This window comes from Dactylosporangium sp. NPDC000521 (assembly GCF_042898305.1).
In the GTDB taxonomy this organism is placed as follows: Bacteria; Actinomycetota; Actinomycetes; order Mycobacteriales; family Micromonosporaceae; genus Dactylosporangium.
The window spans coordinates 742,033-789,708 of the sequence record NZ_JBIAYW010000004.1; the positions used below are offsets into that span (position 1 = coordinate 742,033).

A 47,676-nucleotide genomic window follows, 5' to 3' on the forward strand; every position below is an offset into this window, starting at 1 on the left:
GGCGCTCCAACGAAGGCGTGGGCCAACACGGTGCCCGTGGCTCGCAACCTCCTGCTGCGCCCCGACACGCTCACGCCGTCATCTCCACCGGCGCTCCGGCACAGGCCTGAACCAGCCCCACGACCGTGATCCGCGACCCCACCGCGCTTCGGGGCGCTCATGCAGTCGCCGCTGACGCCGGCGCTCCGGCGCAGTCCTGGAGCAGCCCCACAACCGTGGTCCGCGACCCTCCGCCCGCGTCCCGGCGCGCTCACGCCGCCATCCCCGCCGACACTCCGGCACAGGCGTGAACCAACACTGCGCCCGTGATACGCGACCCTCCGCCCGCGCCCCGACACGCCCACACCCTCATCTCCACCGACACTCCGGCGCAGGCCTGGAGCAGCCCCACGACCGTGGTCCGCGACCTTCCGCCCGCGTCCCGGCGCGCTCACGCCGCCATCCCCACCGACACTCCGGCACAGGCGTGAACCAACACTGCGCCTGTGGTGCGTGACCCGATGCGGCGCTTCGGAGTGCTCACGCCGCCATCTTCGCCGGCGCTCCGGTGCAGGTCTGAGCCAACACCGCGCCCGTGGTTCGCGACACTTTGCCGCACTTCAGGGCGTTCACGCCTGTGCCTCCGGCGGCGCTCCGGCGCAGGCCAACACCGCACTCACGGTTCGCGACTCTGTGCCGCGCTCCGGGGTGTTCATGCCGTCGCCGCCGCTGGTGCTCCGGCGCAGGCCTGAGCCGGCCCCGTGCCTGCAGGTCGCGAGCCCGGCGTGCTTCGGGGCTCACGCCGGCACCACCGCGTTGGCCACCAGTGGCAGCCTGGCCCGCACCTCGAAGCCGCCGCCGGGGCACGGGCCGGCGGTGAGGTCGCCGCCGAGCAGCTCGCACCGCTCTCTCATGCCCGTGATCCCGCGCCCGGGCTCCGACCCGGCCCCTTCCGGGCCGGTGTTCGCGACCAGGACCTCGAGGACGTCGGCGCCCCGGCTGAGCGTGACCGTCACCCGCGTCGGGCCGACGTGCCGGATCACGTTGGTGAGGGCCTCCTGCACGATCCTGTACGCGGTGGTGCCGACGGAGCTCGGCACGTCGCCGGCCACGTCCGCGTCGAGGGTCAGGTCGAGGCCCGCGTCGCGGGCGACCACGGCGAGCTCGTGCACCTGCCCCAGCCCCGGGTGCGGCACCCGCCCGCCCTCGTCGTTGCGGAGCACGCCGAGGACGGTCCGCATCTCGTGCAGCGCCTGCGCGCTCGTCTGCTCGATCGTCACGAGCGCCTCGCGGGCCCGGTCGGGGCGCTGGTCCAGCATGTACGCCGTGACCCCCGCCTGCACGTTGATGATGGCGATCGCGTGCGCGACCGTGTCGTGCACCTCCCGGGCGATCCGGAGCCGCTCCGCGTCCACGCGCGACCGCGCCTCCTCCTCGCGGGTCCGCTCGGCCTGCGCCGCCCGCTCCAGGGCCTCCGCCACCGCGACCCGCCGCGACCGGACCGACTCGCCCAGGGCCGCCGCCATGACGGACGCCGCGATCCGGAAGAACACCCACCCGATCGCCGCCCGCGGCTCCACGTCGGCGCCCGCGATCAGCCAGCCGGTGGCCAGCACGCCGATGCCCGCGCCGGCGACCAGCAGCGACCGGCGGCCGTCACCATAGGCGGTCAGCGTGTACAGCGCGACGAACAGCCCGATCCACCCCGGCCCGTCGGTGAACCCGGTGACGAAATACGCCAGGCTGATCAGCGCCGACGTGACGAACACCGCGACCGGCCAGCGCCGCCGCACGGCCAGGATCAGCCCGCTCGCGACCAGCAGTGCGACGCCGAGATGGCCCAGATCGGTCAGCGGGCGCGACCCCACGTCCTGCGGCTTCGCGAAGGTCCCCTGCACCTGCATGACCGCCACGAGGCAGCCGAGCAGGAGGTCCTGCGTCAGCACCCCCGGTCGTCTCATACCCGCAGCTTAGTGGCCCGGTACGACAGAACCGCTACGACGAGGGGCGCGGCCGGCCCGCGCCGGGTACGCAGATCTGCGTACCCGGCGGCCGCCGCCCGCCTGAGGACGCCGGGCGGGTCGCACCGCGACGATCGTCGGCGTGAACCCATCGCCACCGTACGCAGGGCCGCTCGGCAGGCTCGCCGCCCTCGCCTTCCGCCGTCGCGGCACCGTCCTCATCGCCTGGGCGCTGGCGCTCGCCGCCGCCGTCGGACTGTCGGGGGCCTTCGGCGGCGACCTCGCCACCAGCACCTCGGCGCCCGGGTCGGACTCCGAGCGCGCCCAGCTCCTGCTGCGCGAGCACTTCCCCGCCCGGTCCGGGGACACGGTGCGGGTGGTCGTCCGCGCCGGCGACGTCACCGAGGCCGGTGTGCGGGACCTCGTCGGCGCGCTGCTCGGCCGGCTTCGGGACGTGCCGCACGTCGCGGCCGTCGAGGACCCGTACACCAGCGGCGGCGCGATCACGCCGGACCGGCGGCTCCTCGTCGCCCGGGTCGACCTCGACGTCGCCAACCCGAAGGACATGCCGGTCGCCGACACGCGGCGGCTCCTCGCCGCGGCCGGCGCGGCGCGGCACGACGGGGTGACGGTCGCGCTCGGCGGGCGCGTCGTGCAGCTCGCCGAGGCGGAGCGGAGCGGGTCGGAGCTGGTCGGGCTGCTCGCCGCGGCGGTGGTGCTGCTCGTCATGTTCGGCTCGGTGGTGGCGGCCGGGCTGCCCCTGGCGACGGCGATCGCCGGGGTGGCGGTGAGCACCGGGCTCGTCGGGCTCGCCGCCGCCGTCGTGGACGTGCCGGACTTCGCGCCCGTCATCGGCACCGCGCTGGGCATCGCGCTCGGCATCGACTACGCGCTGCTGCTCGTCACCCGCTTCCGCGAGTGGCGGGCCGACGGCCTCGACCCCGAGGCGGCGACCGTGGCGACGCTCGCCACCGCCGGCCGGTCGGTGCTGGTGGCGGGCAGCACCGTCGTGGTGAGCATGCTGGGGCTCTTCGCGGTCGGACTGTCCATCATGGACGGCACCGCGGTCGTCACGATGCTCGCCGCCGTGGTCGTGATGGCCGCCGCCGTCACGCTGTTCCCGGCGCTGCTCGGCTACCTCGGCGCACGGATCAAACCCGCGAGACAATCCAACGCCGGATGGGTTCGCTGGAGCGGGCTCATCCGCCGGCACCGGGTTCCCGCTTCGGTGGCGAGCGTCGCGCTGCTGCTGGCCCTCGCCGCGCCGTTCCTCGGCGTGCGGTTCAACCTGCCGGACGCGGGCAACGACCCCGCGGGCACGTCCAACCGGCAGGCGTACGACATGCTCGCCGAAGGCTTCGGCCCCGGCGCCAACGGTCCGCTGCTGGTGGTCGCGAAGCTGCCGACCGGCGCGGCCGTGGACCGGCTGCGGACCGCGATCGCCGGCACGCCCGGGGTCGCGTCGGTGTCGCCGCCGCTGCAGGACCGGGACAACAGCACGGCGCTGCTCACCGTCGTGCCCACCATGGGCCCGCAGGAGGCCACGGAGCTCGTCGCCGCCCTGCGCGACGACGTCATCCCGGCCGCGGCCGGCGGCGCCGAGGTCTACATCGGCGGCGCGACCGCCGCGGCGACCGACATCAACATGCTGATCGCCGACCGGCTCGCGTACCTCATCGGCGGGGTCGTGGTCGTGTCGATGCTGCTGTTGCTGATGGCGTTCCGCAGCGTGGTCATCGCCGTCACGGCGGCGGTGATGAACCTGCTGTCGGTGGCCGCGGCGTACGGGGTGGCCGCCTACTTCCTCGAAGGCGGCTGGGCCGGCCGGCTCATCGGCATCGACACCCCCACACCGATGGCGGCGTTCGTCCCGGTCATCATGTTCGCGCTGCTGTTCGGCCTGTCCATGGACTACGAGGTGTTCCTGCTCAGCCGGGTCCGCGACGCGTGGCTGCGCACCCGCGACAACGGCCGGGCGGTCGCCGAGGGCCTCGCCGGCACCGGCCGCGTGATCACCGCCGCCGCGGCCGTCATGGTGGTCGTCTTCGCGTCGATCATCCCGAGCGACCAGGTGTTCATCAAGATCTTCGGGGTCGGCATGGTCGCGGCCATCCTCGTGGACGCGACCGTGATCCGGATGCTGCTGGTGCCCGCGGTCATGCACCTGCTCGGCCGGGCGAACTGGTCGCTCCGGAGATCGGGCGCTCCTCGAACGTCTCCCGGATCGCCGCGTCCAGAGGCTTCCCGGTCGCCGGTTGGATGAACAGCTCCGCGAGCAGCACGTCCGCGAGGTGGGCGGGGTTGACCCCCGACTCCTTGCGCCCCAGTGCCTGCAGCGCGCCGCCGAGCTTCAGCGCGGCGCGCACGGCGGCGGCAGGCATCCGGCGGGCCTTGCGGGGCCGCCCGGCCACGGTCGCGATGCGCTCCAGCATCTCGCCCCAGCGGAGGTTCTCGTCGGCGACGGGAATGTCCTCGCCGCTACCCCGTTCGAGGGCGTCGGCGGTGACCTCGGCCACGGCGCGCGCCGAGGTCACGGCCGTCCCGCCGGTGGGAGCGAGCAGCGGCGACCGGGAGCGGGCCCACTTGTCCAGCGCCGGCGCCCAGTTCGGCAGCCGGTCCCCGGCCCGCCCGAACACGAACGGCAGCTCCAGCACGGCGACCGGCAGCCCCGGCCCGGCCGCCTCGCGCGCCTCGCGGGCCTGTTCGACCCTGCAGCGGATGTACGTGTGGCGCTCGGTCAGCCTGAGCTCGGGGTGCAGCCGGTCCCAGTACGTGTAGTACGAGCCCATGACCACGCCGCGGGTCAGGTGTTCCTCCCGGGCCGCCGCGAACAGCCGCACCACCGGCTCGACGATGTCACGCCGGAACTGCGGATGGATCGGCTTGCGCAGTGCGCGTTGTTCGTCGGTACGGGCCGCGTACACCACTCCGTCGTGCCCGGCGAGCAGCTTCCGCAGCTCGTCGGCCGAAGCGACCGCCATGTCGAGCAGGTGGTCGACCCCCGGGTGCGCGCCGCGCGCCACGGTCGTCACCTCGTGCCCCCGCTCGCGGAGCACGTCCACGACGTGCGCCCCGATCAGCCCGCTGCCACCCACCACAAGAATCCGCACGCCGGATCATGCACGCGGCGCCCACCCCCGTGTCAAGGGATCGTTTCGAATGCGTCGATCACGGATGCCGCGGCCGCAGCGGGCGGGTCGACTCCCGCACGTGCAGGGTGCCCGGCGGCAGGGTGGTGTGGCTGACCTCGCCGGTGTGCAGCGTCCGCAGCAGGGCCCGGGCGGTCAGCTCCGCCTGGTGCGCGGGGGTCTGCTCGACGGCGGTGATCGCCGGGACCGTGATCTGGCACAGGTCGGAGTCGTCCCAGGCGATCACCGACACGTCCCCCGGCACGGAGCGGCCCAGGTCGTGCACGACCTTCAGGGCGGCGGCGGCCATGACGTCGTTGTCGAAGACGACCGCGGTCGGCGGGTCGGCGCCGCTCATCAGGTCCAGCATCGCCCGCATGCCGTCCACCGCGCTGTAGTTGGTGTGCAGCACCCGATGGCGGTCCAGTCCGGCCCGGTCCACGGCGTCGGCGAACGCCGCGTCGCGCTGCCGGGTGTGCAGCAGCTCCGCGACGCCGGCGACGCGGGCGAACGAGCGGTGCCCCAGCGCCCGCAGGTAGTCGGCGACGCGCGCGGCGGTGCCGGCGGCGTCGGCGTCGACGCTGCTGATCGTGTCGGGCCCGGTGTGGCCGCCGATGACGGCGGCGGGCAGGCCGAGCTCGACGAGCGCGTCGATGCGCGGGTCCTGCGAGCGGACGTCGGTCACGATGACGCCGTCGACGTGCCGGCCGGCGAACCACCGGCGGTACACGTCCACGGTGTCGTCGACCTCGTCGACCAGGTGCAGCAGCAGGCTCATGCCGTTGCGGTTGAGCTCCGCCTCGACGCCGCTGAGCATCTGTGTCAGGTACGAGTCGACGATCAGCACCCGCGGCGGGCGCACCAGCACGAGGCCGATCGCGTTGGCGCGGGACAGCCCGAGGGAGCGCGCGGCGAGGTTGGGCGCCCAGCCGAGCTCGCGCGCGGCGGCCAGGACCTTCGCCCGGGTCATCTCGGACACGCCCGACCGCCCGTTGAGCGCATACGACACCGCCGCCTCGGAGACGCCCGCACGGGTGGCGACCTGACGGATCGTGACCCGGCGACTGAACCGCATAAGGCAGACCGTAGGGCGATCAATGCGGCATGTCAACGTCATCATTGACACATCAGCGGCGCCAACTCTAGTCTCCGGACTGATTCGGTTAAGTCTACGGAAGGCAGCCGATGATCAGACCCCTTCTCGCCGCGTGCGCCGGACTCGCCCTGATCCTCACCGCGGGCCCGGCCGGTGCCACCACGCGCGGCGACACCGGCTTCGTCACCCGCCACGGCGACGACCTCACCCTCAACGGCAGGGAGTTCCGCTTCGCGGGCTCCAACAACTACTACCTGATGTACCGCTCACCGGCGATGGTCGACGACGTCTTCGCCGACGCGAAGGCCGCCGGATTCACCGTGCTACGGACCTGGGGCTTCCTCGACATCGGCGCCCAGGACGACACGGGATCCGTGCACCACAAGGAGAACGGCGTCTACTTCCAGTACTGGGACGGCACCCGGCCCGCCTACAACGACGGCCCCGACGGCCTGCGGCACCTCGACCAGGTGGTGAAGTCGGCCCGGGACAAGGGCATCCGGCTGGTCATTCCGCTGACCAACAACTGGAGCGCCTTCGGCGGCATGGACCAGTACGTGCGCTGGCGCGGCGGCGCCCACCACGACGACTTCTACACCGACCCAGTGGACCGCTATTTAGTACACTCCCGCCATGACTCGCCGGCGGCTGCCTGACCTGCTCGACATCTACGCTCGCGTCAGTCGCGTTGGCGACGACCGGCAGCGCTCCACCGAGGGACAGGTCGCCGATTCGACCGCCCGCATCCTCGCGCTCGGCGCCCAGGTCGGCGAGGTCCACGTCGACAGCGGCCGTTCCGCCTGGAACCCGCGGGTTCGCCGCCATGGCTGGGACCGGCTCATGTTGCGGCTGGAGGGCGGCGACACTGGCGGAGTGATCGTCTTCGACCTTGCCAGGTTCAGCCGCCGTCCGATCGAGGGCGAGCGGCTCATCACCGCGGCCGAGCGGGGGCTACTCATCCTGGATTCAGAGGATGAGTACGACCTCACCACCGCCAACGGCAAGAAGGCGTTCCGCGATCAGATGAACAGCGCGGCCTACGAGAGCGACCGGCTGTCCACCCGCGTGAAGCGCGGTAAGAGGCTGGCGGCACTGCGTGGCGAGGCGCCTGTGGCCGTGAGGCCGTTCGGGTTCGAAGCGGACGGCATGACGATCCGCGAGGACGAGGCCGCCGTCATACGAGAGCTGACCGCTCGACTGCTTGCCGGCGAGTCTCAGGAATCGATGATCCGGGACCTCGACGAGCGAGGCATCAGGACGTCGAAGGGCCGCACATGGACGCAGGCCGGCCTGAGGCTGGTCCTGGCTCGGCCACGCAACGCTGGCCTGATCGAGCACGTAGGCGAGATCGTGGGCCGGATGGACGGCACGCCGATCGTGCAGGAGGACACGTGGCGGCGGGTCGTCGCGCTGTACGGGTCTCGTCGACGTGGGCGGCCCGCATCAGAGGAGTACCTGTGCTCCGGCCTGCTGTACTGCGGTCGGTGCGGGCACACGCTCACCGGGCGGCCTCGTACCGTGGCGAAGCCGTACCCGGACGGTGCGCCAAGGCGTGAGTACTGGTGCCAGGTGCGCGCCACCCGCGGCGCTGGCTGCGGGCGAATCACGGTGGATCAGCGCGCCGTGGACTCCAGGGTTCGCGCGCTCGTCGTCGACATCCTCGGCGATCCACGGCATGCTGCCGCAGTGGAGGACGCCGCTCGGGCAACCCGCAACGCCAAGGAGCAGTTGCAGACGGAACTTGCTGAGTGCGACCAGCTGATCGAGTACCTGGACGACCGACTCAGCCGGCGCGAGATCAGCCGAGCACGGTACGACCGGATGGTGGCACCGCTGGAAGCTCAGGGCGCCGAGCTGCGCGGGCGGATCGAGGCGCTCGGAACAGAGGCTGCGTCGGGCCGCGGGGCCTTGGAGGATGAGGTGGCAGCGAGTCGTGAGGAGTGGGAGCGGCGCTGGGCCGGTGCGACGCCGGCAGAACGGAGGACGCTGATCCGCCGGGCGCTACGTGGCCGCCGGATCGTGGTTCTGCCGGTCGACTCGAATGCTGCGCGCACGTTCCACGAGGACCGGATCGTCATTGAGTAGCCAGCCGACGCCCTTGTTGCCGACACGCATGGGCCGGATGTGGTTGGTCAGCGCCGGTTGGCTTGACTCTCCTCGTAGAGATCCATCAGTCGGCGGATGATTTCGATGCGGGCCTCTGCCGGCAGATCAAGCCGGGAGGCCCGGTCGATCTCGGCCTGGATGTCGAACTTGGGTGGAAGGCCCGGTTGGGGTTCCGCGGGTTGACCGGCTGAGGCTGGTTCGCCGCCGGCCAGGATGCGCTCAATGCTGCCCGGCAGCCAGGCAAGTGCTGCCTCGATGCTTGCGATGCTGCGTTCAGCAGGTTGTCGCGCGCCCTCTTCGGCGCTTGCCCAGGTGTTGCGCGCAATGCCGGCTCGCAGGGCCGCCTGGCGCTCGCTGAGCCGGAGCTCGACGCGGCGTTCGCGGATCATGCGGGCGAGGCGAGTTCGCGGCTCCTCGTCCATGCGGTCATCATTTCAGCTCAAGTCTGCTCAGGCTAGCTCAACGTGCATTCACTCACATCGAAGTCTTGCGCCATCTGAAGCGACCGCGGCTCAGATTGAGCCAACTTGCGCTTGCTCAATCTGGCTCAACTGACATACAGTCGGCCCATGACCCAAGCCACCACGACGCCCGCGTCACCGGCGGTTGAGGTCGACGGAGCGGCCGTTCGCGAGCTGCGCAAGCAGCTCGGGGACACCATCTCTGCCCTCGCCCCTCGCGTGCCCATGTCTATCGGGTTTTTGAGCCAGATTGAACGCGGCACTCGCACCCGGGTTTCACCCCCCAAGTTCAAGGCGCTCGCCGCTGCCCTGGGCATCGCGGACAACCCCGACGCCATCAAGCGCAGCGCCGCCTGATGACCGACGAACAGCGGATCCTCGATTGGGCGCGACGCGAGGCAGCCAAGCTGCCGCCATTCACGGCGGACGAGGCGCGCGAGGTTGGTCTCATCGCCGCCCGCATCGACGCACGCCGCGCCGAGACGGCACGACAGTCCCAGACCAGCACCACGGCGGCTGCGGCATGACCCGGCTGCTGAAGGCCGGCTTCGTGCTCGTCGCCCTGGCCGCGCCCGTCGCGGCGGCCGCCGACGTGCGGTCGACGCCCGACGAGCGTGCCGGGGTCCTGCTGCTGGCCCTGCTGGTCGCCTGGGCGGCCGGCTCCCTGGTCGCCGGCCAGCGCCGGCGACGCACCTAACCCACCCAACGGATCAGGGACCCAGGGTCAGGCCGGTCGGACGGCCTCGCACGACTCCCGGATCCCCTACCACGGAGGAGATTCTCCGATGACCCACACCGTACCGACCGGCCCGCCCAGGCGCGAACCGGACCTCAGCGGCTTCGACGACTACCTGGCCGCGGCCCGGAAGCTGCGCGCCGTCAACCGCGACGCCCTGGGCGCCGTCCTCGACGGCATCCAGCTCGACGCCGGCGAACGGCACATCGTCAACCTGCTCGCCGAGATGCCCGCCGACACCGTCGCCGCCGCCCTGCAGCTGCTGGAGCGCTGCCGCGCCGGCGCCGGTGCCTACACCACCCGGCTCACCCTCGCCGCCGGCGAGATCGAGCGCGCGTACACCAACGACCTGGCAGCCCGCTGGCAGATCCTCGACGCCAAGGACGAGGCGACCTGGCACGACATCACCGGGCTGGTCGAGTGCGACGACAACGCCTGCTCGGCGGCCAACGAGCCGGGCGGCACCTGCGTCGCCGTCCTGTCGACCGCGTGGGCGGGCGGTGTGGTGCACCTGCACTCCGCCGAGACGGTCCACGTGCGCATCCCGGCGAGTGCCTGGTGACCGCCGCACCGGCCACGGTCGGCTTCTCGCCGTGGGAGCTGTACGCGGACTGCCTGTGCGGCGCCAAGGCTGGCGAGCCGTGCAAGACGGGCAGCACCGGCGCGGCGCGGCTCGTCGTGCACCACAGCCGCCGCCCCGTCGACGACACGACCGGCGCCGGGTTCGTGCCCGTCCTGACCCGCGACGAGCGGCTCCTGCTGGCCCGCGTCCACCGCTGGGCCCGCGAGAAGCTGCACACCAGCCCGTACAGCTCTCGGCCCCGCTGGGAGCCGGAGTGGACCATCGGCGGCCACGGCGGCGCGTGGCGGCGCACCACCACCGAGGCCCACCCCGAGGTCTGCACCGTCTGGTGGGGGCCCGGAAACGGTGACGAGGTCCGCGTCCAGATGCGGGCGAGCCGGTACGGCGAGGAGCTGCTCGACGTGTCGTTCCGGCCGCGCTGTGTTCGCGAGGCCGTGGACGTCCTCGTCGCCCTGGGCGTGCTCCCCCAGCACCTGTCGTCGGCGTACCTCACCGGCTACATCGCCGGTCTGCGGCGGAAGGGCACCGGCGCTGCCGGCGGGCTCACCGCTGGCAGCGGCCAGCTCGGTGGTGCGGCATGACGAGCGGCTACATCATCGCCGGCCTGCTGCTGCTCCTGGTCATCCTCGGCTTCGCCCTGCTCGCCTCGGACGGCGACGTCGCCGAGGCCTACGACCGCATCACCGAGCTGGAGCGCGAGAAGCGGCAACTGGCCCTGGACGAGGCAGCCGCGCGCAAGGACGCCGCGGCCCTGCGGGAGGAGCTCGAGCGGGCGCGTGAGGCGCTGCGGTGGCAGGCGCAAGACGCCAGCGCGGACAAGCCCGTCGAGTACCTGCCCGTCTGGACCACCGGCGCACCGCCCGAGGCCATCGACGAGGAGTTCGACGGCATCATGCGCCAGAACTTCCTCGACGGTGGGGAGGCCAGCTGATGGCTTCGCAGTCGCTCACCACCGTTGTGCTCCTCCTCTGGCTGGCCTGCTGCGCCGTCGTGCTCGTCGCCGCCGTCATGGCGGCACGGCGGCTGCCCAACCTGGACCGCCGGCTCATCTCCAACTGGCAGCTCATCGTCGACCTGGCCACCGCTGCCCGCCGGCGGATTCAGCAGCGGCGCCGACGCGCCGTGGACACCTCCGACCTCACCGCCAGTAGCCACGCACCGCGGCACCTCGCCTCGAGTGATCCGCGGTGGCGCCCAGCGCACCGCGAGACCAGCCCGCGGCACGTCGGGCAGCACACCCAGGCGACGCAGCTCGTGCACCCGCGGTACATCGGGCGCTGCCCGGTCACGACCTCGGCGGCCGCGCAATGAGCCGCGCCGGCACGATCTACCTGCTGCACTTCGAGCGGCCGTACCAGCACGCCCGGCACTACCTCGGCTGGGCCTCCGACCTGGAGGCCCGCCTCGCCGACCACCTCGCCGGCCGCGGCGCCCGGCTCCTCGCCGTCGTCCGGTCCGCGGGCATCACCTGGTACCTCGCCCGCACCTGGGACGGGACTCGCGCCCGCGAGCGCCAGATCAAGCGCCAGGGCGGCCTCAGCCGCAGCTGCCCGCTGTGCGGCGTCCAGCCGGCCCGGGCCGCGGACCGCGCTGCGCTGCGCGTGATGGTCCGCCGCTACCCGACGTTCATGCCGCCGGCGGTCCGCCGCCTGGTCCTGCCCACTGTCACCCTCGCCAGCACCGGAGGTCTCCTGTGACCATCACCATGACGCCCGACGTCGCCAAGATCCTGCGGAACCCGTTCCCGCCCGAGGTCGTCGGCAAACTGCCCCGTGTCTGGTGCAAGTCCTGCCGTGACGCGCCTCGCGGCCAGACCTGCGACAAGCACCGCAAGGTCAAGTGCAACGACTGCCGAAACACCATCACCGAGGCACACCTGCACCTCGACTACGTCGGCCACGCAGAGACGACTGACCGCCTGCTGCAGGCCGACCCCGGGTGGTCCTGGGAGCCGGTTGCGTTCAGCGCCGAGGGCCTGCCGGTCATCGACGCGTTCGGTGGCCTCTGGATCCGGCTCACCGTCGCCGGCGTCACCCGCCTCGGGTACGGCCACGCGGAGGGCAAGAAGGGCCCGGACGCGATCAAGGAGGCGATCGGCGACGCGATCCGGAACGCCGCGATGCGCTTCGGCGTGGCACTGGACCTGTGGGGCGCGACGTTCAAGGAGGACGACGACGCCGCGGCCGAACCGGAGCAGCCGAAGAGCGAGTCGCGCGAGACGAGCGCGGCCGCGGCGGATAAGCCGAAGCCGCCGTCCGCCGCCGACCTGCGCGACTGGGCGCTCAAGCCGGGCCGCACCGCCGACGAGATCCGCGGCGAGCTGCGGCGGCTGTGGGCCGGGCACCCGACGGTGGCGAAGCGGAAGCTACAGAACGAGACCGGCGACCAGGAGGAGCTGGGCACCATGCTGGCCCGGCTCGCCGACGCCGCGCCGGTCGACCCGCCCGAGCCGCCGGCGCCGGACGCCGTGCCGATGGCCACCCACGACCAGCTGACCCGCATGCACATCCTGTGGGGCAAGCTCGGCTACGCGGGCGACCCGAACCGCGCCAACCGGCTGAAGATCACGGCCAACCTCGTCAGGCGCGAGGTCGGCAGCAGCAAGGAGCTGACGGCCTCCGAGGCCACCACGGTCATCAACGCGCTGCAGGATCGCGCCTCTCAGCAGGCGGTTGCGGCGTGAGCGACTCCGACCTGTGGCCGGCGCCCGCCGACCTGCCCCCGCTCCCGCCGGCGGAAGCACCGCCCGTCAGCCGGCTGGACCGCGTGCGGGAGGTCCTCCGCCTGGAGGGCCTCGCCGCCGCGGCCGCCGCCCGCGCCGCCGAGGTCCGCGCCAGCCTGCAGGACGAGGCCCGCGCCGAGTACGCCCGCGAGAAGACCGCACCGTCGTGGCGGATGCCCGACGTGGCCACCGTGTCGCTCTCGATCAGCAAGGACGCGATCGTCGTCTCCGACGCTGACGCGCTCATCGCCTGGGTCAAGGAGCGGCACCCCCACCAGATCCGCACCGTCACCACCGAGCAGATCTGGCCCGGCTTCCAGACCCAGCTGCTCGCCGACTGCGTGCCCACCGGCGAGGGCGACCAGGTCGCCGACCCGAAGACCGGCGAGGTCGTGCCGGGCGTGGCCGCGCGCAAGGGCGGCGTACCGAAGTCCCTGTCGATCACCGCGGCAAAGGGCGTCAAGGACGCGTTTGCTGCCTACGGTGCCGCACTGCTCGACGAGGTCCTCGCCGGCGAGGTGACCGCGTGAGCCACCGGCCGACCGCTGAGCAGGCCGCGATCGTCGACGCCTCCACCACCGGGGAGCACCTGGTGGTGGAGGCCGGCGCCGGCACCGGCAAGACCAGCACCCTCAAGCTCCTGGCCCGCGCGAACCCGCGCCGCCGCGGCGTCTACATGGCCTACAACAAGGCAATCGCCACCGAGGCCGCCCGCGACTTCCCCCGCACCGTGCTGTGCAAGACCTCGCACGGCCTGGCATTCCAGGCGATCGGCCGCCGATACGCTCACCGGCTCAAGGCACCGCGGATGCCCGCCCGAGAGATCGCGAAGCTCCTGCGGATCAACGAGCCGGCGAGGGTCGTCGACGAGCTTGGCCCGCTCGCCCCGCAGCAGCTCGCCCGCATCACCATGCAGACCGTCGAGAAGTTCTGCTACAGCGCGGACCAGCAGATCGAACGGTGGCACGTGCCGAAGCTGGCCGGCCTCGACGGCGTCAACGCGCGGCAGGCCCTCGCGCAGGTCATCCTTCCGCACGCCCGCCGGGCATGGGAGGACATCAGCCGCATCGATGGCGTGCTGCCGTTCAAGCACGACAACTACCTCAAGCTCTGGGCGCTCGGAAACCCGATCCTGCCGGGCGATTACGTGCTTCTCGATGAGGCCCAGGACTCCAATGCCGCGGTGGCCGGCATCGTCGAGCGGCAGAACGCGCAGCGCATCCTTGTCGGCGACCGGTCCCAGGCCATCTACGGCTGGCGCGGCGCGACCGACGCGATGGCGACCTTCCAGGGCCGCCGCCTGCAGCTGTCGCAGAGCTTCCGGTTCGGGCCCGCGGTGGCGGAGGAGGCCAACAAATGGTTGGCCATCCTCGATGCGCCGCTGCGGCTGACCGGTCACCAGCCGATCCGGTCCGAGGTCGTCAGCCTCGCCCTACCGGACGGGCCCGACGCGATCCTCTGCCGCACCAACGCGGAGGCGGTCAAGCAGGCCTCAGCCGCGCTCGACGCCGGCGTCCCAGTCGCTCTGGTCGGTGGCGGTGACGACGTGCGCCGGCTCGCCGAGGCCGCGATCGAGCTGCAGGCCGGCCTCGGCACGGCACACCCCGACCTGATGGCGTTCTCGTCCTGGGCCGAGGTCCAGGACTACGTGGCACAGGACGCCGCCGGCGCCGACCTGGCCGTCGCGGTGAAGCTGATCGACGATCACACCGCTGAGGGCGTGCTGCGGATCCTCGGCTCGCTCGTCGACGAGCACCAGGCGCACCTCGTGCTCTCCACCGCGCACAAGGCCAAGGGCAGGGAGTGGAAGCACGTCCGGATTGCCGACGACTTCCGCGAACCGCGGATCTCCGAGGACCGGCCGGACCCCCAGGTGCCGCGCGAGGACGCGATGCTGGCCTACGTCGCCGTCACCCGCGCCCGACAGGTCCTCGACCGGTCCGGCCTGGCCTGGGTCGACCGCTGGGCGCCGACGGACCGGATCGACCGGCCGAGCGCGGCCGCGCTCCTCGAGGACGACGCCGCGCTTGAGCGCCACCTCCGGCAGATCGCCGCCCGCGAGGTGCCCCGGCCGTCGATCGACCGCCTGATCGAGGCGTCGAGCCTCGGCACGCCGGACGCGGTCGCGCTGCGCGAGCAGGCCCGCCGCGACGTCGCCGGCGAGCTGACCGGCATGCCGGAGGAGCAGGCCGACTGGGACGGCGACGAGGCGTGGCCGGAGCCGGTGCCCGTCGACGAGCCCGTCAACCAGCCCGTCGATGAACCCGTCACGCCGGACGAGGAGGCGCTGCGGATCGCGGCTGTCGACGCCGTCTGGTCCAGGTGACCTCGTGACGCCGCTGCAGGAGCAACCCGTGGAGCCGAGCGCACCTGAGCGCACCAAAGCGCACCAGATCGCACCATGCGCACCGGGTACACCTGCGCCCACCTCGGCATACGTTGACGGCCCGGCCGCCCGGGGCGCGGCGGTGAGCGACCTCAACGACGACCGGTGCACCTGCTCGGACTGCATCGGTGAGGGCTGGGACGACCAGCCGGGGCCGGATGGCGCCGGGCTTGCCGTCACCACCATCACGCCAGCAGGGAGGTACCTCTGATGCCAGCGACACCGACCAGTCGGCATGGCTGCCCGGGGGACTGCGGCGAGACGGTCGCGCAGTCCCAGCTGGCGTGCCGCGCGTGCTGGCCGCTGCTGCCCGCGCCACTGCGGGACCGGATCAACACCGCCTACCGGGCCCGCCGCATCGCACCCTTCGACGCCGAGCGGGTCACCGCCCACCGCCGCGTCCTGGCGGAGGCGCTCGACTGGTACCGCGCGAACCCGCCCGGCAGGAGGCGTTCGTGAGCCAGTTCCCGCGCGCCACACCGCGCCCGGGCCGCCGAACGGTGCGCCCCGGGGCCAAGCAGAGCCGCGTCCAGCGGCACCCGTTCGAGTGGGACGAGTCCATCCCGCTCGACCACCGCAAGCGCAAGACGTGCAGCTCGTGCCGCATGGTCGGCGCTCCTGGCGACGCGCACCACCTGGCCGTCGACGAGCCCGCCCAGGAGTACCCGCAGCAGGACCCGGAGACCCGCCAGCTGGAGCTCCGGCGCCTCGGCGAGCGGGACGACGACTGATGGCCCGCGCCGCTACCGGCATCTGGGTTGGTGCCAGCTACGCCCTCGGCCGCGACGTGCCCGTTGACGGCCCTTACCCGCACATCTGCGGCATCAACCTGACCAGCCGACACACCCGCGAGCGAATCCGGCTCCGGCGCATCGACTGCGCCGCCTGCACGCTCGTCGCCGCCGCCGCCGAAGAGGAGATTCGCACATGACCAGGTACGTCACCACGACCGACCAGATTGCGGACTCGCTCCGCGAACTGGCGGACCGCTTCCAGCGCGCACTGCTGACCTTCCCGGAGTCCAGCGTCAGTCTCGACATCCAGGTGTGCCAGCACGGCGGCCCCGAGGCCGACCGCCGAAGTGCCGTCACCGCCCTGTGCAGCGGCATTCTCGGGCAGGCGTCGGGCAAGAACGGCAGCAGCCTCTTCGGTACGCCTGTCGGCGGCGTCGACGTGGACCACATCAACGTCGACATCTACACGGGCGTCGCGTCGGCACGCGAGCTGGAGCTGGAGGCGGAGAACGAGCGCCTGCGTGCGCAACTCGCCGCGGCCTCCATCCCGGCCTGACGCCATTCCCCGCACTGCCTCGGCGCGGTCTCCACTTCCCCGGTGACCGCGCCGAGCCGCACCCACCACAACATCCACAGTTATCGATCATGAAAGGCGGGGACCGGCCACCATGGCGCGCAGCTACGCCAACATCGTCACCGCCATCTGGGACAACGAGGCCTTCCGACGGCTCAACGCGGTCGACCAGCGCACCTACCTGATGCTCGTGACACAGCCCGACATCAGCGCCGCCGGCGTCCTCGCCATCACCGACCGCCGCTGGGCGCGCTACGCCGCCGACACCACCATCGACGACATCACCGGGTCGCTCGCGCGACTGGCCGACACCCGGTTCCTCGTCATCGACTGGGACGGCGACGAGCTGCTCGTCCGGTCCTTCGTCCGCTGGGACAAGGGGTACACCAACCCCAAGCGGCGCATGGCCATCTTCGCCGCATGCCGAGAGGTCCGGTCGCCCACCGTGCGCCGCGCCCTCGCCGCCGAGCTCCGCCGCCTGGGCCTGCCCTCCGGCGACCTCGAAGACACACCCGATAGCCCATCGGATAGCCCATCCACCCCTCGCGATGACCAGCCCATCGACGCTGGCCTAAACACGCAGGAAGAAGGGCTATCCGATAGCCAATCCGATGCCCAATCGAATGGGGCAGGGAGTGTGGGTACTACAGGTACTACCGGATCCCCCACACACCACACACCACACTCCCCCACCCTCCAGCCGGCCAGCCGGCTGCCGGAGGAGGAGCGAACAGCCGAAGCAGAGACAGCCCTCGCCGACGCCGTCCGCACTATCCGGCCCGAGTGGTCCGCCCGATCCATCCGGCGCGCACTCAGCCACCCCGACGTCCTCGACCGCCCGTGGTCCCTCGTCCAGGCCGCCATGCTCGCCGTCGCCCACGACCGGACCAGCCAGGCACCCGGCCGCCTCCCACACGACGGCCCCTGGTGGACACCACCCCGCCGCCCCGATCCGCCGCGCGTCCTCCCCGCCGGCGACACGGACTGGCGCGACCGCGTGCCCTTCGGCGCCCGCCCTGACCCGGCCGTCGCCGAACGCACCCGCCGCGGCGTCGCCGCAGCAGCCGCCGCCATCGCCCGATCTAGCGAGGCCACATGACCACCCGACGCGAGGCGGCCGCCCACGCATCCGCGGCCGCCGCCATCGCCCGAGCCACCGCCCACGTACCGCCGCCAGACGACGACTGGCCCGAACCCATCCCCGTCGACACCCGCCCACCCAGCACGTACGTGACGCCCGACATCGCACGCCAGATCCGACTCGAAGCCGAGGAGAGCCGCAATGGATGACCAGAACCCCCAAACCCCAGACGACGTCACCGCCGCCGGCACCGGTTCCTCGCGGCGCGCGCAAGACGGCATCCAGCGCCTCGTGAGCCACGTACAGGCGCGGCTGGCGCAGGCCCAGGGTGAGGACCTACCCCAGGAGCTGCTCGACGAGCTGGCCGAGCGTGAGCGGTCGCAGCGTGCCGATGCCGCGTACCGGCTCGCGCACCGCGCCTTCCAGCTCGGCCGTGAGGCGGCAGGTGCGACGCCGTTCGCCGGCGACCTCGATCCGGAGCTGGCGGACGCGCTCGGCGCCTCGACGCCGCTGCCGCGGTCCGAGCTGCTGCCCGAGGTCCGCCGGCTCGTCGCCGAGCGCAGCGTCTCCGTCGGACAGCTCACCGTCGACCTGGTCCCCGGCGGGCTCCGCAGCGTGCCGCAGGACCGCTCCGGCGACGGTGTGCCCGAGGTCGCCCAGGCCGTCGTGTTCGCCCTCCGCGCGTACGACCAGCGCGCCCACGTCAGCGCCCGCCTCTACGCCGGCCCCGACCCCGGGCACCTCGCGCTCGCCGGCGAACTCCGGCTCCGGCCCCACGAGTACAGCGCTCTGCAGGACGCCCTCAACCCGCCGCAGCAGGCGCAGCAGCCGCCCGTCGAGCGCCAGTGCTTCATCGAGGAGCCGCACGCCGGACACCGCTGGTACGCCGACGGCACCCCGCTCACCTGCGGCGGCCAGGTATGAGCGCCGGCGCCGTCCTCGGCTGGATCGTCCTATACCGAGCCGAAGGCCGCTGGTGCCTCGACTTCGACGGCGAGGTCCACCCCACCCGCGAACGCGCAGACGAAGCCCTCGGCCTGGCCGTCGACGGCGGACACCGCGCCGTCCTCGTCGAAGCCAGCTGGGTCCAACCCCCGCCGCGAACCTCCAGTGCCGAGCTCCTCGACCAACTCGCCGACCGGGCGCAGCGCGCCGTGCCATGAGCAACTACCGGCCCCACGAGCGCACCGCAAGCCGGCTCGCCCGCTGGCGCCAGCTCGCCTCCACCGGCATGCCCGTCGACGACATCGCCGCCGAACTCGGCATCGACCGACGAGCCCTCGACCAGATGGTGTGCCGCGCCCGCCGGCGCGGCCACCCAGACGCCATCTACCACCCCACGGCCGTCCTCCCCGGCCAAGGCACCGCCCACATCATCCGCAGCCGCGCCGCACACGTCCGCCGCAGACGCACCCAGGAGCAGCGTTGACCCACCAGCACCACCTCGACGCCCAGTCCGCCCTCTGGTCGCTCCGCGCGGCCAGGGAGGCCCTCGACGTTCACGTCTACGCCGCCCAGCGCGAGCGCGGCATGGCGCTCGTCGAGGCCGCCGACGGCATCGGCTCACAGCGGTTCGGCACCCGCCGCGCCCTCGGCGGCCGACCCGGCGACCCCACCGCCAACGCCGCGGTGAACGGCACCGCGGCCGCGAGCGCCAGCGCCGTCCTCAGCCGCCGCGCCGAGCAGCTCGCCGCCAGCACCACCGCCACCCTGGCGTGGCTCGCCCGGGAGCTGCGCCTCGCCGGCGCCAGCGACCCGCTCGACCGCCTCCAGGCCGCCGCGGCCGCGCTGCCAGTGCACCACGCCGCCCGGCTCGCCCTCTGGATCGCCGAAGCCGACCAGCGCATCCGCCAGTACCTCATGCTGCCCGTCGACGAGCACCTCCAGGCCGAGCAACTCGCCGCCCGCCTCACCACCGCCGACCGGCCGATCACCGCCGACCGCATCTGGGACTGGGCCCGCCGCAGCCGACGCCGCGGCGACAAGCTCCACGGGCTGCTCCCCGCCGTCCACACCCCAGGCCAGCGGACCGGCAACGCCTGGTACCGCGTGCGCGACGCTGAGCGCGTCCTGACGGTCACGGCCAGGGCAAAGGCAAGTGTTGGCGACCAGGCGGCGTGATCATGTACCCTGCTCTCACAGTCTGCCTCTACAGGTGGCCTGTGCCCACAGCCCGGTCGAGCACACTCCCGGGCCCGCGAGTCCGCCACACACCGACGCTCTCCGGCGACACACTGCCGTGCCTCGTCTCGGTTGCTGCCCGTGCAAGTCGGGCCGGGTTCACCAAGCTTCCGGCCCCTGGTGAGGTGAGCACATGGCTGACATGAACGACCTTGCCGCATGGCTCCGCGCACAGCTCGACGTCGACCAGGCGAACGCCGCACCCGACAGCCAAGCCAGGGCCGACGTCGACGCCAAGCGGCGCATCGTCGACCGCTGCGCATCCGAGTGGGGCAACGACCGCGTCGAAGCGCTCGCTGAGGACGTGCTGCGCGAGCTGGCCCTCATGTACTCCGCCCGGCCCGACTACAGGGCCGAGTGGCAGCCACTCCGCGCCTGACCCTTCGACCACGGCACGGCGCCGGACAGGCGGTGACCCATGACGGCTGACCGGCGCCCCGTCACCGACGAAGACCGCGAACGCGTCGTCGAGCTCCACGCCCAAGGCCTCTCCCGCAACGAGATCGCCCGCCAGATCGGCCGCTCCGGCAAAACCGTCAGCAACATCGCCCAAAAGGCCGGCCTCACCTTCGAGCGTGGCCCCGAGGTCGCCGCAGCCACCGAGGCCCGCAAGGTTGACGCCAAGGCGAGACGGGCCGCGCTCGCCCTGGCGCTCCTGGACGACGTCGACCGCTTTCGTGCCCAGCTCTTCGCGCCGGTGATCGCCTTCAACTTCGGTGGCAAGGACAACACCTACGAAGAGCGCGAGATCCCCGAGCCAACACCACGCGACAAGCGCGACCTGATGAACGCGATCGGCATCGCGATCGACCGCTCGGTCAAGCTCGACGAGTACGACTCCGGCGCCAGCCTCGGCCAGGTCGTCTCGCTCCTGGAGACCCTCGGCCGCGGCCTCACTGCCAAGTACGGCACCGGCGACGACGAGCACCCCGTCGAGGACGACGAACCCGGCGACCTCGATGACTGACCTGCTCACCGCTCCACCGCCGCAGCGCGAGGTCCTGCTCAGCGAGAAGCAGGAACGCTCGATCGCCCACGCGACCGCCCGCATCAACCTGTGGACCGGCTCGATCCGGAGCGGCAAGACCATCTCGTCCCTGCTGTGCTGGCTCATCTACGTTGCCAACGCCCCCCGCGGCGGGCAGCTCGTCGTCACCGGCAAGACGTACGGCACCGTCGCCCGAAACGTCTTCGGGCCGCTCATGGACCCGATGGTCACCGGCCCAGCCGCGTCGCTGATCAAGTACACGCGCGGCGCCGAGACCGCCAGCATCCTCGGCCGGCAGATCGAGGTCATCACCGCCAACGACGCCCGCGCCGAAGGCCGGCTCCGCGGCATGACCTGCGCCGGCGCGTACGGCGACGAGCTCAGCTTGCTGCCGGAGGCGTTCTTCGACCAGCTGCTCGGTCGCATGTCCGTGCCCGGCGCCCGCTTCTTCGGCACCAGCAACCCCGACAACCCGAACCACTGGCTCCGCAAGCGGTTCCTGCTCCGGGCCGCGAAGCTCGGCCTGCGGCACTGGCACTTCACCCTCGACGACAACCCCGGCCTCGACCCGGCGTACGTCCGCTCGATCAAACGCGAGTACGTCGGCCTCTGGTACAAGCGGTTCATCGAAGGCCTCTGGGTCCTCGCCGAGGGCGCGATCTTCGACGCGTTCGACGACCGCAAGCACGTGGTCACGAAGCTGCCCGCAATCCGCCGCTGGCTGTCGCTGGGCGTCGACTACGGCACCGCCCACCCGTTCGCCGCGGTCATGCTCGCCCTCGGCGCAGACGGCCGCCTGTACCTGACCAACGAGTGGCGCCACGACAGCATCCAGGCCCGCCGCAGGATGGCCCCAGTCGAGTACAGCCACGCCCTACGCAGCTGGCTCGGCACCCTCGACGCCGGCGAGCCACTCGCTCCCGAATACGTGCTCGTCGACTCGGCCGCCGCCGACTTCCGCGTCCAGCTGGCCAAGGACGGCTTGCCGAACAAGCCGGCGAAGAAGGAGGTCGTCGAGGGTCTGCGCACCATGATGTCGCTGTTCGCGACCGACCGGCTGCGCATCCACTCGTCATGCGTCGGGCTGCTGTCGGAGATCCCCGGCTACAGCTGGGACGACAAGGCGGCCCTGGAAGGCCGCGACGAGCCGATCAAGGCCGGCGACGACAGCATCGACGCTGCCCGGTACGCGATCTACTCCACCCGCTCGATCTGGTGGTCACTGCTACGCCGCAGCCAACTCGACCTCGCAGCCTGACCCGGAAGGAGACCAGGTGCCGCTCCCCGACAAGCCCGACAGCGCCTGGCCGCCGCGCTGGCTCGACCCCGTCCTCGACAAGATCGGCGAGTGGACGGCCTGGTACCGCGGCGACCCGGTCAAGCTCGCCAAGCAGTACGAGCCGAAGGGCAGCCAGCTCAACCGGCCGCGCACGTTCTGGGGTGAGCAGGTCCCGGACGGCCAGCGGCCCGCGAAGCTGCACGTACCCCTCGCCCGGGACATCGCCACGACCAGCAGCCGACTGCTGTACAGCGAGCCGCCGACACTGACCGTCGTCAACGCCCAGGCGCAGAAGCGCCTCGACCAACTCGTCGACGACGGCGTGCACGCCACCCTGCTCGCCGCGGCCGAGGTCACAGCAGGCAAGGGCGGCGGATTCCTGCGCATCGTGTGGGACAGGAGCCTCCTGGATCGGCCGTGGATCGCTCGCGTCGACCCGGCCGCCGGCGTACCCGAGTGGCGGTGGAGCCGGCTTGCCGCCCTCACCGTCTGGCGCGAACTGGGACGCGACAACCGGCGCGTGATCCGTTACCTCGAACGACACGATCCGGGCACCATCCAGCACGCCGTCTACGAGGGCACCGATGACATGATCGGCCGTCGCATCGACCTCGGCGCCTACCCCGACACCGCCTGGCTTGTCGGCGCCGAGGGCGTCACGATCACCGACAACATTGGCGCCATCAGCACTGGCCTCGACGACCGGCTCACCGCCGTCTACACCCCGAACGTAACGCCGGCGCCGTGCTGGGACGACGTGCCCGGGGCGGCCGCGCTCGGCCGGTCCGACCTTGACGGGGTGGAGCCGCTGCTCGACGTGCTGGACGAGACCTGGTCGAACCTGACGCGGGAAATGCGCCTGGCTGTCGCCCGGCTCATGGTGCCAGAGGAATACCTGAGGTCGCTCGGCCCCGGCAAGGGCGCGACGTTCGATGTTGCCCGCGAGTTGATGACGCCGGTCAAGACGATGGCCGACGACGACAAGGGCCTCAACATCGAGCTGATCCAGCCTGAGATCCGCGTCGAACAGCACCTACGGATGGTGGAGGCGGAGACCCGGACGATCGTTCAGTCCGCCGGCTACAGCGCCCAGTCGTTCGGGATGGACGGCGGCGGCAACGCCACCGCCACCGAGGTGACCGCTCGCGAGCGGACGTCGTTCATCGGCCGCGACGCCAAGCTTCTGGGGCAGCGATCACCGGTCGCTGAGATCACCGAGACGCTGCAGATGATCGACGTCAAGATCTTCGGCAGCGGGATCACACCGGAGCTGCCCGACGTCCAGTTCGGCGACAGCGTCTCCCAGGACCCGGAATCGATGGCCCGCACCCTGCAGGCGTACAGCGTGGCCGAGGCGATCTCGACCTGGGAGAAGGTCAAGACCCGGCGCCCGGACTGGGACGACACCCAGATCGGCGTCGAGGTCGACCGGATCCTCAAGGAGACCGGCAAGTCCGTTGAGAACCCCGACACCTTCACCGGCTCGCCGCCGGCGCCGGAGCTGCCCGGCCAGGTCGACGACCCCGCACCACCGGCATAGACCCGGGAGGTCCTCGTGCCCGTCGACCGCACCCTGGCCGAGGACCTCAGCGAGAACATCGTCACGATTTACCAGGACCTGGAGACCCGGCTCGCTGCCGACCTGGCCCGGCGCCTGGCCAGCGGTATGGACTCCCCGACCTGGGCGGAGGACAAGCTCCGCGGGCTCGGCACGCTGCGCCAGTTCGCGCAGAACCTGATTGGCCGCCTCAACGGCGGCTTGGCCGACGAGGTTGCCCAGGCCACGATCCTTGCCCACATCCGCGGCGGCGCCGCGGCGATGGATGACCTGGCCCGGGCACAGTCCACCCACCCGGAGTGGCTGCGGCTTGCCGAGATCAGCAGCCCCAACGACCGGCTCCGCGCGATGATCGAGCGCCGGCAGGCCGGTGCTGCGGCGCAGCTGGCCCAGGCCCGGCGAGCAATCCCCGGCGCCGACGCGATCGCCCGGTTGGCGTTCTCGCTAACCACAGCCCTGCGCGGCACACACCTGAGGATCATGCGGTGGCAGCTCGACAGCTACCGCGAGGTCATCGCCGCAGGCTCCGCCCCTGATGTGCTGGCCGGGCTTGCCACCCGCCGACGTGCGTCACAGATCGCCTGGGAGCGGCTGCTCACGCAGGGCATCACGGGGTTCGTTGACCGCTCAGGCCGCGCCTGGAATCTGGCGTCCTACGTTGAGATGGCCGCGAGATCAACCGTCGCGCAGGCCGCTGTTGAGGGCCACCTCGACCGGCTCAGCGCGGCCGGCCTCGACCTGGTGATCGTGTCCAACGCGCCGCAAGAATGCGCCAGGTGCAGGCCATGGGAAGGCAAGATCCTGGCCCGCAGTGGGCCAGCCGGTCGGCGCACCATCCAGGTCGAGCACGCCACGCGCGACGGCGTCATGGTCAACGTCGAGATCGCCGGCACGGTAGCCGAGGCGATTGCGGCCGGGCTGATGCACCCCAACTGCCGTCACAGCCTCAGCGGCTACATGCCGGGCGTGACGCGGATCCCGACCCATACGGAGGACCCGGAGGGCGACAAGGCGAGGCAGCGGCTGCGCGCGCTCGAACGGCGGGTGCGGTCGGAGAAGCTGAAGGCGGAGACCGCGCTCGACCCCGCGGCTAAGAAGGCACACAACGCGAAGGTCCGCGCCGCCCAGGCCGAGATCCGAGACCACGTGGAGGCGACCGGCCTGATCCGGCAGCCGCACCGTGAGCAGATCGACCTCGGCCACCGGCCGCCGCCCGGCCCGGTCGACACCACCCCGCCGAGCCCTCAGCCCACGCCCACTCCGGCGCCGTCTGCCGTGCGCAAGGCCACGCCGACCAAGGCCGCCCCGCCGCCGCCCGAGGAGACCCGGGCGCCAGCCGCCAAGGCAACGTCGGCGAAGAAGGCCGCTCCGGCCAAGGCCACACCGCCAGCGCCGACGCCGGCGGCACCGGCCGCACCGCAGCCGCCCACCTCAGCGTCCACCGCGCCGCCGATCAGCGGGTCAGCAGCGCTGAACGTCCCGCCAGCCCGGCTCCGCATCCGGATCCAGAACCCGGAAGCGAACGTCCTGCAGCAGCGAGAGATCGGCACGTTGGAGTGGCGCGGCGGGCGACCGGCGGAGTTCTCGCCGGCCGAGGCCGACCGGCTCAGCGAGATCATGTGGGACTACATGCAAGAGGTCGGCGGTGTCGACCCGTTCGACCTCCGCGCCGGCAATACCGATGCCCGGAACCTCATCGACCGGCTGATGCGGAGCTCGATCCTGCCGGAACCGATCCAGGTCTGGCGCGGCATCAACCAACCGCGGCTGCTGTTCGGTGACCGGGTCGACGGCAGCCTTGTCGGTGTCACCGCTTCCGATCCCAGCGTCATGTCCACCAGCACCGCCCGCAGCGTTGCCACCCGCTATGCCACCAGCAGCGACACCGGCACCGGGGGCGTACCTGAGCCGATCGTCATGCGGTTCACCGCACAGCCCGGCGTCGGCGCGGTCTCCCTCGGCGACGACGACCGGGAGATCCTGCTGCAACGCGGCGCGCGGCTGACGGTCACCGCTGACCGACGTGAGCGCGGCATGCGGATTCTGGACGTCCTCGTCCACCTGTAGACCAGCCCGAAGAGGGGATGGGCGGCCGTTGGCCGCAGCCGATCAACAACCCGAGCCTGGAGGCTCAGCATGACCCAGCCCGCCCAGCAGTCGCAGGCTGCGCCGCAAGCTGCGCCGGTCGCCCCGCAGGGGCAGCCCGCCCAGCAGCTGCCCAGCCAGCCGCCCGCTCAGCCGGCCCAGCCCTACACCCAGCAGCAGCCGCAGGCATGGCCCGCCTACGCGCCGCAGGTCCCGCCCCAGCAGCAGCCGGCCGCCCCGCCCGGGTGGCCGCAGCAGTCGGCGCCGGCCCAGCCGCCCGCCCAGCAGGCCGCCCAGCAGCCGCCCGCCCAGCCGTACCAGTTCCCGGCGCTGCCCGCCTACCCGCCGATGCCGCCCGCTGAGGGCGACGACGGCCAGGGCTACGACCTCGCCCGGCTGCCCAGGGCGGCCCGTGAGGAGATCGAGCGCCTGCGCGGACAGGCCCAGCAGCACGTCGTCCAGATGCGCACCGCCGCGATCTCGCAGCAGGCGTACCTGGTTGCCCCGCAGCTCGGCGTCAACCCGCAAGCCCTCACCGGCAGTACCGCGTGGCAGCAGGCAGCCGCCGGTCTGGACCCGGCCGCGCCGGACTACCAGCAGCGGCTCGCCTGGACCATCCAGGCCATCGCCACGGCCAACCCGTGGATGGCCGCCGCGGTTGCCACCCAGCCTGGGCAGCAGCCGACCGCCACCCCAGGCCAGCCCGGCCAGCAGCCCGCGCAGCCGGCCGCTCCGCAGGGTTGGCCGCAGCAACCCCCTGGCCAGCCCACCCCGCCGGCACCCGGCGTGCCGGCAGTGCCGCCCGCACCAGCCCGCAGCGGCGGAGAGTTCACCGGCGCGCCCGGCACCGCCCCGGACAACCCGGCCCCCGGCATGGGGCGCCTCCGCGGCGCCTACGGCGGCTAACCCGGTCACACGGCGCGGGCGCCAGTCACCGCACCATTCCCATAGGAGAGATTCATGGCTGTCACCCTCGCCGAGGCCGCGAAGCTGTCGCTCAACCAGCTCCGCCGCGGCGTCATCGAGATCTTCATGCAGGAGTCCCGCGTCCTCGACCAGCTCAACTTCGTCGACGTGCAGGGCAACGCCTACGCCTACAACGAAGAACTGACCCTCCCCGGTGTCGCGTTCCGTGACGTCAACACGGCATACAGCGAGTCGACCGGCACGATCAACCCGAAGACCGAGCAGCTGCGCATGTTCGGTGGCGACGCCGACGTCGACCGGTTCATCGTCCAGACCCGCGGCAACCTCAACGACCAGCGCGCCACCCAGACCGCGCTCAAGGTCAAGAGCCTGAACTTCGGCTTCCAGGACAACTTCATCAACGGCGACAACAGCGTCAACGCCCTCGCGTTCGACGGGCTGAAGAAGCGGCTTACCGGCGGCCAGGTCATCGCCGCGGGTACCAACGGCATCCCGGTCGTCGGCACCGGCGCTACCGACCAGCACGCCTTCTTCGACGCGATCGACAACCTGATCTCGCTCGTTCCCGGCGGCGCGAACACGCTGTACATGAACAACCTGATCCGCGGCAAGTTCCGCAGCGCGGCGCGGCGTGTCGGTGGCTGGCAGATGCAGCGCGATGACTTCGGCCGGCCCGTCGAGACCTACAACGGGGTCCGGATCGAGGACATCGGCACCAACGCCTCCGGCACGATGATCATCCCGCAGACGGAGACCCAGGGCGCGTCCTCGGTCGCGTCGTCGATCTACGCCGTGCGCTGGTCGGCCGGCGAGGACGACACCGGTGTGCTCGGCCTGTGGAACGGCGGCGTCATGGTCGACGACCTCGGCCAGCTCCAGACCATGCCCGTGTTCCGGACCCGGATCGAGCTGTACTCGAGCATCGCCGTGTTCGGCAAGGGCGCGGCCCGGCTGACCGGCATCCTCAACTCCTGACCGACGTCGGGGCGCCTGCCCAGTGCTGGCGCCCCCAACACCGCCCCACTGACCGATCCCTCGGAGAGGAGCCACGGCCGTGGCCGAGAACGACCCGCAGAACCCTCCAGCCGACCCGAAGCCGCCAGCCCGCAAGGCGCCGGCGCTGAAGGTCAAGCACCTCGACGGCTGCCCGGCCAAGCCGGATCGCGTCGAGCAGTACGACAACGACCGCCACAACGCCGACCACACCGTCACCACGTTCGTGGTGACCCGGTGCCAGGACTGCGGCGCCCACGAGGTCAAGGAGAAGTAGCGCGATGGCGTACGCGACGGTCCAGGAGCTGACCAACGCCATGGCCCCGAAGGCGCCGCCGGCGAACGCGCAGCAGCTCCTGGACCGCGCCAGCCGCGACGTCGACCAGGCGCTGCTCTGCACCGTCTACGACACGGCGCTGCCGGCAAACGTTGCCGCACTCAAGCTGGCCACGCTCGAACAGGTCCAGGCCGGGCTCGACAACGGCGACCGCACCGGCACCGGCGTCACCAGCGGCGGCGGGTTCACCCTCGGCCGGCTGAGTGTCCAAGCTCCGGCCGCAAACGCAACCGGCGCACCACGCAAGGTCGGGCGCCTATGGGCGCCGGCCTGGGACGTGCTGCAACAGGCCGGACTGACCGGCGACGGCCCGTCCCAACCGGGCGGCCAGCGCAGGACGTGGCCGTGACCTGGGCAGAGTTCTGCGCGCTGCACATCCCTGTGCCGGCGACGATCGTCGTCGAGGCGTACGCCGGCTCGGGCGGCCACGGCGAGCTCTACGCCGCGGCGGTCGCCGTCACGCCATGCGTCATCGAGGACACCCGCCGCCGCGTCCGCGTCCAGACGGCGGACGCGGCCGGCGCCGAGCAGGTCTCGTCCACCACCGTGTACGCGCCGCTCAACACCGCAGCGCCGCCGGGCTCCCGGGTCACGCTGCCGTCCGGCCGCGTCGCCCGGGTTCTTGCCGTCTCCGACATCACCGCCGCCGGCCACGACCTGCCGGAGCACGTCGAGCTCAACCTGGAGTGAGGCATGGCACAGTCCGCCCGCATCACCTGGAACGGCGCCGCGATCAGCGAGGCGGTACGGGAAGCGGCAGCAGACGGCGTCACCATCGCCGCTGAGCACCTGCTCGGCGAGGCACGCCCGCTGGTGCCGATCGAGGAGGCCACCCTGGAGCGCTCAGGCGCCGTTGTCGTCGACCGCGACGCGCTCGCGGCCGCCGTCGTCTTCGACACCGAGTACGCCGTCCGCCAGCACGAGGACATGACCTACCGTCACGACCAAGGCAGACAGGCGAAGTACCTCGAGGAACCGCGCGAGCGCGAACGCGACACCATGCTGGAGCTGTTCGCTGCTCGCGTCCGCAGGGCCATGCAGTGATCGGCGACGGCTGGACCTCGCGGCTGCTGACCGGCATGGCCGAACACCTGGCCGCCGCCGGCATCGCTCAGTGGCGGCCGGACGGACCTGCCTACCTCGCGTCGGAGACCGGCATCCTCGTGCGAGCCGTGCCACCGCAGCCCGACCGGGTCATCACCCTCGCTGCCTACCCGATCGCGACCACACGCCGAGGCCTCGCCGACCACGACACCGGCGTGCAGGTCCGCTTACGTGGCGACACCGACCCGCGCGACTGCGACGACCTGGCCGACGCCGTGTTCGAAGAGCTCGACGGCGCCACCAACCTCACGTGGGGCGGCGTCCGCGTGGTCCAGATTGGCCGCGCCTCCTACACCTCCCTGGGCCAGGACGGCAACGGCCGCTGGGAGCGGTCGGAGAACTACTACCTGCAGACGATGCGCCCGACAGCGCACAACCCTGATTGACGCCTGAGGAGGCATCGTGACGTCACCCACCCAAACCGTCACCGCGCTCGCCCGCCGCTGGGCGACCGAGGTCGACGTCAACCCGTCCGGGGTCGCCGACTGGCAGCCGCTGCCCGGCGTCGAGGACTTCAAGCCCAACCGCACCCAGCGCCGGGAGAAGGACGAGTCGTACGACGACGCCGGCGCGATGCGCGAGGCGATCACCGGCAGCTCCTGGAAGAACGAGATCAAGCTGATCCACCGCGCCGGCTTGGACGGCGTCACGTTCAACGCCGTGCAGGAGCACCTGCGGGTGAAGTCGGAGGCCGGCGACGCGATTACCGGCGAGGCGCACGTCCGTTGGTTCGACCGCAGCGGCGTCGGTGAGGCGTGGGAGGGACGCTGCCTCGTCGACTGGGAGCCGGAGGGCGGCGACGGCGGCGCCCGCGACACCGTCAAGGTCACGCTGAACGGCCAGGGGCCGCGGGTCCCGATCACGAACCCGAACGCGTCAGCGCTGCCCGTCGTCTCGGCGCTCTCGCCCGGTACTGGCCCGGCCGTTGGCGGCACCCCGGTCATCGTCAAGGGCCGCAAGCTCACCGGCGCCACCGCGGTCACGTTCGGCGGCACCAACGCCACAAACTTCATCGTCGTCGACGACACCCGCATCGTCGCGACGTCGCCGGCGAAGGCGGCCGGCACGTACGACGTCCTCGTCACCACCCCCGGCGGCGTGTCGGCGAACACCGCCGGCGACAACTTCATCTACACGTAAGAGGCGGCAGAGGCAGCATGGCCAAGTTCGAGGACCTCGACCGGTACTGGGATCCACGGCTGACGCTCACCGTGCGCGGCAAGCAGTACACGCTGCCGCTGCCGTCCGGTGAGCTCGGCCTGTGGTGCCGGCAGTGCGCCGCCGTCGCCGGCGAGGTCAACGCGGCATCCACCGACGACGAGCTGCACGCCGCCGTCGCTGCGGTGGAGGCGATCCCGGACCTGCCCGGCAAGCTCACGTTGCACGAGCGGGTCCTGGGCGACGTGTACCAGCAGCTGCTCGACGACGAGGTCCCGGACCCGTACATCCAGTTCTGTGGGCAGACGGCCTACATCTGGATCATCGGTGGTGAGGGCGCCGCCGAGCGGTACTGGACGTCCGGCGGCCGCCCGGAACTGATGGCCCGGGGGAACCGGGCCACCCGCCGGGCGAGCACCCAGACGACCAGTACGGCTGCGGCCTCCGCGACCCAGTCACCGGGCTCTACGAGTGGTACGAGTTCCCGCCCGAGGTCCAGGCGGAGCGGTCGGGGCGGCGCATCACGTGGGCACAGATCCTGACCCACTGGGCGATCGTCGAGGCCGACCTCGATTCGGAGTACGGCATCGACGTCGACGACCGGGACCTTATGCGCCGCAAGTCCTGGCGGTGGCTGGAGGTCCGCATTCAGGGCCTGCTTGCCGCTGAGACCCGGCTGCAGCGGGCCCTGGCACCTCCGCCTGAGTCGCCGGCGCTGCCTGGTCAGTAGGTCGGGCAGATGTACTGCCGCACGACAGTGAGGATCTTCGTCGACTTCTCGTCGCCGAACCCGTTCGGGTGACTGGGCGATGTGAAGCGGCGGTTCGTGAGCTCGATGAGCTTCGCCTGGTCGTTCGGTGTCTCCCGTACCGAGGTGCACTGGCTGCGGCCGCGGTCGATGATCGTCTTCTCGTCCTTGTTCCCGACGATGTCCGGGTCGATGGCCTTGAGCGCCGCAATGTACGCCTTCCAGGCGTCCGGGCCCGGCGTGGGCGGGATGCCGTTGTCGGCCGCGGCCGCGTCCTGGGTCGTAGCGGTGTTCTCGGCCTTCTTCCGGTCGTTCGTCACGCCGTACACGACGGTCACGACCAGGCACAGGGCCAGGACGGCGAGCACAGAGATCAAGACCGTCAACAGCGTCTTGTTCGACTTCTTGCGGCGCGGCGGAGCGGGTTGCTGCGGCGGGTACATGAGCCCTCTCTCTCCGTACATCGATGACCCCGGGCACGGTACCGGCCCGCCGCAACCCAGCACATCAGCAGAAGGGACAGCAACGTGGCGCTCAATCTCGGCGAGCTGTCCGCGATCATCTCCGCTAACGCCGAACCCTTCGACGAAGGACTCGACGAGGCGCGGACCCGCTTCCAGCGGTTCGGCGACCGGCTCGCGGTTGCCGGTGCTGCGGCCGGCGCGGCCGTCGGCGCTGCGCTCGCCGCCGGCGTCACGAGCGCGCTGGAGCTCGACGCGGCCACCGACAGGCTCAGCGCCCAGCTCGGTGCCACGCCGGCGGAGGCCGAGAAGTACGGCGCCATCGCCGGCAAGCTGTACGCCGACGCGTACGGCGAGAACATGGGCGAGGTCACCAACGCAATCGGCGTCGTGGTCAGCAGCTTCAAGGGCATGCAGACCGCCGGTGAGGACACCATCAAGGCCGTCACAGCCAACGCCCTGGACTTCGCCAACGCCTTCGAGATCGACGTCGCCCGGGCCGCATCCGTTGCCGGCACCGCCGTCAACGACGGCCTGGCCAAGGACGCCAAGGGCGCTCTTGACCTGTTCACCGTGGCGTTGCAGAAGACCCCGGTGGCCTTGCGCGAGAACGTGTTGGACGCAACCGAAGAGTATGGCACCTATTTCAGGAGCTTCGGGTTCAGCGGCCAGGAGGCGATGGGCATCATCGTCGCAGCCGCCGAGAAGGGCCAGTTCGGCATCGACAAGATCGGCGACGCGATCAAGGAATCGCAGCTGCTGATGACCGACATCGGCAACCAGGGCGTGAAGGACGCCTACAAGGCCATCGGCCTCAACGCCGAACAGATGTCGAGGTCGATCCTAAAAGGCGGCGACGCCAGCAAGCAGGCGTTCCAGAAGATCGTTGCCGGACTGCAGAGCATCAAGGACCCCAACGAACAGGCCGCGGCCGCTCTGGCGCTGTTCGGCACCCCGCTGGAGGACATGAACAAGGAGAAGATCCCCGAGTTCCTCGACGCGATCTCGAAGGGCGCGAAGGGCCTGGGTGACGTGTCGGGCGCGATCGACAAGGTCGGCGCTGGCCTGGCCGACAACGCCGCTACCCAGCTGGAAAGCTTCAAGCGCAAGGTGCAGATGGTCTTTGTGGAGAAGTTGGCCGAGGCGGTGCCGTACATCGAGGCGACCTTCGGCTGGCTGTCCCGCAACTCGGAGTGGGTCACCCCGCTTGCCACCGGTCTCGGCATCCTGGCCACGGCCATCGCCCTGGTCGCCGGCGCGATGAAAGTCTGGGCCGTCGTGCAGACGGTGATGAACCTCGCGCTGTGGTCGAGCCCGATTACCTGGATCGTCCTGGCCATCCTGACGCTGGTCGCGATCGTTGTGATCATCGCGACGAAAACGACGTGGTTCCAGGACATCTGGAACGCCACCTGGGGCGGCATCAAGGCCGTTGCCGGCGCGGTCGGAGTGTGGCTGCGCGACGAGCTGTGGGGTGTCTACATCAAGGGCACCTACGAGGGCATCGTCTCCGGGATCATGTGGGTCGTCGGCCTCTTCACGGACCACCTGATGGCGCTGCGGAAGACCGGCGAGAAGTGGTGGTCTTGGTTCGCCGAGCTGCCAGGCAAGATCAAGAGCGCGTTCGTGTCGGTCGGCGAGTTCGTCAGCGCCCCGTTCCGCGCCGGGTTCAACGCCGTCTCGCGCTTCTGGAACGGCACTGTCGGCAAGCTGAGCTGGTCGGTCCCGTCCTGGGTCCCGTTCGTGGGCGGCAACACGATCTCCGCACCGAAGCTGCCCCAGCTGGCCGAGGGCGGCGTCATCCCAGCCACCCCGGGCGGCCGGCTGGTCGTCGCCGGCGAGGGCCGGGAGACGGAGATCGTCTCGCCCGAGAGCAAGTTGGCTGTCCTGCTCGATCAGGCGGTCGCAGCTGGCCGCGGCGACGACGGTGGCCACGCCGAGCAGACCATCAACGTCAACGTGACGCTCGACGGCGAAGTCATCGAGCGTCACACGCTGAAGATCATGAAGCGCAACCCTGCAGCGGTCGCTTCCGCTGCGAAGGCCGGCCAGCGCAGCCGCACGTTTGCCGGCGGCAGCAACGCCAAGTTCTGACGGAGGACCGTTGACCGTCTACATCGGACGACCCGGCGCCATGGTTGCGCTGCGCTCTCCCCGCGCCAACATCCCGGCCAAGGTTGTACGGCCCGCACGCATCCGGGAAACCCTCGGCGGTGGGCGCGCTGTGGACTACGCGCCCGGCGTGCTGCGAACCTGGGAGCTGTCCTGGGGCGCTCTCTCGCACGACGACCAGGCCCTCATCATGGAGTTCTGGGCTGGCCACCGCGGGCCCGGCCCGTACGCATTCCTGGACGGCGCTGAACGCAACCTACTGACGCGCAACCAGTCGGCGACGACGTCGGTCTACAACGACACGTCGGGCTTCAGCACCGCCGGCGCCGGCGAGACCATCGCGAGCTCGTCGACGACGGTCGAGCGGGGGCCCCGCGTACTCGCCTGGTCGTTGCCCGCCAGCGTGACCGGCGGCATCCTCACCCTCAACGGCCCCAACCTGGACTGGCCCGGTATCCCCTGCGTGCCGGGCCAGAGCTATCGACTGCAAGCCCGGGTTCGCGGCTCTGGCCCGGACGGCGTCGTCGACGTCACCGCAAAGCTCCGCTGGCTGAATGCTGCCGGCGCCCAGGTCCAGCTCGACGCCGGTAGTGCCGTGACGACGTCGACGTCCGCGTGGGCGGACTGCGTGAAGGCCTCGACGGTGTGCCCGGCTGGCGGCGTGTACCTGCAGCCGCGGTTCGACGTTGCCGCCGGCACCGTGTCCGCCGCCGCCACCGTGCTGATCGACCGGCTCATGGTGTCGATGCCCACCGCCCTCGACCCTGGCACCACGTGGGTCCCAGGCCTCGGCGTTGCCCGCGTGTCCCTGCCGCAGCTGGACCACGAGCTGCCGCGGATTGACCGCCACAACCTGAAGATCACCGTAACGGAGGTCGCATGAGGGCCGTAACGAGCTCCCTGGCTGCGGCGATCGAGTCTCCTGACCGGACCGTGCACCCGACCGGGTCGATCGACTGGGACGGCGACGGTCACGGCGGGCCCGGCAGCATCGACGACATCACCCCCAAGCTGAGCCGGCTCACCGTCACGCGGGCGCTGACGGGTCAGTTGCCCCAGGACGTCCTCATCGTCGAGGGCGACCAGGCGGCAACCGCGTCCGGGGACCTGGTCGTCGGCAAGACCGACGACGAGCAGCTGCACGCCGTGGCGTACTGGAGCAGGCTGAACCCCAACAGCCCCCTGTACGGCAAGCCCCGAGCATCGCGGGATGCCCGGCTGGACGTGGAGTTCCTGACCGCGGCCGGGTTCGAGTCGGTGCCGCTGCTACGGGGTGTGTCGCGGTCCCTGCCGGTGTCGGTGGCGGACCGGTCCGCGAGCCTCGAGCTGCTCGACACTCGGGACCAGCTCCGCGAGCTCGTGAACCTGCCCGCCTTTGTGGCGGATGACCGCACTGACACGTTCGAAGGCCCTGCCTCGCCGGGGCTGGAGGCGGCATGGGTGGTGTCGTTCGCGCTGTGGCGGTGTGGGCTGACGCTGTCGCCTACGCCGCGGGTCGGCTGCCGGCTGTGGGTGCCGATGCACGGATCGGCGATGCCGATGATCAGCCGGACCGGCGCGACGATGCTCAATGCGAGCACCAGCCCGACCGGCTCTGTGAGCGCCACGGGACGGCGCAAATGCACGTTCGACACCGACGCGCCGTTCTTCATGGCGTCCGCGTTCGAGCCCACGGACACCGCGGCCGCGTTCACCCAAGTTGCCGGCAACCTGACCGACACCGGAGCGGCCGTCTGGGACTCGCTCGGGCGGTCGTCGGGCCGGATCGAGGTGTGGGCCAAGGTGCCGGCGCTTCCGTCGAACGCCGACCGTGCCGTCTACCTGGACCTGTTCGCCGAGGGCAGCGGCGTTCCCGGCTTAACCTCGGACAACAACGTCGAGTTCCGGATCCGGCGGGACGGCACGAGTCAGCTGAAGCTCAGCGGTGGTGGCGCCACCCTGCGGACGATCGTCGGCCCGACCTACACCCACGACGGCCAGTGGCATCTATTCGGGGTGCACTGGGATGACGTCGCCGGCGTGGCCACCTTCCGTCGCGACGGGGTCTCCAACACGGTCGCGTACACGCCGATCAGCTCGACAGCGCCGCCAGTCAGCAACGCCGTGAGGTTCGACTGGCGGATCTTCGTACCGTCCGCTGAGCTGCAGGTCACGTCCGGGCTCGCCGCTGCCGACGCCTGGCAGCCAACGACCTGGACGGCTGGTGCCGACGTTGACCGGCCGCAGAACCGGCGCCTGGTCGGCATCTTCCCGCCGGACGAGCCGCAGGAGGCCTGGGACCTGCTCCAGGACGTGTACGCGGCCGAGCGTGGCCTGGTGTGGATCGACGTCGATGGCCGACCGAAGCTGTGGACGGCAGCGCGCCTCAACACGGCCGACGCTCTGACCTCCGTACGGACACTGACGACCGAACGGCAGCTGCTCGCCCTGGCCTACAGGGACGACCGGGACATGATCCGCAACATCATCCGGTGCCCGTACACGCAGATCAACCTGGTGGCGTCGGCGCCGGTGTGGTCCCTGAACAGCGTCGTCCTCCTGGGTGCTGGGCAGTCCCTCACGCAGACGATCGTGCTCGACGGTCCGATTGTCAGCGTGCCCAAGGTCAGCGGTTGGGGCGGCCCGACGGTGGCGCCTGGCCCGGGCGCCTGGTACTCGATCTCGACTTCGCCGGACGCCTCCCTGAGGGCGACGCTCACGGTCAACAACTCGACGTCGATCACGTTGTTGTTGGAGAACCGCACGCCGGGTGGCCTGTACCTGACGGACCCCACCACCGGCGACCCAGCCGTGACCGTGTCCGCGCGGTACCTGGCGACGTCGAGGACCGAGCCGGTTGAGGTCCGGGACCAGGCGTCGATCGACGAGTTCAACGCAGCTCCGCTGACGGTGCCGGACAACCCATGGATTCAGACGCAGGGGTTCGCGCTGGGTGTCGCATGGGGGCTGCTTGGCCTGCTGCGGCGTGAGCAGGTGGTGTTCGAGGAGCTGGAGATCCCCGGCGACCCGCGGCTGGAGCCACTGGACCGGATCACGATCCAGGACAAGAACGGCCTGGTGCTGTCCACCCCGCTGACCGTCCAGCAGCGCACCGACGTGTTCGAGGGCGGCGGGTACACGTCGCAGCTGGTGGCACGGCCGTCGTGGGACCAGTGGGTGCTCGGTGGCGTCGGTGTCGGCACACCGCTTGGTACGACGATCCTGTGTGGGGGGCCCGAATGAGCTACGTGGCGCCAGATCTGCTCGATGCCACGCCGTATCCGGCGGCGATGTGGCAAGCGGCCCTCGACGAGGTTGAGCGGCTGTCCGCGGCGTCGGCAGCCACCTGGACCGCGTACGGCACGAGCGGCACCATCCTCACCGCGGTGACCGCGAACCCGGCCCTCGGCGCCAGCACGTGGGCGGCGGCTTACCTGCTCAGCGCGGGCCAGGTGCACGTGCGGTTCAACCTCACGGTCGGCGCCGGGTTCACTGCCGGCACGGGCGCTTACCGCATTCTGCTGCCGTTCGCTGCGTCCGCGGCCGCGATCGCGGCCGAGGTCGGCCAGGCCTTTATGGACGACTTCGGCGCCGCTCTGCGGACCGGTTCTGTGATCGCCGCTGACAGCACCCATGTGGAGATCTACCGGGAAAGCAGCACCGCGGCGATCGGCTCGGCCGGGCCCGGCAGTGCGTGGGCGACAGGCGACCGGATCAAGCTCCGCTACAGCTACGAGCCTGCATAGGAGGGCCTAATGGCATCGCAGGGGTATCGCGACTGGATCCGCGCCGGCCGCCCGTACACGCTGATCCGCCCGGCGCGGGCGGTCCAGGCGACGCTGCTCGCCCGCGGGATCACAGTCTGGGACTTCCCGGACGAGAGTCACCAGAAGGCCGAGCTGCCCGAGGATCACACGCCGTATTCGGCGACGGGATGGCCGGGCCCGAACGCGCGGTGGAAGGCCCGCGGGTTGGACATCATGCCGCGTTCGGACTCCAAGGCGCACCGCAAGGAGAACGCCGACATCGCGCGGCAGATGATCCGCGATCGTGACGCCGGCGTGCCGGGCGCGATGTGGATCAAGTACATCAACTGGACCGACGAGGACGGGGTGTGCCGTCAGGAGCGGTGGATGAGCTCCAGCAACCCGCTGCAGCGGACCACCAGGTCTTCGTCGGACCGCGGGCATGTGCACGTGTCGGGCCGATCCGACGCGGACAACGACACCCGAGCCGACGGCTACGACCCGGTCGCGCGGATGCGTGGCCTCACGACAGGAGACGAGATGGCCAACACGTGGACGTTCCAGGACCAGGCGCCGGCGGACCAGTGGCGGATCACGCAGAACGCCGGCGCGTCGTACCTCACCGGGCAGGCGCGCGACACCGTCCTGGCGATTGCCGCGTCCCACTCGGTGACCGCCAGCGCTGGCGTGCAGCAGCTGGTTGCCGCGGCCGCGGCGGACGAGGCGCGTGACCAGGCCGCGCTCGCTGCCATCCAGGCGCTGACCAAGGTGATCGAGGCCGCCGGCGGCAGCGTCGAGATGGCACCGATCCTGGCTGAGATCCGCGCGGTGCGCGAGGAGACGCACGCCGGGGTGGTGCAGCTGCAGCAGCAGCTGACCGAGTCCCAGCAGCGGGAGCAGGCCGCGCTCGACGAGCTCGCCGCGCTCCGCGCCGACAACGAGGGCCTGCGCCAGCGGCTCGCAGCCGCCTACGCACCGGAGGCCTGAGCGTGGACCCGGCGGTCGTCACCGGCCTGATTGCCGCCGGCGCGGGCCTGGTTGCCGGCGGCGGGGTCGCGGTGCCGATCGTGACCCACGTCCTTTCGCGCCGCCAGCGCACCGCCCAGGAGGCGCAGACGGCAGCGCAGACCAAGCAGTTGGAAGCGCAGACGGCATTGCTGAGGCAGGACATCTACCAGCAGCTGACCTCGGACCTGCGCGCCGAGTTGGAGCGGGTGCAGCTGTCGCTCCGCGCGACGTCGCAGGAGGCGGAGCAGCTCCGTACCCGCGTTGTCGACCTCGAGTCTCGGGTTGCCCAGCTGACCCGCGCAGAGGCGCAGGCCTCGCAGGAGCTGGAGCGTGTGCAGCGCGAGCGTGACCAGCTCCGCGCCGAGCTTGCTGCCAGGGATGCCACGATCGCCGAGCTGCGGCAGCAGATCACGGATCTCAGGGTCCAGGCGGCGTTGATTCAGCCGCCGGCTCACTGACCCATCGCACGGGGAAGACGCCGACGCGTGCCTCGTGGACGGGGTCGCCGGCGGTGACGTGGTCTGGCTGCTTCGTGCACCGGACCGGGATGTCGCCGCTTGCGGTCGGGGTCAGCTTCGTGGCGGCGCAGGTGATCTCCATGCGCCGCATCGTACACACGTTCGAACGCCTGACCAGCAGGTTCGGCGTGATTCCACCCTGACGCCCGAGGAGGGCACGTGAAGAAGTTCCTGCAGAAGTACGGCAAGGCGATCGCCGCGGCGATCGCGGCCGGCCTGATGGTGCTCGCCTCGGCCGTCACCGACAACCACGTCGACGCCGACGAGGGGATCAGCATCGCGATCGCCGTAACCACCGCGGTGAGCGTGTGGCTAGTGCCGCAGCTGCCGTCCTCGGCCAGCGCGAAGACGGGCGTGGCCATGGTGCTGGCCGTGCTGCAGGTCGCCGCGGCGGCCGTCGTGGACGGCATGTCGGGCGCCGACTGGGTGAACTTGGCCATCGCCGCGCTGGGCGTCCTGGGCGTGCTGAAGTCGCCGACGCAGTCCGTCGGCGACGACCTGGTGCCGCGCTCCGCGGCCGCGATGAGCCGCGGCGGATACGGCAAGTTCTGACCGGCAAACACCCTCGACACGAACGCGGTCCGGCCGCCCTGCGCGGGGACGGCCGGGCTCTTACGTCTGCCAAGGTGGACAACTTGCGCGCCAGAGTTCTGGCTAGGTAGAGTTCTGGTCATGAGCTCCATGCCACGTATCACCCCGCAGACCGAGGCGGTGATCCGCGTCCTGCTCCAGCACCCCACGAGGGCCCAGTACGGACGCGCCATCGCCGACGAAGCGGGCCTTGCCAGCGGCACGATCCACCCGATCCTTGCCCGCTTGGAGCAGGCCCGCCTGATCGAGAGCCATTGGGAGTCCGACGAGGAGTCCGCCGCCGAGCCGGGGCGCCCGCGCAGGCGGTACTACAGGTTTACGGAGGACGGCGCCGAGCGCGCACGACTGGCACTCGCGGAGGCCTACGCTAGGAGGAAGCGACTGAATGCCACGCTTCTATCGCCCCACGCAAATCCGCAAGGGACTGCCTCGTGAGCACATTGGCCGTCATTACGGCATCCGCGTCCGCCCTCACGAGTGCCGCCGGACTGCTCGCTGCGATTGCCGCATGGAAATCCCGGAAGCATGCACAGGAGATCCAGAGACGCGAGCGCCTGCAGAGGGACGTACTAACCCTCATAGGGAGGATGAATATCAGCCCTGGCGACACGGTAACCGTCAGCAACGAAACATTCACAAATGCTCTAAGAATTCTAGACTCCTTTGTCAAGAAGAATCCTGGCACTCCCTTCGCCTTACGGGTGGTCGTGCGCGTCAGATTGCTTTTCGCTGCCTCAACGGGTGTCCGGTGGCAAATTTCGATCAGCGGCGGAACCACACGACTGCTGTCGCTCCTACTTCCCGAGGCGGGACGGGAGCAGTACCTCACGGGCTGGGAAGAAGAGATCTATGAGGATCGGATCGCAGGGAAGTCGCGGATTCGCCGCGCTGCAACGGTCGTCAGGATCGCCTTGAATGCTCCCCGCCTGGCGCTGACCCTACGACGCACGGATTCCGCGATGGAGTGGCTTCGTTGAGGGCGCGTCAACCACAGCCCTGGGGGGAGGTGATCGCGTGGGCCTTCCAGAAGAAGCAGGAAGGACGGCCCGGTATGCCATTGCGAGTGGCGTCCGAACCGTCCTGCTGTGCCTCCTGTTGCTGTTCGCAGCAGCCGCAGGGGCGGTGTTCCTGTACATCTACGTGGTAATTCTGCCCGACCTCGTCGAGGTCAAAGCCCTTCTAGTCTAGCGCGAGATGCAAGATCTGGAGCGGCCCGGCTGCCCCTCGGGGTGGCCGGGCCGCGTTTCTGCGTTCAGGGGCCGATCAGGTCCAGGCGATCTCACGTCGGGCGTGCCGCCGGATCTGCTCTGCGTGGTAGCGCATCACCGCCGCAGCCTGGTCAATCGCGCCGGCGGCAACCTCGCCGTCGCCGACCTCGTGGTTGATCTGGACGACGGTCTCACCGTCAGCCAGTTCGAGGGAGACGACACCGTCGTCGTCCTGCACTGGCTGGGCAACGAGGTGCTGCGCGGACAGCTCCGCGGTGATCGTCTCGGGCTCACCGCGAAGGTTCGGACCCGCAGGTAGCGGCGCCAGGGTGCGCTGCAGGCGAACGTTGTGCATCCAGATCATGGCGTAGGCGCCCAGCACGCCACCGATGACCAGTCCGATGATGAGATCGCGCATGTGCGCCTCCGGGGCCGGGTCGACGCGGGCGGGCGTGGCTCGCAGCCGCGGTCGCAGTCGCAGGACCACGTCCATGCCCGCCCACGTCGACGTGGGCGGCATGACACCGGCGGCCAGGGCAGCACCGGCGCCATGCCCGATTGAGGGCGTGGCGGCCGGCCTGCGGCACAGAAACGGCCGCCACGCGTCTATGACGCGGCGGCTCACAGGACCTGTCCGACCTGCGGGTACCGCGTCAGAGAGTGACGCTAGGGGCACCCGCAATCATCAATGGGTACAGTTTGTACCCCCTACGTCAGGCGGGCAGTCCGATCCGCAGTCCAAGGTCGCGGGCCGCTGGCGAAGCTGAGCGGTCCGTCATCGAGTCGAGAACGATGCTCCGGGCGTAGGCGTTGAACCGGGCTGTCTCCGGTGCGGCTGCGAACGACTGGTCCAGCGTGGCAACAGCGGTCCGCTTGTCGCGCCGAAGGTGGTGTGCGCGGGCGACCTCGATGAGGTGTCGGGCCCGACGCGGCCGCGACGGAATGTCGGCTGCCTCGGTGCGGCGAGCGTGGCGCAGGGCCTCGCCGGGCTGGCGGAGCTCGACGGCGATGGTGACGCCGTGCGCGCCCATGATGACGCGGGAGAACGACGTCCAGGGCTGATAGTGCTTCGGCGGCAGTCGATCGGCGACGCGCTGGGCTTCGTCCCACCGGCGCCATGCCACGCCGGCGTCGCCAGTGCGGGCCGCGGTGAACGCGGCTTCGAACTGGAGGGCACCGTAGAGCGACAGCAGCTCGTCGTCGGCGTTGTCCAGGTGCCGTTCCACGAACGCCAAGCCGTCGAGGTTCACCGCCATTGCCGCGTCCCACTCGCCGGAGTCTCGGTGCGCCTGCGCGTGGGCCCATGTGGCGCCGGCGATCGCGTACGGCGACTCCGCCTCCTGCGCGGCGAGCATGGCTCGCTCTGCCGATCGCCACAGCAGGCCGGCGGCTGGCAGCTGGTAGGCGAGGAACATCTGGGCCAGCACGTGCACCTCGCACAGGAGGGCGAGGGCCTGGCGGCGGAGGTCGCCGTCGTATGCGCGGGCGGCGAGCTGGGCGTCTTGGATGAGGGACGGCAGGAGGCCGGCGAGGACGGTGCGGTGGTCCGGCGATGCGTGCCGGGCTCGCCACGCGACGGCCAGCTGTGCGCGGAGGTTCTCGATGGTGGGCGGCTCGGCGCCGACGGCCGGCCAGCGGTTCATCGCGTCGCGGACGGCGTCGAGGCCACTGTGGCCCGGCCCGGCAAGGACCTCAGCGGGCGGCGCGTCGTGGTCGAGGAAGGCGCCGACCGGCACGCCCACGGCGGCCGCCAGCCGGTTCAGCATCGGCAGCCGGGGTGGTAGCAGGCTGCCGTTCTCGATCTTCTTGACCCATTCGTCACTGCGTCCGACGAGGCCACCGACGACGGCCCGCGTTTTCCCAGCGCGTTGGCGAGCGGCTTTGAGGCGTTGCCCAAAGGGCAGGTCGGGTAGGTGCGCAGGCATGTTCACGGGACCCCCAGGGACAGCTAGGGTGCGGGCCGCCGCCTGTCCGCAGCGGCCCGCCGTGGGTCCAGCGTAGCTGCTGGATCGCACGGGTGGGTGGGCGTCGTCGATGTCTGGCGCGTCGTCCGATCGGACAGTTTCTTTACGATGGCCTGCCGGAATCAACCTTTCGGCCACCTGGCCGCATCGACGTTGATCCGTATGGGCCACTACCTGTTGTAGTGAGGCAAGCATGAGATGTCCTCGCGAGTCCAGATCTCACCACGGATCGTGATCGACGTATCACAGTCGAACGTATGTTCCAATTCGTCGAACGGGCCGATCATTCGTGGCCGAACGTCGGGTGTAGCCCAGCTCACAGGGCGCGAAAGAGTGGCCACTTGCCTGCGGCAGGGCATCGGGGAAGCTGGAGGTACAACCGTGGGAACCAAGATCCACCCGCACCTGGTTGCGGGCGTGGGGATCAGCATCGTGCTCGCCGGCGTTGTCGGCGTTCTGGCCGGCCAGACGCTGGCCCATAGGAACACCATCCGACGAGACGCGTTCGCGGCTGGCTACGCCGCCTACGCCCGCGAGCAGGCCCGCCGCCTGGACTGATCCGCCCGGTGCAGGGCCGGCACCCGCATAGCCGGCCCTGCATCATCCTGCAACTAAATGTTGGACGACTCCGGTGATCCGCGGCTGGTACAAGGACTGGATCAGCCACGTACTGAACCGCACCAACAGCCTCACCGGCGTCAAGTACAAGGACGACCCCACCATCATGGCGTGGGAGCTCGTCAACGAGCCCCGCTGCGTCGGCTCCGGCGTCTACCCGCGCTCTGCGACGTGCACCGACGCGACGGTCACCGCGTGGGCCGCCGACATCAGCGCCCACCTCGACGCCGCCGACCGCAGGCACCTCATCAGCCCCGGCGACGAGGGTTTCCTGTGTACCGACAGGGCGAGCACCGACTTCACGCTCAACTGCGCCGACGGCGTCGACTCGGCGGCCCTCGCCGCCCTGCCGGCGGTCGACTTCATGTCCTTCCACCTGTACCCGGACCACTGGAAGAAGGACCCGTCGTGGGGCAGCGGCTGGATCACCACCCACGCCCGGCTCGCCGACCGGCTGCGCAAGCCCGTGATGCTCGGTGAGTTCGGTCTGCTGGACAAGGCGTCCCGCAACGTCGTCTACAAGCAGTGGACCGACGCCGCCGTCGGCGCGCGCCTCGACGGGTTCCTGTACTGGATCCTCTCCGGCGTGCAGGACGACGGCACCGACTACCCCGACTACGACGGCTTCACCGTCTACTGCCCCAGCCCGGTCTGCACCACCGTCGCCAACGCCGGCGACGAGCTGCGCCACGGCCGGCGTTCCCGCCCGCCGGTCGCCGACCACGACACCGCGCAGACGCTGCGCGACGACCCGGTGACGCTCGCCCCGGCCGCGAACGACGTCGCCTACCGCACCAGGGTCAAGGCCGCCACCATCGACCTGAACCCGTCCGTCGCCGGCCAGCAGACCACGGTGACCGTGCCCGGCGGCTCGTTCGGCCTGGACGCGAAGACCGGCGTCGTCACGTTCACGCCCGCCGCCGGTTTCGTCGGGCGGGTGGCCGCGCCCTACACCGTCCGCGACGAGGCGGGCCGCACCTCCAACGTCGCGGAGCTGCGGGTCACGGTGAAGCACCGCCCCGGCGACGCGCTGGTCCTGGCGTCCTTCGAGTCGGGCACCGAGGGCTGGGCTTCGGCGAGCTGGCAGTCCGGCGCCGGCACGGTGGCGCGGACGACCGAGTTCCACCCCGAGGGCTCCGCCGGCCTGCGGGTCACCACCGCCGACGGCGGCTGGTTCGGCGTCGCCGGCCTGACGGGTGTCGACCTGTCCGGCAAGTCCGTCCTGCGGTACGAGCTGCGCACCACCACGGGCACCTCCTACAGCATCGCCCTGCAGACTGGCGACGCCTACACCTGGTGCCAGTCGACCTGGGGCTACGCCGGCGCGGGCACCACCACGACCGTCGAGGCCGACCTGGCCACCGCCATGTCCTGCGACGCGGCGGCCCTGGCCGACGTGCGGGCCGTCTACGTCTGGCTCGACGGCAACGGCACGCACGACATCGACCACCTCCGCGCCCAGTAGACAGCGTCCGGCAGCAGCATCCAGTGACAGCGGCAGGCCACCGTCAGTTGTGGACGGTGGCCTGCCTCGAGGTCCGCTTCCAGCCGTCGGTGCCCCAGATGATGCGGTCGCCCCACCAGGAGCGGTTGTTGACGTTGAAGTCGTACACCATGTCCAGGTACTCCGCGCCGCCGCCGTTGCCGGACCACGACCAGGCCGGCCAGCCGGTCCCGCGGTAGTCGGCGTGATTGACGATCGCGTCCTCGTCGACCGGGCCGTCGGAGTGCCAGTGGCCGAACTCCCCGACGATGAGCGGCAGCCCCGCGTTCACGTTGAGCCAGTCGTGGCGGAGAGTGGCAGCGCTGGCGGGCGTTGCCATCTCAATGGAGCACTGAACGGATTACGTTGCAACCGATCGCTGATACTCGTGCTCGGCGAGGCCGAGCGCGCCGAGCACGCCGGAGAGGCCGCCCAGGTCCGGCGGGACGATGTAGGTGGACAGGTCTGCGGTGGCGGGGACGGCGGCGAGCGCCTTGCCGAGCCGGTCGGCGGTGGCGGCGCGGACGGCGTCGAGGAGACCTGGGATGTTCAGGACGCCCCCGCCGACGACGATGCGGTGGGGCATCAGCAGGTACAGGATGGACGTCATGAGCTGCGAGAGGTAGTGCGCCTCGAGCGCCACCGTCCGGGAGCGCAGCGGGCCGAGGTCGTGGGCGGGGCGGCCGGCACGGCGGGCGATGGCCGGGCCACTGGCGAGGCCTTCGACGCAGTCGCCGTGGAAGGGGCACGTGCCGGCGAAGTCGTCGTCCGGGTGGCGCTGGACGTGCAGGTGGCCCATCTCGGGGTGCAGGAGGCCGTGCAGCGGCCGGCCGTCGACGACGGCGCCGCCGCCGATGCCCGTGCCGACGGTCACGTAGACGACGGTGCCCTGGCCGCGGCCCGCGCCCCAGCGGTGTTCGCCGTAGGCGGCGCCGTTGACGTCGGTGTCCAGCGCCACCGGGACGCCGAGCCCGCGCCGCAGCGCGCCCACCAGGTCGGTGCCGCCCCAGCCGGGCTTCGGCGTGGTGGTGATCCGGCCCGAGGCGAGGTCGAGCGGGCCGAACGAGGCGACGCCCAGTGCGGCGATGTCGTGGCCGGCGGCGCGCTGGGCACGGAAGTAGGCGATAACCCGGTCGAGGGTCTCGCCCGGCGAGGTCGTCGGGATGGTGGTGCGGTCCACGACCGCGTCGGGGCCGACGCCGACCGCGCACACGACCTTCGTGCCGCCGGCCTCCACCCCGCCGAAGATGACGCTCATTTGCCGGCTCCCGCGGTGAAACCGTTGTAGATGAAGCGCTGCAGGGCGAGAAATGCGATGAGCGTTGGAATGATGACGAGGATGACGCCCGCGGAGATGACCTCCCACTGCGCCCCGAACGGCCCCTTGAAGCGGTAGAGCGACGTGGAGATGACCCCGAGCTCCTGCGACGGCATGTACAGGAAGGGGATGTAGAACTCGTTGTACATGGCGATGCCCTTGATGATGACGACGGTGGCGATCGCGGGCTTCAGCAGCGGCAGGATGATCTTCCAGTAGATGCCGAACGCGGAGGCGCCCTCCATCGCCGCGGCCTCGTCGAGCTCGCGCGGCACGCCGCGCAGGAACTGCTGGAAGATGTAGATGGAGATGATGTCGGTGCCGAGGAAGAGCACGATCGCCGACCAGCGGCTGTCGTAGAGGTCGAGCGCGTCCACGACCTTGAACGTGGCGACCTGCGTGGTCACGCCGGGCACGAGGGTGGCGAGCAGGAAGAGCGCGACGACCAGCCCGCGGAGGCGGAACCGGAAGCGGTCGATGGCGTAGGCGGCCATCGATCCGATGAGGACCGTGCCGGCGAGCGAGACCGCCATGATGATGGACGTGTTCACGAAGCCGCGGAGCATGTGCCCCTTGGTGAAGGCCGTGACGTAGTTGTCGAAGTTGAGCCAGTCGCCCGGCGGGTCGAAGGGGCCGCTGTTGAGGTACTCGGTGTTGGTCTTCAGCGACGCCATGACCAGCACGACGGGCGGCAGCAGCACCACCAGGCACGCACCGGTCAGCGACAGGTACTTCAGCACACGGGCGATCACGAGAGGTCCACCTTCTCGTCGGGTGCGATGCGGCGCTGCAGCCACGTCACCAGCAGGATGATCAGCAGCAGGACGACCGCCATCGCCGAGGCGAGGCCGAGCTTGTAGTACTTGAAGGCCATGTTCACGGTCTGGATGACGAAGGTCTCGCTGTCGTTGGCGCCGCCGGTCATGATGAACGGGATCTCGAACACCGACAGCGAGCCGGAGATCGCGAGGATGAACGACAGGCCGACGATCGGCCGGATGCCCGGCAGGATGATGTGCAGGAACTGGTCCCAGCGGTTCGCGCCGTCCAGCTCGGCCGCCTCGTACAGGTGCGCGGGGATCGACTGGATGGCGCCGAGGAACAGCACGAAGTTGAGGCCCAGGTAGCGCCAGACCGAGGTGCCGGCGAGCGAGTAGTTGACCACCTCGGGGTCGCCGAGCCACTGCTGGGTCGCGCCGCCGAGGCCGACCGCGGACATCGCCGAGTCGAGGGTGCCGCCGGGCTGGAAGAAGAACAGGAAGATCATGCCGATGGCGACGCCGTTGATGAGGTACGGGAAGAACAGCACGCCCTTGAACAGGTTCCGGAAGCGGGTGCTGAAGCTCAGGATCGTGGCGAAATACAACGCGAGCAGGATTTGCACCACGGACGCGCCGATGTAGTACAGGCTGACCTTGAGCACCCCGAAGAGCTCCGGCCGGGTGGCGATCTCGACGTAGTTGTCGAATCCGACGAAGTCCCGGCTGGGGCTCAGCCCGTCCCAGGACGTGACGCTGTAGCCGAACATGTTCACCACCGGGATGTACGTGAACACGATCAGGAACGTCAGCGGCGCAACGAGAAACACGTAGGGAGTCAGCTTCCGGCCCACGTCTCACCTTTCGAGGACAGCGGCGTGGGGCCCCGGGCGGGGCCGCCCCCCCCCGCCCCCCCCCCTTTTTTTTTCCCCGGGGGGTGGCCCCCTAGTTGTGAAGGGGGCGCATATATTCTACATAGTCAACATCATAGCCCCCCCGGGCCCCGC

The 47,676-nt window shown here is 70.9% G+C and carries 60 protein-coding genes; 49 read left to right on the plus strand and 11 right to left on the minus strand.

The genetic code is table 11. The features are described from left to right. Positions 1–776: 776 nt before the first annotated feature. Complete coding sequence (locus ACFY3L_RS17650; protein ID WP_389324376.1) at positions 777–1,940, minus strand: sensor histidine kinase; 1,164 nt, start codon at positions 1,938–1,940, stop codon at positions 777–779. A 142-nt stretch (positions 1,941–2,082) separates the two neighbouring features. Here ACFY3L_RS17650 and ACFY3L_RS17655 point away from each other — a divergent pair, with 142 nt between their 5' ends. Continuing rightward, complete coding sequence (locus ACFY3L_RS17655; RefSeq protein ID WP_389324379.1) at positions 2,083–4,203, plus strand: MMPL family transporter; 2,121 nt, start codon at positions 2,083–2,085, stop codon at positions 4,201–4,203. Here the strand turns inward: ACFY3L_RS17655 and ACFY3L_RS17660 are convergent. Then, a complete protein-coding gene (locus tag ACFY3L_RS17660; protein ID WP_389324382.1) occupies positions 4,097–5,050 on the minus strand; it encodes an NAD-dependent epimerase/dehydratase family protein in 954 nt (317 codons plus the stop codon). The two genes, ACFY3L_RS17655 and ACFY3L_RS17660, sit on opposite strands and share 107 nt — an antisense overlap. A gap of 58 nt (positions 5,051–5,108) precedes the next feature. Next, the gene (locus ACFY3L_RS17665) at positions 5,109–6,143 is read right to left on the minus strand and encodes a LacI family DNA-binding transcriptional regulator (protein WP_389324385.1); all 1,035 of its coding nucleotides are present in this window, start codon (positions 6,141–6,143) and stop codon (positions 5,109–5,111) included. A 110-nt stretch (positions 6,144–6,253) separates the two neighbouring features. On the opposite strand from ACFY3L_RS17665, the gene ACFY3L_RS17670 reads away from it, so the two are divergent. Continuing rightward, complete coding sequence (locus ACFY3L_RS17670) at positions 6,254–6,820, plus strand: hypothetical protein (RefSeq protein ID WP_389324388.1); 567 nt, start codon at positions 6,254–6,256, stop codon at positions 6,818–6,820. Then, positions 6,798–8,249: a recombinase family protein gene (locus tag ACFY3L_RS17675; RefSeq protein WP_389324391.1), complete on the plus strand. Its 1,452-nt coding sequence runs from the start codon at positions 6,798–6,800 to the stop codon at positions 8,247–8,249. The genes ACFY3L_RS17670 and ACFY3L_RS17675 overlap by 23 nt, the downstream gene beginning before the upstream one ends. Positions 8,250–8,296: 47 nt before the next feature. Here the strand turns inward: ACFY3L_RS17675 and ACFY3L_RS17680 are convergent, their stop codons facing one another. Continuing rightward, positions 8,297–8,692, minus strand: a complete 396-nt coding sequence (locus ACFY3L_RS17680) for a helix-turn-helix domain-containing protein (RefSeq protein ID WP_389324394.1) — start codon at positions 8,690–8,692, stop codon at positions 8,297–8,299. Between the two features lie 147 nt (positions 8,693–8,839). Here ACFY3L_RS17680 and ACFY3L_RS17685 point away from each other — a divergent pair, with 147 nt between their 5' ends. The 35 genes from ACFY3L_RS17685 (at position 8,840) to ACFY3L_RS17855 (ending at position 30,699) form a co-directional block, all read left to right on the plus strand. Further along, positions 8,840–9,088 (plus strand): helix-turn-helix domain-containing protein, encoded by a 249-nt coding sequence (locus ACFY3L_RS17685; RefSeq protein WP_389324397.1) that lies wholly within the window; start codon positions 8,840–8,842, stop codon positions 9,086–9,088. After that, the gene (locus tag ACFY3L_RS17690; RefSeq protein ID WP_389324400.1) at positions 9,088–9,258 is read left to right on the plus strand and encodes a hypothetical protein; all 171 of its coding nucleotides are present in this window, start codon (positions 9,088–9,090) and stop codon (positions 9,256–9,258) included. Before ACFY3L_RS17685 ends, ACFY3L_RS17690 begins: the two co-directional genes overlap by 1 nt. Then, a complete protein-coding gene (locus tag ACFY3L_RS17695) occupies positions 9,255–9,428 on the plus strand; it encodes a hypothetical protein (RefSeq protein ID WP_389324402.1) in 174 nt (57 codons plus the stop codon). Before ACFY3L_RS17690 ends, ACFY3L_RS17695 begins: the two co-directional genes overlap by 4 nt. A gap of 88 nt (positions 9,429–9,516) precedes the next feature. Then, positions 9,517–10,029, plus strand: a complete 513-nt coding sequence (locus tag ACFY3L_RS17700) for a hypothetical protein (protein ID WP_389324405.1) — start codon at positions 9,517–9,519, stop codon at positions 10,027–10,029. Beyond that, the gene (locus ACFY3L_RS17705) at positions 10,026–10,631 is read left to right on the plus strand and encodes a hypothetical protein (RefSeq protein ID WP_389324407.1); all 606 of its coding nucleotides are present in this window, start codon (positions 10,026–10,028) and stop codon (positions 10,629–10,631) included. The genes ACFY3L_RS17700 and ACFY3L_RS17705 overlap by 4 nt, the downstream gene beginning before the upstream one ends. Then, positions 10,628–10,981, plus strand: a complete 354-nt coding sequence (locus ACFY3L_RS17710) for a hypothetical protein (protein ID WP_389324410.1) — start codon at positions 10,628–10,630, stop codon at positions 10,979–10,981. Before ACFY3L_RS17705 ends, ACFY3L_RS17710 begins: the two co-directional genes overlap by 4 nt. After that, on the plus strand, positions 10,981–11,361 hold the full coding sequence (locus tag ACFY3L_RS17715) for a hypothetical protein (RefSeq protein ID WP_389324413.1): 381 nt from the start codon (positions 10,981–10,983) through the stop codon (positions 11,359–11,361). Before ACFY3L_RS17710 ends, ACFY3L_RS17715 begins: the two co-directional genes overlap by 1 nt. Further along, positions 11,358–11,747, plus strand: coding sequence for a hypothetical protein (locus ACFY3L_RS17720; protein WP_389324416.1), 390 nt, complete (start codon positions 11,358–11,360; stop codon positions 11,745–11,747). Before ACFY3L_RS17715 ends, ACFY3L_RS17720 begins: the two co-directional genes overlap by 4 nt. After that, complete coding sequence (locus ACFY3L_RS17725) at positions 11,744–12,733, plus strand: hypothetical protein (protein ID WP_389324418.1); 990 nt, start codon at positions 11,744–11,746, stop codon at positions 12,731–12,733. The genes ACFY3L_RS17720 and ACFY3L_RS17725 overlap by 4 nt, the downstream gene beginning before the upstream one ends. Beyond that, positions 12,730–13,302 (plus strand): hypothetical protein, encoded by a 573-nt coding sequence (locus ACFY3L_RS17730; protein WP_389324421.1) that lies wholly within the window; start codon positions 12,730–12,732, stop codon positions 13,300–13,302. The genes ACFY3L_RS17725 and ACFY3L_RS17730 overlap by 4 nt, the downstream gene beginning before the upstream one ends. Further along, a complete protein-coding gene (locus ACFY3L_RS17735; protein WP_389324423.1) occupies positions 13,299–15,098 on the plus strand; it encodes a UvrD-helicase domain-containing protein in 1,800 nt (599 codons plus the stop codon). The genes ACFY3L_RS17730 and ACFY3L_RS17735 overlap by 4 nt, the downstream gene beginning before the upstream one ends. 270 nt (positions 15,099–15,368) lie before the next feature. Beyond that, positions 15,369–15,617, plus strand: coding sequence for a hypothetical protein (locus ACFY3L_RS17740; RefSeq protein ID WP_389324426.1), 249 nt, complete (start codon positions 15,369–15,371; stop codon positions 15,615–15,617). Further along, the gene (locus ACFY3L_RS17745; protein WP_389324429.1) at positions 15,614–15,889 is read left to right on the plus strand and encodes a hypothetical protein; all 276 of its coding nucleotides are present in this window, start codon (positions 15,614–15,616) and stop codon (positions 15,887–15,889) included. The genes ACFY3L_RS17740 and ACFY3L_RS17745 overlap by 4 nt, the downstream gene beginning before the upstream one ends. Beyond that, entirely contained in the window at positions 15,889–16,089 is a 201-nt protein-coding gene (locus ACFY3L_RS17750; RefSeq protein ID WP_389324432.1) for a hypothetical protein, read from the plus strand. The genes ACFY3L_RS17745 and ACFY3L_RS17750 overlap by 1 nt, the downstream gene beginning before the upstream one ends. Then, complete coding sequence (locus ACFY3L_RS17755) at positions 16,086–16,448, plus strand: hypothetical protein (RefSeq protein WP_389324435.1); 363 nt, start codon at positions 16,086–16,088, stop codon at positions 16,446–16,448. The genes ACFY3L_RS17750 and ACFY3L_RS17755 overlap by 4 nt, the downstream gene beginning before the upstream one ends. A 112-nt stretch (positions 16,449–16,560) precedes the next feature. Then, positions 16,561–17,565, plus strand: coding sequence for a hypothetical protein (locus ACFY3L_RS17760; RefSeq protein WP_389324438.1), 1,005 nt, complete (start codon positions 16,561–16,563; stop codon positions 17,563–17,565). Further along, on the plus strand, positions 17,562–17,756 hold the full coding sequence (locus ACFY3L_RS17765; RefSeq protein WP_389324441.1) for a hypothetical protein: 195 nt from the start codon (positions 17,562–17,564) through the stop codon (positions 17,754–17,756). The genes ACFY3L_RS17760 and ACFY3L_RS17765 overlap by 4 nt, the downstream gene beginning before the upstream one ends. Further along, positions 17,749–18,471, plus strand: coding sequence for a hypothetical protein (locus ACFY3L_RS17770; protein ID WP_389324444.1), 723 nt, complete (start codon positions 17,749–17,751; stop codon positions 18,469–18,471). Before ACFY3L_RS17765 ends, ACFY3L_RS17770 begins: the two co-directional genes overlap by 8 nt. After that, positions 18,468–18,710, plus strand: coding sequence for a hypothetical protein (locus ACFY3L_RS17775; RefSeq protein WP_389324447.1), 243 nt, complete (start codon positions 18,468–18,470; stop codon positions 18,708–18,710). The genes ACFY3L_RS17770 and ACFY3L_RS17775 overlap by 4 nt, the downstream gene beginning before the upstream one ends. Further along, on the plus strand, positions 18,707–18,976 hold the full coding sequence (locus ACFY3L_RS17780) for a hypothetical protein (protein ID WP_389324449.1): 270 nt from the start codon (positions 18,707–18,709) through the stop codon (positions 18,974–18,976). Before ACFY3L_RS17775 ends, ACFY3L_RS17780 begins: the two co-directional genes overlap by 4 nt. Continuing rightward, positions 18,973–19,668, plus strand: a complete 696-nt coding sequence (locus ACFY3L_RS17785; protein WP_389324451.1) for a hypothetical protein — start codon at positions 18,973–18,975, stop codon at positions 19,666–19,668. Before ACFY3L_RS17780 ends, ACFY3L_RS17785 begins: the two co-directional genes overlap by 4 nt. Positions 19,669–19,861: 193 nt before the next feature. Further along, on the plus strand, positions 19,862–20,107 hold the full coding sequence (locus ACFY3L_RS17790) for a DUF6221 family protein (protein ID WP_389324454.1): 246 nt from the start codon (positions 19,862–19,864) through the stop codon (positions 20,105–20,107). Positions 20,108–20,146: 39 nt separating this feature from the next. Next, the gene (locus ACFY3L_RS17795; RefSeq protein WP_389324457.1) at positions 20,147–20,695 is read left to right on the plus strand and encodes a helix-turn-helix domain-containing protein; all 549 of its coding nucleotides are present in this window, start codon (positions 20,147–20,149) and stop codon (positions 20,693–20,695) included. Then, entirely contained in the window at positions 20,688–21,974 is a 1,287-nt protein-coding gene (locus ACFY3L_RS17800) for a PBSX family phage terminase large subunit (RefSeq protein ID WP_389324460.1), read from the plus strand. Before ACFY3L_RS17795 ends, ACFY3L_RS17800 begins: the two co-directional genes overlap by 8 nt. A 16-nt stretch (positions 21,975–21,990) precedes the next feature. Beyond that, entirely contained in the window at positions 21,991–23,535 is a 1,545-nt protein-coding gene (locus ACFY3L_RS17805; RefSeq protein WP_389324463.1) for a phage portal protein, read from the plus strand. Between the two features lie 15 nt (positions 23,536–23,550). Further along, complete coding sequence (locus tag ACFY3L_RS17810; protein ID WP_389324466.1) at positions 23,551–25,620, plus strand: phage minor capsid protein; 2,070 nt, start codon at positions 23,551–23,553, stop codon at positions 25,618–25,620. Positions 25,621–25,689: 69 nt separating this feature from the next. Then, the gene (locus ACFY3L_RS17815; RefSeq protein WP_389324469.1) at positions 25,690–26,544 is read left to right on the plus strand and encodes a hypothetical protein; all 855 of its coding nucleotides are present in this window, start codon (positions 25,690–25,692) and stop codon (positions 26,542–26,544) included. A gap of 54 nt (positions 26,545–26,598) precedes the next feature. Then, complete coding sequence (locus ACFY3L_RS17820) at positions 26,599–27,540, plus strand: major capsid protein (protein WP_389324472.1); 942 nt, start codon at positions 26,599–26,601, stop codon at positions 27,538–27,540. Positions 27,541–27,619: 79 nt separating this feature from the next. Continuing rightward, on the plus strand, positions 27,620–27,835 hold the full coding sequence (locus ACFY3L_RS17825) for a hypothetical protein (protein WP_389324475.1): 216 nt from the start codon (positions 27,620–27,622) through the stop codon (positions 27,833–27,835). 4 nt (positions 27,836–27,839) lie between these two features. Continuing rightward, positions 27,840–28,244, plus strand: coding sequence for a hypothetical protein (locus ACFY3L_RS17830; RefSeq protein WP_389324478.1), 405 nt, complete (start codon positions 27,840–27,842; stop codon positions 28,242–28,244). Further along, positions 28,241–28,585 (plus strand): hypothetical protein, encoded by a 345-nt coding sequence (locus tag ACFY3L_RS17835; RefSeq protein ID WP_389324481.1) that lies wholly within the window; start codon positions 28,241–28,243, stop codon positions 28,583–28,585. Before ACFY3L_RS17830 ends, ACFY3L_RS17835 begins: the two co-directional genes overlap by 4 nt. A gap of 3 nt (positions 28,586–28,588) precedes the next feature. Further along, positions 28,589–28,939 carry a hypothetical protein gene (locus ACFY3L_RS17840; RefSeq protein ID WP_389324484.1) on the plus strand — a complete coding sequence of 117 codons (351 nt, stop codon included), beginning with the start codon at positions 28,589–28,591 and terminating at the stop codon, positions 28,937–28,939. Further along, a complete protein-coding gene (locus ACFY3L_RS17845; protein ID WP_389324487.1) occupies positions 28,936–29,385 on the plus strand; it encodes a minor capsid protein in 450 nt (149 codons plus the stop codon). The genes ACFY3L_RS17840 and ACFY3L_RS17845 overlap by 4 nt, the downstream gene beginning before the upstream one ends. Before the next feature lie 16 nt (positions 29,386–29,401). After that, positions 29,402–30,139 carry a phage tail tube protein gene (locus ACFY3L_RS17850; protein ID WP_389324489.1) on the plus strand — a complete coding sequence of 246 codons (738 nt, stop codon included), beginning with the start codon at positions 29,402–29,404 and terminating at the stop codon, positions 30,137–30,139. A 17-nt stretch (positions 30,140–30,156) separates the two neighbouring features. Further along, positions 30,157–30,699 (plus strand): hypothetical protein, encoded by a 543-nt coding sequence (locus ACFY3L_RS17855; protein WP_389324492.1) that lies wholly within the window; start codon positions 30,157–30,159, stop codon positions 30,697–30,699. Between the two features lie 181 nt (positions 30,700–30,880). On the opposite strand, the gene ACFY3L_RS17860 is transcribed toward ACFY3L_RS17855, so the two are convergent. Beyond that, positions 30,881–31,369, minus strand: coding sequence for a hypothetical protein (locus ACFY3L_RS17860; protein ID WP_389324495.1), 489 nt, complete (start codon positions 31,367–31,369; stop codon positions 30,881–30,883). Between the two features lie 63 nt (positions 31,370–31,432). Here ACFY3L_RS17860 and ACFY3L_RS17865 point away from each other — a divergent pair, with 63 nt between their 5' ends. The 9 genes from ACFY3L_RS17865 (at position 31,433) to ACFY3L_RS17905 (ending at position 40,297) form a co-directional block, all read left to right on the plus strand. After that, positions 31,433–33,460, plus strand: coding sequence for a phage tail protein (locus tag ACFY3L_RS17865; RefSeq protein ID WP_389324498.1), 2,028 nt, complete (start codon positions 31,433–31,435; stop codon positions 33,458–33,460). Positions 33,461–33,470: 10 nt separating this feature from the next. Next, entirely contained in the window at positions 33,471–34,361 is an 891-nt protein-coding gene (locus tag ACFY3L_RS17870; protein ID WP_389324500.1) for a hypothetical protein, read from the plus strand. Further along, positions 34,358–36,700: a hypothetical protein gene (locus ACFY3L_RS17875; protein ID WP_389324503.1), complete on the plus strand. Its 2,343-nt coding sequence runs from the start codon at positions 34,358–34,360 to the stop codon at positions 36,698–36,700. The genes ACFY3L_RS17870 and ACFY3L_RS17875 overlap by 4 nt, the downstream gene beginning before the upstream one ends. Then, positions 36,697–37,203 (plus strand): hypothetical protein, encoded by a 507-nt coding sequence (locus ACFY3L_RS17880; RefSeq protein ID WP_389324506.1) that lies wholly within the window; start codon positions 36,697–36,699, stop codon positions 37,201–37,203. Before ACFY3L_RS17875 ends, ACFY3L_RS17880 begins: the two co-directional genes overlap by 4 nt. Before the next feature lie 9 nt (positions 37,204–37,212). Beyond that, positions 37,213–38,190 carry a hypothetical protein gene (locus ACFY3L_RS17885; protein ID WP_389324509.1) on the plus strand — a complete coding sequence of 326 codons (978 nt, stop codon included), beginning with the start codon at positions 37,213–37,215 and terminating at the stop codon, positions 38,188–38,190. Between the two features lie 2 nt (positions 38,191–38,192). Then, positions 38,193–38,669: a hypothetical protein gene (locus tag ACFY3L_RS17890; RefSeq protein ID WP_389324512.1), complete on the plus strand. Its 477-nt coding sequence runs from the start codon at positions 38,193–38,195 to the stop codon at positions 38,667–38,669. 219 nt (positions 38,670–38,888) lie between these two features. Next, positions 38,889–39,281: a hypothetical protein gene (locus ACFY3L_RS17895; RefSeq protein WP_389324515.1), complete on the plus strand. Its 393-nt coding sequence runs from the start codon at positions 38,889–38,891 to the stop codon at positions 39,279–39,281. A gap of 120 nt (positions 39,282–39,401) precedes the next feature. Beyond that, entirely contained in the window at positions 39,402–39,755 is a 354-nt protein-coding gene (locus ACFY3L_RS17900; protein WP_389324517.1) for a helix-turn-helix transcriptional regulator, read from the plus strand. Next, positions 39,752–40,297: a hypothetical protein gene (locus tag ACFY3L_RS17905; RefSeq protein WP_389324520.1), complete on the plus strand. Its 546-nt coding sequence runs from the start codon at positions 39,752–39,754 to the stop codon at positions 40,295–40,297. Before ACFY3L_RS17900 ends, ACFY3L_RS17905 begins: the two co-directional genes overlap by 4 nt. A gap of 286 nt (positions 40,298–40,583) precedes the next feature. Here ACFY3L_RS17905 and ACFY3L_RS17910 read toward each other — a convergent pair whose 3' ends face one another. Together ACFY3L_RS17910 and ACFY3L_RS17915 are read right to left on the minus strand one after the other, a co-directional pair. Further along, positions 40,584–40,946, minus strand: a complete 363-nt coding sequence (locus tag ACFY3L_RS17910; RefSeq protein WP_389324523.1) for a hypothetical protein — start codon at positions 40,944–40,946, stop codon at positions 40,584–40,586. Between the two features lie 295 nt (positions 40,947–41,241). Then, positions 41,242–42,453, minus strand: coding sequence for a helix-turn-helix domain-containing protein (locus ACFY3L_RS17915; RefSeq protein WP_389324596.1), 1,212 nt, complete (start codon positions 42,451–42,453; stop codon positions 41,242–41,244). Between the two features lie 420 nt (positions 42,454–42,873). Between ACFY3L_RS17915 and ACFY3L_RS17920 the strand changes: the two genes are divergently transcribed. After that, positions 42,874–43,050 carry a hypothetical protein gene (locus tag ACFY3L_RS17920; protein WP_389324525.1) on the plus strand — a complete coding sequence of 59 codons (177 nt, stop codon included), beginning with the start codon at positions 42,874–42,876 and terminating at the stop codon, positions 43,048–43,050. A 73-nt stretch (positions 43,051–43,123) separates the two neighbouring features. Continuing rightward, positions 43,124–44,575, plus strand: a complete 1,452-nt coding sequence (locus ACFY3L_RS17925) for a cellulase family glycosylhydrolase (RefSeq protein ID WP_389324528.1) — start codon at positions 43,124–43,126, stop codon at positions 44,573–44,575. 43 nt (positions 44,576–44,618) lie between these two features. Here the strand turns inward: ACFY3L_RS17925 and ACFY3L_RS17930 are convergent, their stop codons facing one another. From ACFY3L_RS17930 to ACFY3L_RS17945, 4 genes are read right to left on the minus strand one after another with little or no spacing between them, the layout of a single operon-like run. Then, on the minus strand, positions 44,619–44,933 hold the full coding sequence (locus ACFY3L_RS17930) for a hypothetical protein (protein ID WP_389324531.1): 315 nt from the start codon (positions 44,931–44,933) through the stop codon (positions 44,619–44,621). A gap of 21 nt (positions 44,934–44,954) precedes the next feature. Then, positions 44,955–45,851, minus strand: a complete 897-nt coding sequence (locus ACFY3L_RS17935) for an ROK family protein (protein ID WP_389324534.1) — start codon at positions 45,849–45,851, stop codon at positions 44,955–44,957. Continuing rightward, complete coding sequence (locus ACFY3L_RS17940; protein ID WP_389324537.1) at positions 45,848–46,663, minus strand: carbohydrate ABC transporter permease; 816 nt, start codon at positions 46,661–46,663, stop codon at positions 45,848–45,850. Before ACFY3L_RS17940 ends, ACFY3L_RS17935 begins: the two co-directional genes overlap by 4 nt. Beyond that, positions 46,660–47,523, minus strand: coding sequence for a carbohydrate ABC transporter permease (locus tag ACFY3L_RS17945; RefSeq protein WP_389324540.1), 864 nt, complete (start codon positions 47,521–47,523; stop codon positions 46,660–46,662). Before ACFY3L_RS17945 ends, ACFY3L_RS17940 begins: the two co-directional genes overlap by 4 nt. Positions 47,524–47,676 lie beyond the last annotated feature (153 nt).

What these genes read in the sequence shown, in the direction of transcription:
- ACFY3L_RS17855 (WP_389324492.1), top strand. Translation starts at nt 30,157, where the DNA reads ATGGCCAAGTTCGAGGACCTCGACCGGTACTGGGATCCACGGCTGACG.
- ACFY3L_RS17765 (WP_389324441.1), top strand. Translation starts at nt 17,562, where the DNA reads ATGACCACCCGACGCGAGGCGGCCGCCCACGCATCCGCGGCCGCCGCC.
- ACFY3L_RS17790 (WP_389324454.1), top strand. Translation starts at nt 19,862, where the DNA reads ATGGCTGACATGAACGACCTTGCCGCATGGCTCCGCGCACAGCTCGAC.
- ACFY3L_RS17830 (WP_389324478.1), top strand. Translation starts at nt 27,840, where the DNA reads ATGGCGTACGCGACGGTCCAGGAGCTGACCAACGCCATGGCCCCGAAG.
- ACFY3L_RS17770 (WP_389324444.1), top strand. Translation starts at nt 17,749, where the DNA reads ATGGATGACCAGAACCCCCAAACCCCAGACGACGTCACCGCCGCCGGC.
- ACFY3L_RS17675 (WP_389324391.1), top strand. Translation starts at nt 6,798, where the DNA reads ATGACTCGCCGGCGGCTGCCTGACCTGCTCGACATCTACGCTCGCGTC.
- ACFY3L_RS17710 (WP_389324410.1), top strand. Translation starts at nt 10,628, where the DNA reads ATGACGAGCGGCTACATCATCGCCGGCCTGCTGCTGCTCCTGGTCATC.
- ACFY3L_RS17910 (WP_389324523.1), bottom strand. Translation starts at nt 40,946, where the DNA reads ATGCGCGATCTCATCATCGGACTGGTCATCGGTGGCGTGCTGGGCGCC.
- ACFY3L_RS17860 (WP_389324495.1), bottom strand. Translation starts at nt 31,369, where the DNA reads ATGTACGGAGAGAGAGGGCTCATGTACCCGCCGCAGCAACCCGCTCCG.
- ACFY3L_RS17740 (WP_389324426.1), top strand. Translation starts at nt 15,369, where the DNA reads ATGCCAGCGACACCGACCAGTCGGCATGGCTGCCCGGGGGACTGCGGC.
- ACFY3L_RS17695 (WP_389324402.1), top strand. Translation starts at nt 9,255, where the DNA reads ATGACCCGGCTGCTGAAGGCCGGCTTCGTGCTCGTCGCCCTGGCCGCG.
- ACFY3L_RS17885 (WP_389324509.1), top strand. Translation starts at nt 37,213, where the DNA reads ATGGCATCGCAGGGGTATCGCGACTGGATCCGCGCCGGCCGCCCGTAC.
- ACFY3L_RS17700 (WP_389324405.1), top strand. Translation starts at nt 9,517, where the DNA reads ATGACCCACACCGTACCGACCGGCCCGCCCAGGCGCGAACCGGACCTC.
- ACFY3L_RS17795 (WP_389324457.1), top strand. Translation starts at nt 20,147, where the DNA reads ATGACGGCTGACCGGCGCCCCGTCACCGACGAAGACCGCGAACGCGTC.
- ACFY3L_RS17755 (WP_389324435.1), top strand. Translation starts at nt 16,086, where the DNA reads ATGACCAGGTACGTCACCACGACCGACCAGATTGCGGACTCGCTCCGC.
- ACFY3L_RS17840 (WP_389324484.1), top strand. Translation starts at nt 28,589, where the DNA reads ATGGCACAGTCCGCCCGCATCACCTGGAACGGCGCCGCGATCAGCGAG.
- ACFY3L_RS17915 (WP_389324596.1), bottom strand. Translation starts at nt 42,453, where the DNA reads ATGCCTGCGCACCTACCCGACCTGCCCTTTGGGCAACGCCTCAAAGCC.
- ACFY3L_RS17935 (WP_389324534.1), bottom strand. Translation starts at nt 45,851, where the DNA reads ATGAGCGTCATCTTCGGCGGGGTGGAGGCCGGCGGCACGAAGGTCGTG.
- ACFY3L_RS17750 (WP_389324432.1), top strand. Translation starts at nt 15,889, where the DNA reads ATGGCCCGCGCCGCTACCGGCATCTGGGTTGGTGCCAGCTACGCCCTC.
- ACFY3L_RS17780 (WP_389324449.1), top strand. Translation starts at nt 18,707, where the DNA reads ATGAGCAACTACCGGCCCCACGAGCGCACCGCAAGCCGGCTCGCCCGC.
- ACFY3L_RS17715 (WP_389324413.1), top strand. Translation starts at nt 10,981, where the DNA reads ATGGCTTCGCAGTCGCTCACCACCGTTGTGCTCCTCCTCTGGCTGGCC.
- ACFY3L_RS17800 (WP_389324460.1), top strand. Translation starts at nt 20,688, where the DNA reads ATGACTGACCTGCTCACCGCTCCACCGCCGCAGCGCGAGGTCCTGCTC.
- ACFY3L_RS17690 (WP_389324400.1), top strand. Translation starts at nt 9,088, where the DNA reads ATGACCGACGAACAGCGGATCCTCGATTGGGCGCGACGCGAGGCAGCC.
- ACFY3L_RS17670 (WP_389324388.1), top strand. Translation starts at nt 6,254, where the DNA reads ATGATCAGACCCCTTCTCGCCGCGTGCGCCGGACTCGCCCTGATCCTC.
- ACFY3L_RS17820 (WP_389324472.1), top strand. Translation starts at nt 26,599, where the DNA reads ATGGCTGTCACCCTCGCCGAGGCCGCGAAGCTGTCGCTCAACCAGCTC.
- ACFY3L_RS17650 (WP_389324376.1), bottom strand. Translation starts at nt 1,940, where the DNA reads ATGAGACGACCGGGGGTGCTGACGCAGGACCTCCTGCTCGGCTGCCTC.
- ACFY3L_RS17775 (WP_389324447.1), top strand. Translation starts at nt 18,468, where the DNA reads ATGAGCGCCGGCGCCGTCCTCGGCTGGATCGTCCTATACCGAGCCGAA.
- ACFY3L_RS17815 (WP_389324469.1), top strand. Translation starts at nt 25,690, where the DNA reads ATGACCCAGCCCGCCCAGCAGTCGCAGGCTGCGCCGCAAGCTGCGCCG.
- ACFY3L_RS17900 (WP_389324517.1), top strand. Translation starts at nt 39,402, where the DNA reads ATGAGCTCCATGCCACGTATCACCCCGCAGACCGAGGCGGTGATCCGC.
- ACFY3L_RS17760 (WP_389324438.1), top strand. Translation starts at nt 16,561, where the DNA reads ATGGCGCGCAGCTACGCCAACATCGTCACCGCCATCTGGGACAACGAG.
- ACFY3L_RS17930 (WP_389324531.1), bottom strand. Translation starts at nt 44,933, where the DNA reads ATGGCAACGCCCGCCAGCGCTGCCACTCTCCGCCACGACTGGCTCAAC.
- ACFY3L_RS17875 (WP_389324503.1), top strand. Translation starts at nt 34,358, where the DNA reads ATGAGGGCCGTAACGAGCTCCCTGGCTGCGGCGATCGAGTCTCCTGAC.
- ACFY3L_RS17680 (WP_389324394.1), bottom strand. Translation starts at nt 8,692, where the DNA reads ATGGACGAGGAGCCGCGAACTCGCCTCGCCCGCATGATCCGCGAACGC.
- ACFY3L_RS17880 (WP_389324506.1), top strand. Translation starts at nt 36,697, where the DNA reads ATGAGCTACGTGGCGCCAGATCTGCTCGATGCCACGCCGTATCCGGCG.
- ACFY3L_RS17665 (WP_389324385.1), bottom strand. Translation starts at nt 6,143, where the DNA reads ATGCGGTTCAGTCGCCGGGTCACGATCCGTCAGGTCGCCACCCGTGCG.
- ACFY3L_RS17685 (WP_389324397.1), top strand. Translation starts at nt 8,840, where the DNA reads ATGACCCAAGCCACCACGACGCCCGCGTCACCGGCGGTTGAGGTCGAC.
- ACFY3L_RS17720 (WP_389324416.1), top strand. Translation starts at nt 11,358, where the DNA reads ATGAGCCGCGCCGGCACGATCTACCTGCTGCACTTCGAGCGGCCGTAC.